This window comes from Streptomyces sp. BE20 (genome assembly GCF_036322525.1).
Taxonomy (GTDB): domain Bacteria; phylum Actinomycetota; class Actinomycetes; order Streptomycetales; family Streptomycetaceae; genus Kitasatospora.
The window spans coordinates 1-52291 of sequence record NZ_JAQYWW010000818.1 but is presented as its reverse complement, the minus strand read 5'-3'; the positions used below and the strand labels follow the sequence as shown (position 1 = coordinate 52291).

Sequence of the window (52291 nt, the reverse complement as noted above, 5' to 3'; positions counted from 1 at the left end):
CTTGACCGACGCGAGTCGGAATGCGTCGTCGAGTACGGGCAGGGCTGGATTCTTGCTGCGCTTTGAACTCATACGCTGACTTACCTCCGGTGGGGGGCGTCACATCCGTTATGGCACCCCGTAGAGGAACACGGTATCCGAAGCGGGAGCCGGGTCGGCTACGGCCACTGTCCAGGTAGGGGCGCGGGAAGACAGCAGGCGGTGGGGTAGGTGGTGAGCTGCTCCTGGACGTGGCGCAACCCGTGGTGGTAGCGCTCAGACATGGCGGTCCGGGTCGGAGAAGGCGAGTCCGTCGGGGGCCAGGGGCGCCGGGCCGGCGCGGGTGCGGGCTCGCTCTCGCCGGGCGGCTGGCGAAGGTCCGAGCCCTGCTCGACCGGCAGAAACCGGCGGCCACCCGACTGGGCGGGCACGGGAGCGTCGGTGGCGGGCCCGGAGAAGGCGGGCAGCGAGAGGCTGCGACGGGAGGTCATGATTTCCCAGCCTGGCAGCTCGGGGTCACCAGGCGGGGCCGGTGCACCCGCCCCAACCCTGCCCCAGCACATCGCAAAGCGCTCCCACCAGGCGAAACGGGGTGGGACGGTCTGAGGACAGTCCCACCCCGGCGCCCCCCGAGCGCAGCGTCAGGCGGTGGCCTTGAGGTCGCAGGTGTATAGATGGGCGGTGGGGCAGGCCGGGCAGCCGCGCACATCGACCAGGTCGGCGACCGCGTCGAAAAGCCCCTGTGCGCGCTCGGCGGAGCCGACGTGGTTGCCCAGCAGGGTGAGCCCGAAGTCGTCCTCCCTGCGGGTGCGGGGAGCGGCAACCGGGTTGCCTGTCGGGCCGGCGGCGATGGGGTCGTCTTCGCGCGGGCGGAGGCTGGCCGCGGTGGGTGAGGTCGATCGGGACGCCGTCCCAGCTTTCCCTCTGCAGGAGGGCACCCGGCCGCGGCGACACGTGCGTGCCTGGTTCTTCCCGCCGGGGCGGGGGTCGGCCGGTCTTCGGTGGCAACACCGACGCCCGCGGGAAGTTCCCCGGTCGAGCGGGGGTCGGCTGCTGCCTGGCGCCCGTGTCCAGCGCCATGGCGCTACCGTTGGCGGGACATCCAGAACCGCTCCACCCGCAGGCCGAGTCCCAGGAAAGACGACCATCCGGTACGACAGCATCTACCCGATATGACCGAATCAACGAATCATGCACGGAACCAGCTTCCCGGGCCGTAGAGTCGCTGGTCAGAGAGTCTGCTCCCCGCGCCTGCGGGGGTGATCCCACCGCCTGCACCACCGGCCGGTACTGCTCGTACTGCTCCCCGCGCCTGCGGGGGTGATCCTACTGCCGGAAACTGCCAGCGGCCAGAAGATGACTGCTCCCCGCGCCTGCGGGGGTGATCCCCAGGACGCGGATCCGGACCGGGTGCCCGAGGGCTGCTCCCCGCGCCTGCGGGGGTGATCCCTGGAGCGCACCACAGACCTGCTGGAGGCCGATCTGCTCCCCGCGCCTGCGGGGGTGATCCCGCCTCCCGGCCGGCGAGCGGCCGGGACGGCGACTGCTCCCCGCGCCTGCGGGGGTGATCCCCGGGCCTCGACCCACTGCTGTGAGCGGTCGTCCTGCTCCCCGCGCCTGCGGGGGTGATCCCACCTCGCGTGTCAGTACGCCCACGTTCTCCCCCTGCTCCCCGCGCCTGCGGGGGTGATCCCAGCACTGGCCGCTACCTTCCGGACGCACGGTCCTGCTCCCCGCGCCTGCGGGGGTGATCCCCGCACCCACCCCCTCGCTCAGCCCGGCCAGGTCTGCTCCCCGCGCCTGCGGGGGTGATCCCACCCTGTTGAGTTCTCAAAGGTCGAGCACTGCCTGCTCCCCGCGCCTGCGGGGGTGATCCCGGTCCGGGGCCGGCATCTGTTGCTGCCGGCCCCTGCTCCCCGCGCCTGCGGGGGTGATCCCTGTGCTCCTAAAGCCGGTGTCGCAGGTTCGAACTGCTCCCCGCGCCTGCGGGGGTGATCCCGAAGTAGCCGCTCCCGTGGTGGGCGACTACCACTGCTCCCCGCGCCTGCGGGGGTGATCCCCGCCCGCGCCGCCGACCGCTCAGCCCCAAGCGCTGCTCCCCGCGCCTGCGGGGGTGATCCCCATTGCGCCCCTCCAGTGAGCCTTAAGCGCAGCTGCTCCCCGCGCCTGCGGGGGTGATCCCAGCACCTCGACATCGGAGGGCTTGGTCGCCAGCTGCTCCCCGCGCCTGCGGGGGTGATCCCACGGCCGGGCGCTGGCGACGGTGAGCCGCCACTCCGTTGTCCCCGGGTCCCCGAGGACGCGATTCACTTCGACGCCCCGGTCGAGTGACCGACACCAGGACCGCGAACAGGCCCGCTTGCCAGGTCGCCGTTGTCCGGTTCCCGAGGATCTCGTCCGGCGGCGTCCACATCGCCCCGCCCCGGACCGGCCGGGAGACGACGGGCACGGTGCTGAGCAGGATGCCGCCGCGGCGAGCGCCGGCCGAGGGCGAGGCCGACGCCCCTCCCCGCACCGGAAGCTGACGCCGTCTCTACCGCACCGGCCGCAGCGGCTAAAGGGCCCGGGGCCCTGCGCTGCTACGACCCGTCCCACCTGCGGATCGATCGAATTGTGACGCGGACACGTCCATTTGCTGCGGGGGTATTTCGTCTTCGTGTCCAAATGCCCTGATCTCTGGTGCCACGTGTCGCTCGCACACAGACTGGCCTCTGCACGGTCGTGCAACCACTCCTTGGATCGGAAGAGTTCCACCCGCATGCCTAGCTCCCCCGGACCCGCTACTCCCCAGCCGCACCCGCCGCATCCGGTGGGGAGGTGGCGTCCGTGCTCCGGTATGTGACACGCAGGGCGGCGGGCTGGCTCCTGGTCATCACCGTGGCCACCAACGCCACGTACTTCCTGGCCAGTTGGTTCCTCGACCCGCGCTCGAACTTCAAGGAGCTGCGCCCGGTCCGCACCGAGGAGCAGATCTCCCGGGCCTTGGCCCCCTACAACCTCGACCCGCACGAGCCGCTGCTCCACCGCTGGTGGGACTGGCTGACCGGTGTGGTCCTGCGCTTCGACTGGGGCCGCTCCCCGGTCGGGGTCCAGGTGAACGGGGAGATCGGCTACCGCTCCCTGGTCAGCGCCGAACTGGTGATCGGCGCGACGGTCCTGTCCGTCGTCGTCGGTGTTTCGCTCGCCGTCCACACCGCTTCGCGCCAGTACGGCTGGCGGGACCGGGCCGCCCAGGCCCTGTCCATGGCGCTCTTCAACGTCCCGGTGTCGATCGCCGCCCTCGCCCTGGTGTTCCTCGCCATCCGACTGAACGAACAGGCGGGTTGGCACTTCCTGTACGTCGCAGGGGAGAAGTCGCCCGACGTGGAAGGGTTCTGGGCGACGATCGGTGACCGGCTGGCGCACCTGATCCTGCCGACGCTGACACTCACCCTGACGGGGTACGTGGGCTACCACCTCACCCAGCGCTCCCTGCTGCTGGACGTCATCGGATCCGACTTCGTGCGCACCGCCCGGGCCACCGGGCTCACCCGCGCCCAAGCGATCCGCCGACACGCCCTGCGCACGGCCCTGATCCCCACCGCCCAGTCCGTGGCCTTCAGCATTCCCGCCGCCTTCACCGGCGCGGTCCTCACAGAGACGATCTTCGGCTGGAACGGCATGGGCCAGTACTTCATCCAGACCATCAACAAGAACGACGTGCACGGCACCGTGGCCACCGCCGCCTTCGCCGCCGCCCTGACCGCGGTCGGCGCGATCCTCGCTGACATCACCACCGTTCTCCTCGACCCGAGGGTGCGGGTCAGCTGAGATGGGCACCCCTATGAATCCCGACGCGACCTCCGAAAGCATCCTCGCCACCGCCACCACCACCACGGCCCCCGCCACCGGGGCTGCCCCCGGGCCGACCGCCGACCCGCCGCCCACCGAGCACGACGGGCGCTACCTGGGACGGCACCGCCTCTACCTCCGCCGCTTCCTGCGCAACCGAATCGCCGTCGCCGGCGTCGTGATCTTCCTGCTGCTCGTGCTGTTCAGCGCGTTCGGCGACCTGTTCACCCCGCACGGCTACGCGGACGCCGACTTCTCGGCCCTGACCCAGGCCCCCGGTGCCGAGCACTGGTTCGGCACCAACCAGGGCGGCAACGACATCTACGCCGCCGCCGTGCACGGCCTCCAGCGCTCGCTGACGATCGCGGTGAGCGTGTCCCTGCTGACCGTCGCCATCTCCGCGGTCGTGGGCGCGGGCGCCGCCTACTTCGGCGGCCGGGTGGAGAAGGCCACCCTCGCCCTCATCCACTTCCTGCTGATCGTGCCCTCCTTCCTCATCCTCGCCCTGGTCTCGCACCGGCTGGCCGGCGACTGGCGGGTCCTCATCCTCGTCCTGACGGTGTTCGGCTGGATGTCCACCGCCCGCGTGGTCTGGTCGGTGTCGACGTCCCTGCGCGAGCGCGACTACGTGCTCGCCGCGGAGTTCATGGGCGTGCGCCCCCTGCGCATCGTCGTGCGCCACATCATCCCCAACCTGGGCTCCCTGCTCATCGTCAACCTCACCCTGGGCGTGGTCTCCACCGTGCTCAGCGAGACCGCCCTGTCCTTCCTCGGCTTCGGCGTGCAGACCCCCGACGTGTCACTGGGCACGATGCTCGCCGACGGCGCGGGCACCATCACCAGCGCCCCCTGGCTCTTCGCCTTCCCCGCCGGGCTGACCGTGCTCCTCACCGTCTCGATGACCTTCGTCGGCGACGGCCTGCGCGACGCCCTCGACCCCACATCCACCGGCGCGGCAGGAGGCCGACGATGACCCTCGCACCCGCCCGCCCCACCGGCCCCGCGGCCGGGCCCACCGAGCCCGCACCCGTCCTGTCCGTACGCGACCTGCGTGTCTCCTTCCCCTCCGAGGCCGGACCGGTGGAGGCCGTACGCGGCATCGACTTCGACCTCCTGCCCGGGCGTACCCTCGGCATCGTCGGCGAGTCCGGCTCCGGCAAGTCCGCCACCGCCCTCGCCGTCATGGGCCTGCTCCCGCCCACCGCACACCTCAGCGGCCGGATCCTGCTGGGCGGCCGCGACCTGGCGGCGATGGACGACCGGGAGATCTCCCGGGTGCGCGGCAAGGACATCGGCATGGTCTTCCAGGACCCGATGTCCGCGCTCACGCCCATCTTCAGCGTCGGCCGGCTGCTCTCCCAGGCCCTGCGCGTGCACCGGGAGCTGTCCACGAAGGACGCCTGGGAGCAGGCGGTGGAACTGCTCGACCTGGTCGGCATCCCCGACCCGCGCGAACGCGCCAAGTCGTTCCCGCACGAGTTCTCCGGCGGTATGCGCCAACGCGTCGTCATCGCCCTCGCCATCGCCAACAAACCCTCGGTCCTCGTCGCCGACGAGCCCACCACGGCGCTCGACGTCACCGTCCAGGCCCAGATCCTCGACGTGCTGCGCCTGGCCCAGCGCGAGACCGGCGCAGCTCTCGTCCTGATCACCCATGACCTGGGCGTGGTGGCCGGCCACGCCGACGACGTCGCCGTCATGTACGCCGGACGGATCGTCGAGCACGCGGGCGTCGACGAGCTCTTCCGCCGGCCCACGATGCCCTACACCGCCCGTCTGCTGGCCAGCGTCCCCACCGTGGACAGCGGCGTCCACCGGCCCCTGATCCCGGTCGGCGGCGAGCCGCCCTCGCTGGCCGCCCTGCCCGCCGGATGCCCCTTCGCGCCCCGCTGCGCGGTGGCCCAGGACGTGTGCCGCACCACCGAACCGGACCTGACCGCACCGGACCTGACCACACCGGACCTGACCACACCGGACCTGACCGCACCGGCCGGGCAGCCCGGACGGGTCGCCTGCCACCGCGCGCAGGAGATCGCCGACGGAAGCCTCGACCCGGCCGCGGGCGCCGTGCCCGTGCCTGCGGCCCGCGACGGGGAGCGGACCGCCGGCGACGTGGTCCTGCGCGTCGAGGAGCTGGTCAAGACGTTCCCCGTCACCAGGGGAGCCGTCCTCAGGCGCCGGGTGGGGACCCTGCACGCGGTCAACCACGTCAGCTTCGAACTGCGCGCCGGCGAAACCCTGGGCCTGGTCGGGGAGTCCGGCAGCGGCAAGACCACCACGCTGCGCGAGGTCCTGCGACTGCGCGCCCCCGAGGGCGGCCGCATCGAGGTGGCCGGCACCGACGTCGCCACGCTGCGGTCGGCCGCCCAGGTGCGCGAGCTGCGGCGCGACATCCAGATCGTCCTCCAGGATCCGACGGACGCCCTGGACCCCCGGCTGACCGTCTTCGACCTGCTGGCCGAACCGCTCCGGGCCGCCGGCGCCGACCGGACGGCCGTCCGGGCCCGGGTCACCCGGCTTCTGGACCTGGTGAGCCTGGACCGCGCCATGGGCGACCGCTTCCCCGCCGCCCTGTCCGGCGGCCAGCGCCAGCGCGTCGGCATCGCCCGCGCCCTGGCCCGCGAGCCGAGGCTGCTGGTCCTGGACGAGCCGCTGTCCGCCCTGGACGTCTCCGTGCAGGCCGAGATCATCAACCTGCTCGCCCGACTGAAGCGCGAACTGGGCCTGGCCTACCTCGTGGTGGCGCACGACCTGGCCGTGGTGCGCTACTTCTCCGACCGCATCGCCGTGATGTACCTCGGACACATCGTCGAGTCCGGCGCCACCGAGGAGATCTTCGCCCGGCCCCGGCACCCGTACACGAAGGCCCTGCTGTCGGCGATCCCGCTGCCCGACCCGGAGCGCGAACGCCACCGCGAGCGCATCGTCCTCGCGGGCGAGCAGCCCAGCGCCGCCAGGCTGCCGGAGGGCTGCGTGTTCGTCGACCGCTGCCCGCTCTACCGAGTTTCCGACCAGAGCGTACAGACGCGCTGCCGCACCGAACGGCCGGCCACCGCCGGGACCCCGGACGGCTCCGACCACCAGTACGCCTGCCACGCGGTCTGACACCCGCGCCGCCCCACCCCTTCACACCGATCCCACAAGGACACCCCATGCGTAGGAAGCTCACCCTGCCCCTCGCGCTCGTCGCGGCCGTCGCGGTCGCCGCCACCGCGTGCTCCTCCTCGTCCTCCTCCGGGCCGGACGCCAAGGAGACCGCCAAGGACACGGCCAAGGTCGCGTCCTCGGTCACCGACTACAACCCCCAGCCGTACGAGAACATCAAGGACGGCGGCACCTACACCACCGCGGGCACCTTCGACGAGCAGGGCAACCCCTTCAACGTCAACGGCACCCTGAACACGCTGCGGATCTGGTCCTGGTACAACGCCGACGCCATCACCTACTCGCCCACCGGCGAGGTCCAGTACAACCCGGACTACTACAGCGACGTGAAGGTCTCGGTCGAGGGCGGCGACCAGAAGGTCGTCATCACCCTCAACCCCAAGGCCGTGTTCAACGACGGCACCCCGATCGACTGGCGGGCCATCGAGGCCACCTGGAAGTCCAACAACGGCACGGACAAGGACTACGCGGCCTCCTCCACCGACGGCTACGACCTCATCACGTCCGTCACCCGGGGCGCGGACGACAAGCAGGCGGTCATCGCCTTCAAGGGCGTCAACGCCTCCTGGTCCGCGCTGTTCACCACCTTCCTGCACCCCCAGGCCGCGACCGTCGCCAACTTCAACCAGGCGTACGTCAAGACGGCCCACCCCGAGTGGGGCACCGGACCGTACACCGTGGGCACCTGGGACGCCCAGTCCGGCAACATCACCTTCGTGCGCAACCCCTCCTGGTGGGGCCGGAAGGGCAAGCTCGACAAGCGCGTCTACGTCAACCTGGAGAGCGCCGCCGCGATCAACGCCTTCAAGAACGGCGAGATCGACTACGCCCCCGTCGGGACTGCGGAGAACCTCAAGCAGGTGAGGACCACCAAGGACGCCGAGGTCCGCAGCGGTGGCAGCCCCTTCGAGTACGCGCTGTACCTCAACACCAAGTCCCCGCTGCTCGGCGACGTCCAGGTCCGCAAGGCGGTGCAGGAGAGCATCGACCGCGCACAGATAGCGAAGATCCGGTTCCAGGGCCTCGACTACACCGAACCGCTGCCCGGCTCGGCGGTGCTCTACAGCTTCCAGCAGGGCTACCAGGACAACCTCACCGCCGTGCTGAAGTACGACCCGGAGCAGGCCCGGAAGACCCTGGACGCGGCCGGCTGGGCGCCCGGGGCCGACGGCGTCCGCACCAAGGACGGCCAGGAGCTCGCACTCGGCTACACCCTGCTCGGAGACGACCCCATCGAGAAGGCCGTCGCCGGAGCGTTCACCGCGATGCTCAAGACCGTCGGCGTGAAATTGACCGTCAACAAGGTCTCCGTGAACGAGTTCTCCAAGGTGCTCAGCGACCGCCGCTTCGACCTGTTCATCTCCGGCAACCGCTCGACGGACCCCTTCGGCGCACGGTACCTGTGCGACTTCTACTGCTCGGACCGTGACTCCAACATCACCGGAGCCGGCACCCCCGAGCTGGACAAGGAGATCCGCGCCACCGGAGAGATCGCCGACATCGGCCAGCAGATCGCGGCCGTCAACAAGATCGAGCAGAAGGCCCTCCAGCAGCACGCCCTCCTGCCGCTCTACAGCGGCCCCTCCACCTACGGCCTCCGCAAGGGCCTCGCCAACGTCGGTGCCGCCATCTTCAACAGCCCGCTGCCCGAGACCATCGGCTGGCAGAAGTAGCACCACCGGCGCCCCGCGAGGGGTGAGGCGGAGCCGCCGATCGGGCCGCCGTGCTCGTCGGCGGCCCGCCCCGGCCGCACGCCGGCAGGCTGACGAGGACGGAGCAGCGCGGTGGCTCGGTACAGTGTGGAGCCATGCGGCAGCGAGAGCGCGAACGTGCACTGTGGGACGCCTTCTTCCACATGGACGTCGAGCTGTGGCAGGTGCTGACCCGCAGGCTCCAGCAGGACACCGGGCTGTCCGAGCCGGACTGGCAGGTTCTGGACGCGCTGGGCAACACCGAGGGCCACACCCTGCGCGCGTTCGAACTGGCGAGGACGCTGATGTTCGGCAAGAGCCGGCTCCACCAGCACGTCGGACGCATGGAGCAGCGCGGTCTGGTGGAGCGGGAGCCGGTGCCCGGTGACGCCCGCGCCACGGCGGTGTCCCTCACCCCGCAGGGCCTGTCGGTGTTCCGCCGGGCGCAGGCGTACCGCGCCCGGCACATCCGGGAGGAGCTGATCGGCGCTCTCACCGCGGACGAGGTGGAGCGGCTCATCGCGATCTCCGAGAAGATCCGCGCCCATGTGCGCCGGGACGCGTCGGACTGAGGATCACTCCCAGACGGTGGTGGGGATCTCGGCCCGCAGGACGGGGGCGACCTCGGCGAAGAACCGTTCGAGGTAGCCGCGGGTGACCGCCAGGTCCGTCGTGTAGGTCGAGAAGAACCCTTCCACTCCGACGCCGAACACCTGGTTGCCGAACTTCCGGTGCAGGCCGAGGAGCTTCTCGGTGATCTGCTCGGCGGTACCGACGAGCGCGGATCCGTTCTCGATGAAGTCCTCCAGGGACTCGAACGGGAAGCGGGCGCGATCGCGGTAGTGCTCGGCCACCGAGGCCTCGAACATCGGCCGCGCGATCGCCAGGGCGTCCTGCGAGCGGTCGGTGATGATGGGGGAATGCACGCCCACGCCGACCAGCGCGGTGTCGGGATCGTGGCCGTGGAAGGCGAGCCGCTCGCGGTAGTGGGCGACCAGGTCGAGGTAGTGATCGACGCGGTCCGTGCCGTTGGCCGAGTACAGCGGGTCCCCCCAGCGCGCCGCCAGCTCGGTGGAACGCTTGTTGGTAGCCGAACCGTGCCAGACCCGGGGCGCCGGCTGCTGGAGCGGCCGGGGTTCGAGGGACGCCTCGGTCAGCTTCGGACGGTAGCGGCCCTCCCAGGTGACCTTCTCCTCCCGCCACAGCCGCCGGAGCAGCTCGTACCCCTCCTCCAGCCGGTCCCACAGGTCGGCCGGGTCGATGCCGAAGACGCTCGGCGCGACCGGGTCGCCGCCCTTGCCGATGACCAGGTCGAGCCGTCCTCCGCTGAGGTGGTCGAGCGTGGCGTAGTCCTCGGCGGAGCGGACGGGGTCGGTGAGCGACAGCACCGCGACCGCGGTGACCAGGCGGATCCGGGTCGTCCGGGCGGCGATGTTCGAGAGGATCACCGCAGGTGACGCCGACAGCAGGTCCGGATTGTGCCGCTCGCCGACCCCGAACGCGTCGTACCCCACCCGCTCGGCCCACAGTGCGAGATCGATCAGCTCCGTGAACCGCTCCGTCCGGCTGAGCGGCGGGCTTCCCAGTCCCCTGCTCTTCTTGGGAACCAACGTACTGGCCAGGAATTTCACGAGCACACCCCTCCCCTTGGGTTCACATGTGAACTCTGGGGGAGGCGGTCTCCCCCCGTCAAGACAGCAACTGAACGAGGCCGCCACCGACCACCGTGCCGATCGCGATAATCGGCATCGTGACCCGCCGACTCGCCGACTCGCCGACTCGCCGACTCGCCGACGACACCATCCCTACCTGACGCGCAACCTGACCGTCAGGAACCGGAGACGAAACACCCGACGAGTCTCCGCCCCCGGAGGGCGGCTGACGGAGCATCGGGTGCACCGTCACGGGAAGGGGGGTGCGCTCCGCGTGATGACATGCCCGTGAACGTCCGGGTGTGTCCGGATCGATCAGGAACGGAGAAGCGCGTTTCACGGAGCCACCTCTAGCCTGCTCACCATGGACATCACCATTCACACGACTTCCCTTCCGCACGACGACCCGGACGCGTCGCTCGCCTTCTACCGCGACGTCCTCGGCTTCGAGGTCCGCAGCGATGTCGGGCAGGGCAGGATGCGCTGGATCACGGTCGGCCCGCCCGGCCAGCCGGGCACGTCGATCCTTCTGGCGCCGCCCGCCGCCGATCCCGGCATCACCGAGGACGAGCGCCGCACGATCACCGAGATGATGGCCAAGGGCACCTACGGCTGGATCCTGCTGGCCACGCCGGACCTCAACGCCACGTTCGAGAAGGTGCAGGCCGGTGATACCGAGGTCGTCCAGGAGCCGACCGAGCAGCCGTACGGCATCCGCGACTGCGCGATCCGCGACCCTGCGGGCAACCTGGTCCGCATCCAGGAGCTGCGCTGACCCGTGCGGGCACCGGTGCGGCCGTGCGGGCCGACATCGCGACCACCCGGGCGGAGCGCGGCGGCGCACCGGAGCGGACGTGGGTGCCGTGTCGGTCGCCCACCAGGACCGCGTCCGGGACCTCGGTGAACCGGTCGTGAGCCCGGACTCGTCCCGCCGCTGTCGGGCAGTCGCCCGACCGGCGGCCGGCCGGGTCCGGCGGACCGGTCCACACCGTCGAGCGTCCGGGTGCCCACCGAGGCGGGCACCCGGACGCTCGACGACCTCGATGGAGATGGAAGAGATGCAAGACAAAGGGGAGGCTCCCATGTGCAACGCCGAATGGCGGCGTGCTCGCGTTCAGGCGCAGCGTCTGGCCGATCTCGCGCGGCTGCGCCGCGTCCGCGACCGGATCGACAGGGAATACGCGCAGCCGCTGAACGTGGAGGCGCTCGCCCGCGATGTGAACATGTCCGCCGGGCACCTGAGCCGGCAGTTCCGGGCCGCCTACGGCGAGGCGCCGTACGCGTACCTGATGACGCGTCGCATCGAGCGGGCGGCGGCGCTGCTGCGGCGGGGTGACCTCAGCGTCACCGAGGTCTGCTTCGAGGTCGGCTGCGCGTCGCTGGGGACGTTCACCACCCGCTTCACCGAGCTGGTCGGCATGCCGCCCGGGGCCTTCCGCCGCCAGGCGGCAGAAGCGGCGGATGCGGCGGATACGACGGCCGACCGTGCCGATGCCGCGGGTACGGCCCCCGATGCGGGGTCGGCGATCAACGTGGAGGGGATGCCGGCGTGCGTGGCGAAGCAGGTCTCAAGACCGGTCAGGAATCGAGAAGCCCCGACCGCCCCACAGCCCCTAGCGTGATGGTCATGGCAACCACCGCTTCCACCGCAGCCCACACGTCCCTCGCGTCCGTCACCCTTGAGGTGGCCGACCCCGAGGCCGCCCGCCGCTTCTACCGCGCCTTCGGCGTGGACACGTACATCCACCTGCGGGCGTCCGAGGCGCACTCCACCGGGTTCCGCGGCTTCACCCTGGCGCTCACCGTGTCCGGGCCGGCCACCGTCGACAGCTTCTTCGGCGCCGCCGTGGACGCCGGCGCCACGGTCCTGAAGCCCGCCGCGAAGTCGCTGTGGGGCTACAGCGGCGTCGTCCGGGCCCCGGACGGGACGATCTGGAAGATCGCGACCTCGGCGAAGAAGGACACCGGCCCCGCCACCCGCGAGGTCGACGCGGTCGTCCTGCTGATCGGCGTCGAGGACGTGAAGGCCACCAAGCAGCTCTACACCGGCCGGGGCCTGACCGTGGCCAAGAGCTTCGGCGGCAAGTACGCCGAGTTCGCCCCCGGTCAGTCCAGCCCCGTCACGCTGGCGCTGTACAAGCGCCGCGCCCTTGCCAAGGACCTCGGCGTCCCCGTCGACGGCACCGGCTCGCACCGCATCGTCCTCGGCAGCACCGCCGACGCCTTCACCGACCCGGACGGGTTCGCCTGGGAGGCCACCGCGTCGCTCGCCCCCACGCCGTCCTGAACCCCGGCGCTGTCCTACCGATCGACCGGCGAACACCCGCCGGTGCGACAACCGGGCACCGGCCCGGGCGTCCGGCACGTACACATCCACAGTGCAAGGAGCAAGACATGAAGGCGCACGTCAGCTCGATCCTCCTCGGTGTCCGCGACATGGACCGGGCCAAGCAGTTCTACACCGAGGGACTCGGCTGGAAGATCAAGGACGACTACGGCATCTCGGTGTTCTTCGACTCGGACGGCGCCTCGCCGGTCGGCTTCTACGGTCGCGAGGGTCTGGCCGGGCAGGTGGGCACCGACCCGGAAGGCAGCGGCTTCAGCGGGCTGGTTCTGACCTACGTCGTCCGCAGTGAGGCACGGGTCGACGAGATCATGGCGGAGGCCCAGAAGGCCGGTGCCACGATCCTCAAGCCCGCCGGCGCTCTGCCGTGGGGCGGGTACGGCGGCACCTTCGCCGACCCGGAGGGCTACATCTGGAGCCTCGGCTACAGCGCCCCGGGCCCGGGGGCCGACCAGCCCTACGCCGAGTAACCACGGTCTCCTGGCCTCACAGCCGTCACCGGGACACGGCGACGGTCCCGGTACGGGACGTGGGAGCGGCTGGATCGGAGCCGGGCGGGCGCCGGATCCACGGTGAGCCTGCAGAACGACAGGAGAAGGATCATGAAGTTTCGGGCCCACGTCGAACCACCCGAGCCCATGCGGGGCCTGGAGGTTCCGCCCGAGGTGGTGGCAGCGCTCGGCGGCGGCGCACGGCCGCCAGTGACGATCACGGTCAACGGGCATTCCTGGAAGAGCCGGGTCGCCATCATGCGCGGCCGCCACCTGCTCGGCCTCAGCAACGCCAACCGGCAAGCCGCGGATGTCGCGATCGGCGAGGAGGTCGAGGTCGAGCTGGAACTCGACACCGAACCGCGCGTCGTCGTCGAGCCCCCGGACTTCGTCCGGGCCCTGGACGACGACCCGGTCGCCCGCGCCACGTACGACAACCTTTCCCAGAGCCGCAAGCACGAGCATGTGCGCGCCGTCGAGAGCGCGAAGAAGCCCGAGACGCGCCGGCGGCGCATCGAGAAGGCCATCGCCACCCTGCGGGACTGACCTCCGAGAGCAGCGACTCCGGCGGCACTGCCATCGCCGATCCGGTCACTTCGGCAGATCGGCGGACAGGAAGGGAGCAAGGAGCGCGAACAACACGTCGGGGCGGTCGAGGGGGATGATGTGGCCGCAGTCCTGGAGGTGGTGTCCGACCAGGTCATCGGCGATGGGGCGGAGTTGGCGTTCGAGCCCGGTGCCGACGGGGTGAGAGCCGACGGCCATGGTGGGCATGGTCAGCCGAGCCGTCGCGGCGGCGTCCTGGATCTGCTGCGCGCTGGTGGGCAGGGCCCGGTAGTAGGAGAACGCGCAGCGAAGGGCCTCGCTCCCGGTGTACGCGTGAACGAAGGCCGCACGGATGTCGTCGGGTACTCCTCGTCCGAGCGTCCCCGAGTCGAGGAACCAGTCGATGTACGGGGCCTCGTTGCCGGCCAGGACGGTCTCGGCGAGGCCGGGGACGGCGTGGAAGCCGAACCACCACGGGGGGCCGCCCGCGACGACGTGTTCGGCTCCGGGCAGGCGGCCGAGCAGTGCCTCCATCACGACCAGGCGCCGGACGAGGCCGGGCCGGCGCAGCGCGAGCAGGACGGCGGGGGCGGTGCCCGCGTCGATGCCGACCACCGCTGCCGAGGGCTCGCCGAGTGCGTCGAGCAGCCCTTCGGCGTCGGCGGCCAGGGTGCCTGCGTCGTAACCCTCGACGGCACGTGCACTGGCGCCGAAGCCTCGCAGGTCCGGGGCGATGACCCGGTGCCGCCCGGCCAGTCGGCCCATGATGCCGCTCCAGAGCTGCCAGGTGTGCGGGAAGCCGTGCAGCAGGAGGACCGCGGGTCCGTCCCCGGCGACTGCGACGTTGAGTTGAACGCCGTTCGTCGCGATGCGGCGCAGGTGGTGCGCGGTGGTGACGGGCATGACGGCTCCTCCGACTGGTTACCATTGGTGACCACAGAACGATAGGTAACTGTCCGGCTGCTTCCTAGACGGCACTTTCAGGGAAGGTGGTGAGCCACAGGTGACCACCCCAGGAGCCGGGGCCACCGGTCGTGGGGTACACGGCGATCTGTTCGATCCCCACTGCCCGACGCGGCAGTTGCTGGACCGCATCGGCACGAAGTGGACGTCCATGGCCGTCAAGACGCTCGCCGATGCCGCACCGGACGAGGTGCGCTTCGCAGAGCTGAGACGCCGGATGCCCGGCGTCTCGCAGAAGATGCTGTCCGTGACGCTGCGAAGCCTGACCCGCGACGGGCTGGTGTCGCGTCGGGTCGAACCGACCGTACCGCCGCGGGTCTTCTACCGACTCACCGGACTCGGGCTGTCCCTGGAAGCCGCGCTTGCAGGGCTGCGGACCTGGGCGGAGGAGCACATGGCCGAGATCGACCGCGCCAACCAAGCCGTCGACCAGGAGGTCGACGAGGGGTAGGCGGGCCGGTTCCGCGCCCGGTACGGGTTGGCTCGGGTACTCGATGCGGCCGGCGTCGCCGCCCCGCCACCACGTAGGAGACGGAGGGGATGTCGCCGGCGCGCGGTGGTTGGTGACGAAGGAGCCGGCGATCGACGTCGTCCCCTGTCAATCCTTCCGTGCCTCCGGGAGAACGAGATCTGCTCCCCTGAATGACACAGATCCTCTGGGGGCCGATGTCCGTCCGGTCGACGTGGCCATCCTCGAAGAGTTGGGGATGGAGGTTTGCCACCTCCTCCCCTTCGATTCTTTCGATCGGGTGCTGATCACTTTCCGGCCAACACACTGTGCGGGTGATAGGGAATTCGTAGCCCGACGACCGCCCCCTCCCCTGCCATCCGTCAAGATCACTTGGCAGAGCAGTGCCGTCTGGCGCCGCCCGTGATCGCCAGGACAACGCCCGGCTAGCACGACAGGACGGGCGACTCCGGCTTCGCACCGGCCGCGCTCAGCCTGGCGAAGCCCTTCAGCCCGGGGGAGAACGCCAGGGTGGCCTGGACGGTGGCCCGCACGGCGGTGGCCTGGTCGAAGCCAGTCGAGTTGTACGGGACGGCGCCGCGCTGCTCCGGAGCAGCGGCGCAGCGCAGCTGGCGCGGCTCCAGCCACTTGAAGGCCCGGTATCCGCCGCTGGAGCCGACGGTGAACAGGGTGTGGGATGCCCGGCCCGTGGTCACGGCGTTGGGCTCGGTGGCGCCAGGGGACACGAAACCGCCGTCCGGGCGCTGCTGGTTGACCAGCCATCCCATGGCGTACCCGGAGGAGCCCGCGCCGTTTCCGGCGTTGAAGCCCTGGATGCCGAGCGCGGTGGCGTCGGGGTCGCCGGCGCAGGTGGTCGGGCCGAAGGCAGCGGGGTAACCGCCGGTCGGGCACTGGCCGGCGCTCAGGAAGCTGCGGGCGCTCTGCGGGATACCCGCCGCAGTGCGCGAGAGGGCGATCAGCGCGAACGACTGGCTGGCGACGTCGCTACGGTCGCCCGACTGGGAGCGGTCGGCGAAGCGGCCGTTCGGGGCCAGCATCGAGAGGAGCCGGGCGACGAGGTCGACGCCGCCGAAGTTCGTCGGGTCCAGCCCGCGGACCTGGGCGAGCAGCAGCAGCTTCGCGGTGGGGCCCGCGTAGGCCTCGGTGGTGCCGTCGCCGAGGTAGTCGGCGAGGATGTCGGGGCGGGCCAGCCAGGCGGTGGCGCGGGCTCCGGCGTCGTCAGCGGTGGCCGCGGCCGCGAAGGCCAGCACGGCGTCGACGGTGAGGTCCTGGTCGGGGCGGACGGTACCGGCGACGACCCTCTCGAAGTGGTCGCCGTCCACGAGTTGCCGGGCCAGCCAGCCGGCCGAGACCTCGCGCGGCAGGAGGGTGGTGACCAGGGCCGGCGAACCACCGCCCGCGGCGGGGACGGCGGTTGCGGGGGCGATAGAGAGCGGCAGAAGGACGGCGGCCAGCGCCGGTGTCGCGAGCAGGCGAACGAGCCGGTGGCGCGGGGGCATGGGGTGCCTTTCCGGGCCCGGGCACGGGAGGTCCGCCGGGCGAGGCGCGGTCCCGGGAACCCCGGTCCCGCGGACCACGACGGGAGGAGGGGACGACACACCCCGTCGACGGGCCCCGGCCCCGCCGCCGACCGGGGGCCGACAGCCCTACCCATACGGGCCGGCGCCGGGTGCGGGGCGGACTCCCCCGTCGGCGGAATCGTCATGTGACGGTCCATCATGTCCACGTCGGGGCAAGGGGGTCAAGACTCCTCCGTGTCCGGATGGGGCCGGCTCCAAGGGGTTCCTCCGCAGGCGACCGCACGGCGCCGAACGGCTGGGCGGCCACCCACGGCGCACCGTTCCGAGCACCGTGCCAAGCGCAGCCGCCCGCTGTCCTCCCCGCGCGGGCGGGGGTCGGGTCGGGTGCCGGTATCGGCATCTCCCGGACGAGGTTCGAGTAGGTCCTCCCCGCGCGGGACGGGGGCCAGCCTGTAGCGCGCCTGGTAGACGGTTTCGTGGGCCACGCGCATCTCCGGCCGCTCCGGGGAACTGCACCCGCAGAGCCCGGCCTGTCTGCTCCGGACTCCGCCGTTCGTCCAGCATCACCCGGACGGTGTCCGTAGCTCCGGAGGGGAGCGACCTCGCGGCCCTCAGCGCTCGCGGAGCCGGGAGTCGGTACGGGGGCGCAGCGCGGCCGCGAGGGCTGACGACGCCGTGGCCGCGCCGAGTGCGGTGACGGCGATGGTCGACCAGGGCATGGCCACCGGGATGCCCTCCGGCCAGAGTTGGCTTCCGGCGACCAGCCAGCCGCCGAGGACGCCGATGAGCATGGCCAGGCCGGTGATGACCGCAGCCTGGATGGCGAGGATCCGCCGCTGGACCCGGCCCCGGAAGCCGATGACCCGCAGCAGCAGCATGCGCGGGCGGATCTCCTGGGCGGCGCCGCCGACGGCCGTCATCGCCGACACCAGGGCGATGGCCGCGCCGATGGTGAGGGTGACCGACCAGCGCGCGGGAACGGGCGGCTCATATCCCCGCTCGACGTGGAGGTCGGAGGTCGGCACGCCGAGCGGCTCCACGGCCCGGCCGAGCCGTTCCTCCAGGTCGGCCGGCGGGTTCTCGGTCAACGTGGCCCGGTAGCTGACGGTGAACGGCACCAGTCCGGCGGCACGGGCCGTAGCGCTGCTCAGCAGGGCCCCCGCCTGGGAGAGCGTGACCTTGTCCACGGGGTCGGCCCGGACCGGGTCCACCGGAACGGGCGGGGAGGCCGTGCCGCCGGGGCCCGGTGGCACCGTCAGTGCCACCGGGGCCGATCCGGCCGGGACGGCCCGGTCGAGCAGGAGCACCTTCGCCCCGCCGAGTGCCTGCCACTCGCGGGAGGTCGGGGCCCGGCCGGTGAGGTCCCGGAACTGTTCCGGGGTGTCCACCACCTGGACGCTTCCACTGGGCACGCCGCCGGTCACGAGCCGGGCGGACGGCACCGAGAGCCGGTTGCCCCCGGCCGTGGGGCAGGCGCCGACGGGGACGGCGGTCCGGATCTCCTCCAGCGGTGCGTCCGGGCCGACCACGTCGCGGACGGCGGACAGCACCGCCTCCGACGGCTCCGTGTTGCGCAGCGGCAGTTCGACCTGGTTCAGGTGTGCCGGTGCAGGCCGACGCAGGTCCGGCGGCGACGCCCACCCTGCTGGTGCCGCTGATTCGGACACTACTGGTCGTTCCAGATTGCTGTCCGGAGCCGCCGTAGGCGGATCATGCTGCAGGGCCACTCGCGCGCCAACCGCACCCGCCCCGGCTCCGAGCACCACCTGCCCGTGGCGCACGCGCTGCGTCGCCGCGACGCGGCAGACATCAGGGCATCGCCACGCATTTCTTACCAACTGGCTCGCCAGTAGCTACATTTGACTCATGACCCTGCGAAGCCCGGACCCGTTGGCGGGAGTGGCGTCGACGACGGCATCGGGTGAGCGGCTGGTGTTCGTGCCGAGGAGGATCCAGGAGCTGGGCCTCGCGCTCGGCGGCGGCGTCATGGTCCCGTTGTGGATCGCGGCCCCCATCCTGCTGCCGGTTCTGCTGGTCGCAGCGCTCACCGGTTCCGGACTCCTCTGGGCCGGCCTCTGGGCCGGCCTGGGGCTCGCGGTCGTGGCCGTGATCGCGCTCGCCACGGCCATGGTGTTCGTGTCGGCGGCCACGATGGTGCGGTGGATCGAGTTCCGCTCCCAGGGGGACGCGGCCCGCGTCGTGATCGCGCGTCTCCTTCGCTCCTCGACCGTTTCCGCAGCCGGCCTCCGGCGCGTCGTCGTCATCGAGCGGCTCAGGCTGGGGCGACGAAAGTCGATTGCCGTGGTCCTGCACACCCGCGAAGGGGCGGCAGTGAAGTGCGAACCGGCGTTCCGGGCCCCGCTGTGCGAGGTCCGCACGGAGGCACTGATCGACTGGCTGACCGTCCGACTCGGTCCGACCTCGGTGGCGGTGGAGCATCGGACGGAGGTCGACCGGGAATTCCCGTACCCCGACGAATGGTGGACGGGCTCGGACCTGGCCGCCCTGTGGCACGTGCCTGTCAGCGCGGTCGACGAGCTGGCCGCCGGGCACGGCGTCCGCAGCCACCGGTACACGCCCCGGGCCGGCGCGATGTACTCCGCGCCCGAGGCGGTGACGGTCTACCACCCCGGTCGGGCCCACGAAGTCGCCGGGGCACTCCGCGCGGATCGCGAGACCGGCCCGGAGACGAACGGGACTCCGCACCCGCCGGACCAGCCGCCGGACCAGCCGCCCGACCACCGCTGACTTCCGCACGGCGAGCAGGTCTCCGAACCGGACAACGTCCAGGGGCGCTGACGCCCCCCGGCCGTCCTGGCTGTACGGGTGGTTCGCTCGGCACCGCGCCCCTCCAGCAGGTCGGCGACGACCTCGTCCACCGTCGTCGGCAGCGCGCCGCTCTCCCCCGTCACGGCGACGGTCCCCGTCTCGACTGCCGTGACCTGCTGACCGTACGGACTCTCCGACGGAGCCGGAGGGCGGCGACGGGCGCCGACCGGGGTGGCGCCCGTCGCCGCTGCGGGTCAGTCGAGCATGGGCCGGAGGTGCATCCCGGTGTAGAGGAGGAGCACGGCGATGCCGGACGCGAAGAGCAGGTCCGTCGCGTGGGCCGGGTCCGCAGTGCCGGCCAGCGAGGGGAGTGAGGCCAACAGGACCCCGCCCACCACCACCGCGTGTACTGTCTGGGCCACCGGCCGCCGGGCAAGGTCCTGGAGCCCGTCCTCCTCCGTGGCGAAGCCGATGGTGACCACGAACGACAGGACGAGCACGACGGCCAGGGCCAGTGCTGGAGCGTCGGCGCTTGTCAGACCCCAGTCGTGGTCGAGGTAGCGCGACATGTCGGTGGCGTAGTGCACGCGCCCGCCCAACTCCGGTGCGGAGGGCGCCCAGAGCACCTCGACCTTGGTGTCGGGCTCCGGTTCCTCGGGGGTGTACGCGCCCTCGGCCCGGACGGTGCCGCCGCCGGGCAGGGCCAGCGTCAGCTTCGAGAAGTAGCCGACCACGTCGCCGTCGCTGACGTTCTCGCTGATGCCGTCCGCCTGGATCACCGTCGCGGTGGAGACCGAGGCTCCGGCGCGGACCACCGAGCGGACGGTCTCGGACTCGTACGCCTGGGCGAACCCGGCCAACGCGGCGCAGGCCACGGGAAGCAGCAGCCAGACCGCCACCTGCCGGGAGTACACCCACCACTTGCTGTCGAAGTCGAACGGCTCGCGTGACGAGAACCGGGAGCTGAACCGCCTGCGCGGCGCGTCCTTGATCAGGGAGACGGACCGGCGGCGGGTCGCCGCCCGTGACAGCCACCCGTGGTTGTCGTCCGACCACCAGAGCCAGAGTGCGGCGACCCTGAGCCAGAGCAGTCCGAATGCGATCCAGGCGGCCGTCGTCAACCCGCCCACCGGCAGGGCGACTCCCCCGGGCAGCCCGGCGGTCCAGAGAACCACGGTGGCCATCGCGGCGTACGAGAGCGCGGACACTATTCGAACAAGCCAGGTCAACACGACGTCTCTCCCCCGGATGATCAACAGTCGGGGCGAGTATCCCAGCCACCCCGGACGAGGGGGTAAGGGGGTCGTGGCCGAGGGGTCGCCTGTATCAGCGGTCCGACTGCCGGGCGGGACGGCCCCTACTCCGGCACCGTTCCAGCAGCTCAGCGGCCGTCGGACACCGGAGCAGGCCCTCTGTGGTCGGGATGGTCCCACCACTTCCCCCGGCAACGGTCCATGGGGCGGCGGTGGTAGGACCGGCGCGGCACCGGGAACTCATCGCTCAGCACGCCGTCTCCGGTCGCAGGCTCCGTACCGGCGCCGTCGACGATGCCGGTCGGTTGCCCGGCCGGGCTGCGCGGGCCGAGCCGGGACTCGCTGTCGAGGTACGGGCGGTACACACGCACAGGCCGGTGCGGGCGTTGCCTCCTCGGCCGCGCGGCTGACGTGCTCCCAGGCAGCCCGGCTGTCCATCCGCTGCGTTGAGTTCACTGTCCGAGTCGGATCGGCAGAGCAGCGGGGAGCGAGCACTCGCCGGGACCGGTGCGAGGGCGGCCTCCGGCCGGCTCGTCGGTGGCGTGCCCGGGGCCGGACGAGCCGCTCCGGGCATCACGAAGGAGCGCGTCACGGCCACGCCGGGGCGGGCCTCGGCGCGGTCGGCGGTTCAGCCCGTCAGGGTGGCGAGCCAGTCGGTCAGCAGACGGTTGACCTCCTCGGGGCGTTCCTGCTGGACCCAGTGGCCGCAGCCGTCCAGGAGGTGGGAGGCAGTCAGGCCGGGGAGGGTGGTGGGGAAGGCGGCGATCGCGTCGGACATCCAGGTGGTGGAGGCGTCCAGGGCGCCGCCGATGAACAGGGACGGCCGGGTGACCGGGGCTCCGCGGTGGGGGGCGAGGTCCTCCCAGTCGCGGTCCATGGTGCGGTAGCGATTGAGGGCGCCGGTCAGGCCGGTCCGCTCGAACTCCCCGGCGTAGACGTCGAGGTCGTCCTCGGTCAGCCAGGCCGGCAGGGCGCCGGCGGGGAAGCGGTCGCGCAGCCGGCCGCCGCGGGTGACGAAGTGCGGGTCGGGCTCGCCCCGGGCGGGCATGGTGTCGGCGGACAGGGCCGCGTAGAAGCCGGCGAGCCAGCCCCGGACATCGGGCTCGATCTCCGCCTCGGCGCGGCCGGGCTCCTGGAAGTAGGAGACGTAGAACTCCTGCCCGGGGCCGCCGATCCGGTCGAACACCTCGGTGGGGCGGGGCCCGCCGGGCGGCGCGTAGGGGACGCTCAGCAGGCCGACCGCGCGGAACACCTCGGGGTGGAGCAGGGCGGAGGCGGCGGCGATGCTGGAGCCCCAGTCGTGGCCGACGACCACCGCGTTCTCCTCCCCGAGGGCCCGCACGACGGCCACGTTGTCCTCCACGAGGTCGAGCATCCGGTAGGCGTCGGTCGCCGCAGGCTTGGAGGAGCGGCCGTAGCCGCGTACGTCGATCGCCACCGCCCGGTAGCCGGCTGCGGCGAGGGCCGGTAGCTGGCGGCGCCAGGAGTACCAGGACTCGGGGAAGCCGTGCACGAGCAGGACCAACGGGCCGGTGCCCTGCTCGACCAGGTGCAGGCGCCCGGCCGGGGCCTCGACGATGCGGTGGCTCGGGGCGGCGGACGGCTCGGACTGCATGGGGAGTTCTCCTCGGTTCGCCGGTGGTCGCGGGTGGTCGCGGGTGGTCTCGGGTGGTCGCGGGTACCCGTCGATCATGCGGCGCGGCGACCGCCCGAGGCGATCGGCGTTGCCGTTCTGGCAAACTCGCAGGACAGGGGGACGGTCGCCAGGTTCGTTCGGGAGGTGCAGCGGCGGTGGCAGATGACAACGTGGCCGGGACACTGGCGACGATGGGGCCCCGCCTGCGGGCCGTACGCGAGCGCCGCGGCGCCACGCTCACCGAAGTCAGCTGCGCGACCGGCATCTCGCCGAGCACGCTGTCGCGGATCGAGACCGGCCGGCGCAAGCCCACCCTGGAGGTGGTACTGCTGCTGGCGAAGGAGTACGGCGTCTCCCTGGACGAGCTGGCCGGCACCGCCCCTGCCGCCGCCCCTGCGGCCGAACGCCGAGCCCGAGCCTCGGTGCCGCTGAGTCTCGGCGACGACAAGGCAGTCCTGCCGCTGACCCGCTACGTCGGCGGACTGCACGCCCACAAGCACGTCCTGCCCTCCGTCGACGGCCGGCCGGTGCGACCACGACAGGTCTCCCACGAGGGCTACGAGTGGCTGTGCGTCCTGTACGGGCGGCTGTGGCTCGCGCTCGGCGAACAGGACCTCGTCCTGACCGCCGGGGACGTCGCCGAGTTCGACACCCGCACCCCCCACGGGGTCGCGAACGCGGGCTCGGGCGGGCCGGTCGAGTACCTGATCATGTTCGGGCCCCAGGGCGAACGCCTGCGACCGCGTACCCCGCCCGCCACCGGCCGCGGGGCCCGGTAGTCAGCGGGGCTGTCGAGGGACGATCGGCGGCGCAAACGGCGCCCGGACGGTTTCGGTGGCCAGGTCCCGCAGCCAGGTGTGGGCGCGGTCGTCGTCGTAGCGCTGGTGCCACAGCAGGTACAGGGGAACCTCGGGCAGCGGGAGTGGCGGCGGCAGCGTGACCAGGCCGAGCCCCTCCCGGGCTGCGCGGGTGATCGCGTCGGGGAGGGTGACGACCAGGTCGGTGTCGAGGGCGAGCTGCAGCGCGAACGCGGCGGTGGGCCCGGCGGCGACGACGCGTCGTCCGAGGCCGCGGGCCGTCAGGGCGTCGTCGATCGGGTCGCGCAGGCTACCGCGTCGCGAAACGGTGAGGTGTTCGGCTGCCGCGTAGCGCTCGACGTCCAGCGGCCCCTCGCTGAGGGGGTGGCCCGGGCGGACGGCGACCACCAGCCGGTCGGTGCCGACAAGGCGGTGCCGGATGTCGGGGAGCGTCGGAGCGCCGGAGCTCGATTCGAGGTCGACCTCGCCCCGGCGCAGCTCGGTGTCGTCCGTCCCGGGTTCGGCCGACAGACGCAGCCGGACGCCGGGGGCCCGGCGGCGGACGGCGGTGAGCAGAGCGGTGCCGCAGGCGGCGGTCAGGGCGTCGTGCCAGCGCACGGTGAACACCCGGTCCAGCGCTGCCAGGTCGAGTTCCTGCTGCGCGGAGAGGAGGTGGTGGGCCTGCTGTACGAGGGCGTGGACCTGGGCGCGCATGGCCAGCGCGCGGGTGGTGGGAACCATGCTGCGGCCGGTGCGGACCAGGATCTGGTCTCCGGTGGTCTTGCGGATGCGGCCCAGGGAGCGGCTCATCGCCGGTGCGGTGACGTGGAGTCGGGCTGCGGCGCCGGCGACACTGCCCTCTTCCAGCAGTGCGTCAAGAGCGGTGAGCAGGTTCAGATCCAATTGCATGTCAGTAATTCTACAAGTGAATAGCATGCACTTGTTGTTAATGACCGGGAGTCATACCTTCGAAGTGCAGGCGCGAGACCGACCGCCCGCACACATCGAACCCGGGGAGCCCGCCATGAGCACCGCCATGCCTTTCGCCACCGACACGACGCTCCTGCCCGAGGTGACCGCCGCGGTGAGGACCGCAGGTCTCACCCTGCGCGGGCGCCACACCCCGCACGCCCGGGGTGTGAGCCTGGACGAGGTCGTCGCCGAGATCCACGCCAACGACGACGCGGTGCTGGACGTGCTGCGGGAGCCGCTGCTGCGGGCCCGGCCCGGATCGCAGTGGGCGGAGGACGAACTGGCCGGCGGCGCGCTCCCGCCCGGGGAGTGGTGGGTCGTCGACCCCGCCGAGGGCAACATCAACCACGTCCACGGCATGGACGACTGGTCCGTGACCGCCACCCTGGTCCGCGACAACCGGCCGGTGCTCACCGTCGTCCACCTGCCGCTGACCGGCGACACCTACACCGCCGTGGCCGGCGGGGGTGCGCACCTCAACGGCCGGCCGCTGCAGGTGTCCGCCAAGACCGACCTGGGCGCCGCGCTCGTCGGCACCGGCCAGGCCAGGCCCGGCGAGGACGAGCGCACCTTCCGGCGGATCGGCGACTCGGTCACCGCCATGCTCATCAACGGTCTGGTCGTGCGCGTGTCCGTTCCCGCCACCATGCAGCTGATCCACGTCGCGGCCGGACGCACGGACGCCTTCTGGCAGTTCTCCGACGTCCGCTCCGGGCTGGTCGCCGGTGCCCTGCTGGTCGCCGAGGCCGGAGGCACCGTCACCGACCTGGCGGGCGAGCCCTGGACCACGGGCAGCCGCGACTTCCTGGCCTCCGCCCCCGGTATCCACACCGCCGCCCTCGACGTCCTGTCCCCGATCGTCTGACCGGACACCCTCCGCCCCGCCCGCCTCACACCACAAGGAGCATCACCTCATGACCAGCATCGGCATCCTGGGCGCCGGCCGCGTCGGCGCCAACCTCGCCGGCAGGCTCTCCGCAGCCGGACACCGTGTCACCCTCGGAGTCCGGAATCCGGGAGAGGCCGCGGCCCTTGCCACCGGCAGCGCCCCGCGGACGGCCTTCGCCGACCAGCGCACCGCCGCCCGCACCGCGGACATCGTGATCAACGCGACGCCCGGCCACACCTCGCTGGACCGCTTGGCCGGCCTGCGCACCGAGCTCGCCGGAAAGCTCCTCGTCGATGTCTCCAACGCCACCCGCGACGCGGATGACGGCCTGCCCGGCGACCTGTGCTACCCCGGCAGCAGCCTCGCCGAGCAACTCCAGGCCGCGCTCCCCGACACCCGCGTGGTGAAGACCCTCAACACCATGCTGTTCATGGTCATGACCGCTCCCGAGAGCCTGGCCACCCCGCCGACCGCCTATCTCTCGGGCGATGACGAGAACGCGAAGAGGACCGTCACCGGCCTGCTCGGCGACCTGGGCTGGCAGCCCGCATGGATCGAGGACCTCGGCGGCATCGCCACGGCCCGCGCCACCGAGGCCATGATCCTCGTGGTTCCCCACGTCCTGCGCCGACACGGCTTCAAGCCGTTCGCCGTCTCCCTGGCCCGCTGACCCGTCGGGACCGGTTTCGGAGCGGCGCCGGTAGCGGGCCCGTGCGAGGCGGCCGGGAGTGCGATCCGGGCACGGACGGCGGTGCGCCGGATGAGGCGGTCGGCGGGTACGAAAGCCCGGTACCGGCGCGGCGATGAGTTTTCCGGCTCCGACAGGTCTACATCTCGACCGGGACGACCAACTCATCGGGAGTACGGATATGGGCCTCATCCACATCGAGCTGTTCACGACCCTCGACCTCGTCGGGCAGGCACCCGGCGGCCCCGACGAGGACCCCGAGGGGTTCCCGTTCGGCGGCTGGCAGGCACCCCTGCTCGACGAGGTCACCGGAGCGCAGATCCTGGCCGCGTACGAGGGCACGGACGCCCTGCTGCTCGGCCGGCGGACGTACGACATCTTCGCCGCCCACTGGCCGCACCAGGAGGGCGGCGAGATCGCCGAGCTGTTCAACAGCATCCCGAAGTACGTGGCCTCCCGCGGCAGGCCCGACCTCCCGTGGGCCGGGTCCACGCAGCTCGGCCCGGACCTGGCCGGAGCGGTGCGCGAGGTCCGTGACCGGCACGAGCACGTGAAGGTCGTCGGGAGCCTGGACCTGGTGCAGACCCTCCTGCGCGAGAAGCTCTTCGACCGCCTCGACCTCTGGGTGCACCCGATCGTGCTCGGCGTCGGCAAGAAGGTGTTCGACGGCGGCGCGGTCCCCACGAACGTCACGCTCCTCGAACCCCCGGTGGCCGGCCCGCAGGGCACCGTGTACCTGCGCTACGGGCTCGCCGACGGCACACCCGCGACGGGCGACATGAGCAGGCCCGACCGCGGTCTCGGGCACGACGACGACAACGGCCGGTGATCCGATGACCACCCTCGACACCGACGAGGCCACCCTGGGCATCGAGTCGTTCGGTGACCACGACGCACCGCTCGTTCTGCTCGCGGGAGGGCCCACGATGCTCTCCTGGCCCGACTCGCTCTGCGAGCGCCTCGCCGCCGGCGGGCACCGGGTGGTGCGCTACGACCTGCGTGACAGCGGGGAGTCCACGACGACGGATCCGCTGGCACCCGCCTACACCCTGCGCGACCTCGCCGCCGACGCCGCGGCCCTCGCTCACGCGCTCGGCGGTGCGCCCGCGCACCTCGGAGGGATCGGCGTCGGTGGGATGGTCGCCCAGGTGGCCGCGCTCGACCGTCCGGACGCTTTCCGCGCGCTCACCCTGGCCAACACCCGCGCGGTCGCCCCCGGCCCGCCCGACGACGACCTCCCCGACCACGACCGGGCGACGATGAGCCGGCTGTTCGCGCGTCCGATGCCCGACTGGACCGACCGCGAGGCGGTTGCGGAGTTCGCCGCCACCGGCGCGGCGATCCTCGGCGACGACCCCGACGGCGCGCGCGCCGTCGCCGCGCGCATCTGGGACCGCACGCCCGGCACCGCGCCCCCCGTCCAGATGGCCAACCAGATGGGCCTGGTCTTCTCCAAGCTGGACTGCACACCCCGCTGGCGCGAGCGCCTGCCCGGGATCGAGGTCCCCACGCTCGTCGTCCACGGCCGCCACAACCGGTTCTTCCCGGTCGGCAACGGCGAGGCGATCGCGCGCGAGATCCCCGGTGCACGACTGCTCGTCCTCGACGAGGCCGCCACCGCGGTCCCCGACTCGGCCGCCGACGAGGTCGCCGGGGCGATGCTCACGCTCGGGCAGAGGACGGCGGGTGCCCCACGGGTCCGGCCTCCGGGCGCGTGACGGGCTGTGGCGCCGAAGGGCGGAACGGCGCAGGGCGGAACGGCGCAGCACCGGCGCGACGCCGCGCGAGCCTGGGAACCGACCAGCCACTTGGCATTCGATCAGAAGGCAGATTCCTGAACGGATCGTTAAATGCAAGGCCCTGGACCGACTTTGGGTGTAGAGTCTGAAGCACAGAGGGTGGCCCGAAGGGGCGGCGTCAGGGTGATGCCGCCGGATCACCCGTCGACAGGGGGAGCATCATGACCTACCACATCGACGTGGCGCGGGCGACGATAGACGACCGTCTGCGGGAGGCCGAGAAGCACCGCCTCGTGCGCGCGCTCCGCCTCAAGAGCCGCGCCGAGCGCAGCGCCCGACGCGCGCACCGGGCCCTGACGAGTCTGGCCGGCCCGACCGTATGAGCGCACCACCCCAGATGGGCCGTCACCACGACACCGGTGACGGCCCATCTGCCTTTCTGCAGCGGGAGCCCTCCGCGAACCGGCCCGGTGCCGCCGTGCGGCAATGCGCTCGGCTCGGGTGTCGGCGCCGTGGCGCCGGTCGGGAGTGAGCAGGTAGGCGGTCGCCATGTCGCCGAGCTCGTCGGCGTAGCGGCTACCGTCTGAGCGCGTCCCGCGGGGCGCTTCTCGTCTCGCGCCCGGCCGGACGGAAGGGCCGTTCCCAGGTGCGACCCCGCGGGGTCACTGCTTCAGCCGCGGGACTTCCGTGCCACCCACGCCCGGGCCTGCCGAGCCGACGCCGGCCCGCAGCCCGGCCTTGCCCAGCGAGCGCAGGGCCACGAGCAGGAAGCCGATGTCGTCCAACAGGATGGGGTCGGGAAGCAGGTCCACGGGGCTGACCAGATAGGCGATGGACGCCCAGAACAGGACCTTCTTGGACATCGGGATCCCTGATGCCCCCAACAGCTTCCGGGCCCGGACCAGCTTCACCACCAGAACGCCCGCGACCACGAGGGTGGCCAGGACCACCCCGGCCCCGACCACCCAGAACACACCGTTTCCGTCCATCCCGGCCACCTCTCGCTCGAACCGCCTCCAGGAAACCTGCTCCGTGCCCGCCAGACCATGCGCACCAGCCCAACAGCATCAAGCTTCGCATCCACGGCCGGGGCGGGATCCGCGGCTGGGCGGCCGGGGCGGTCCCACAGCCCGCAGCGCCGGACCGCGGGCATGACCGCAGGCCCGTCGAGTCAACGGAAATCGCGTTTCGCTGTCACCCCTGGAACGAGCTCGGCTCCCAGGCCTGTCCGTCGGCCGGGTAGACGTACAGCGGCCGGCCCTTCACCGCGCTGGTGCGAAACGGTGTGCCGTGGCCGAGGTCGACGGGGAGCGTCCCCTTTCGGTCACCGCTCGACCACTCCAGTTCCAGGTACCAGCTCACGTCGTGGGAGTCGGTCACGGCGGTGACCTCGATGGCCTCCGGGTCGCCCTCGGTCACCTTGACCGGCAGACCCTTGCTGCCCGCGGCCAGGACCGGCCGCGGGCGGGCCGCGTCCAGATCGAGGTCGTAGGAGTGGACGCCGACCCCACCGCCGCAGCCCTCCGCCATGGAATAGGCGTTCCAGGCGAGGGGACCCGCGATCCGGGTGACCCGGACGTTGAGGCCCGACAGCACCACGGTCTCCCTGCCGGTGCCCTGCACGATGAGCTCGATCGACTGGTGGCGGCCGGCAACCGCGCCGATCCCGGAGACCCAGCCCGCCACGTCCGGCACCGCAGGCGGTCGAGGGACCTCGGAGGGCGGGCGGTCCACCAGGTACTGATCGCACGAGCTGTTCCACCCGGACGGCCGGACCGAGACCGTGATCGGAGCGCTCGTGTCCGTCCCGCCGGTCGGCCCCGGCGAGCCCGAGCCCGCACCGGTGGAGGCGGCGGCCGAGACGGAAGCGGGGGTGGAGGCGAGAGCCGGGGAGGGTGGCGAGTCGGGGGTGCCCGGAGCCGGGGATCCGGCGGCCGACCCGCCGTTCGGGGCCCGACCGGGACCGGTGTCACCGCCCGTGGCAGACTTCAGCCCCATGGCGACGGCGCCGGTGGTGGCCAGCACCGCGGTGACCGCCACCGCGGCCAGGACCGCACGGTGGCGGACAGGCCACCGCCGCGGCGCCGCCCCGGGGGCAGGGTCCGGTTCGGCGCGGGCGACGAGGGCCCGCCCGGTCTCGACGCCGCCTCTCCCGTCCGGCGTCGCCTCCGCCTCCGCCTCGGCCTCGGGCTCCGTCCCCGTCCCTGCCTCCGTCGGGTCCGTCGGGTCCGCCGGACCCGTCTGACCTGCCGGTCCGGGGACGGGTGATGTCCTGCTTCCCCGCGCCGAGTGGACGACGGCCCACAGTCGGTACAGCTCGACGAGTTCTTCCGGCGTCGCCCTGCACAGCCTCGCAAGGTGGTCCAGCGGGGCGAACTCCGTCGGCACCACGTCTCCCCTGCAGTAGCGGTGCAGCGTCGAGGTGCTCAGATGCAGCCTCTTCGCCAGCGCGCCGTAGCTGAGCCCCGACCGGCTCTTCAGCTCCCCGAGCAGCCGCGCGATCTCGTCCCGCTCCCCCAACTCCCCGAACCCCTCTGGCACCGTTCCTCCGCCTCGCTCTTGCATCCAGCAGTGATCGCGCCCCGCCGTCTCCGGCCGCTACCGGCGGTCGGGCGCGGCGCTGTCGTGTCCCCCCGCGGCCGGACCGACGTGAAGCGATCTCCGGGACAGAAGCACGCCGCTGACGCTCCCGTGGTTCCCGCCGCCGGCCACACCGTTCCCCGGTCGCACGGACGCGTCCCAGGAAGGTTACGTCTTCCCAGGTCAAAGCAGGTAACGGCGTCCCAGCGTCCCAGATCGGGCGCCGGCCGTTGCTCCTGGGACGAACCGGCCGACAGGCTTTCGGTGATCACCGAGAAGGAGCGACAGTGAGCACTGTTCAGGCGACCCGGACCGCGATACGCACGGGCGACCGTTTCAACCGCAGCGCGGTGGCGCTGACGATGGGCGGCATTCTGCTGATGACCGCGGCCTGCGGCGACGGCGAGGGCGACGGGGCCTCCCGGGCGACGGGCGCCGCTGCCGCCGGCGGGCCGGCGGCCACGACTACCGCCACGACGGCCGCCACGACTGCTGCCGCGCCCACCGCCGCGCCTTCGGCCGCGACCGGGCCGAGGACGTCGGCCGCGGTGCTGAACGTCGAACCGAAGGACGGCGCCCGGGGCGTCGCGCCGAACGCGCTCCAGGTGTCCGTCTCCCACGGCAGGCTCACCACCGTCGACGTGACCGACAAGAACGGCAGGCCCGTCCCCGGCACGATCACCCCGGACGGCACCGGCTGGAAGCCCGCCGCCGCGCTCGCACCCGGCACGGCGTACACGGTGAACGCCCAGGCGGCGGACGCCGACGGTCTCGCGGCCGCCTCCACCACCGCGTTCACCACGCGCACGCCCGACAAGCAGGTCTCCACCAACGACAACATCGCCGACGGCCAGACCTACGGCGTGGGCATGATCGTCAAGGTGGAGTTCAGCACGAAGATCGTGAACAAGGACGCCGTCGCCAAGGGAATCACCTTCGAGACCGACAACGGCACCGAGGTGAAGGGCCACTGGTTCGGCGACAGCCGGCTGGACTTCCGCCCGGCCGAGTACTGGAAGCCGGGCACCAAGGTCACCATCCACTACCGGCTGAAGAACGTCGAGGTCTCACCGGGCGTCTACGGCGACGTGGACAAGGACGAACCGTTCACCGTCGGCCGCTCGCAGGTGTCCACCGCGGACGCCGCCACGCACCGGCTCACGATCGTCCGGGACGGCAAGACCACCACCGTGCCCGCCACGCTCGGCGACGAGAAGCACCCCTCGTGGGGCGGCACCATGGTGATCATGTCCAAGGAGAAGGTCACCCACATGAACTCCCGGACCGTCGGACTCGGCGACGAGTACGACATCCCCGCCGCCCCGCACGCGATGCGGCTGACCGAGAGCGGCACCTACCTCCACGGCAATTACTGGTACAAGGGCGACCCGTTCGGCAAGGAGAACACCAGCCACGGCTGCGTCTCGCTCAAGGACGTGGAGGGCGGCAGCGACACCTCCGTCGCGGGAACGTTCTTCAACAGCTCGCTGATCGGCGACGTGGTCACGATCGTGAACTCGAAGGAGAAGACCGTCTCCCCCGACAACGGACTCGGCGGCTGGAACCTTCCCTGGGCGAACTGGTAGACCCGTCCACTCGACCGCACCGCCCACCCGCGCACCGTCGTGGCCGGCGGCTCGGTCGAGGTCCACGACGCGCTTCACGTCCGGCGCCGCGGTGCCGCGCACCGCGGCGTACCCCGCGTGCCCGCCCACGGGCGCCGGACCGGCGGCGCGGTCGCCCATGAACCGGGCCAGGCCCCGCGCTCGTCCATCGCCTCGTCCAGGCGCGCCCGCGACGGGGCCGACCCGCTCATTTCTTCCCGTGCTTCGGGTCACCCGGGCGGCAGGGGGACGGGCACCTGTCCGTCCGCGTTCCCGGGAGGCGGGGACCCTTGACCCGGACTCGGCAGCTCCGGCTCCTTCTTGTGCTTCCCCATCAGGCCCCCTTCGCGCGCAGGACAACAACCCGGTCATCCTGACCCGCCCCCACACACAGGCGACAGAGGGTCAAGCAGCACGCAGGGGGCGCCGAACCCGGCGCGCACGCCGGGCGAGAGCATGGTCATCCTCGGTGACGTGCTGCGCGCAGGCCGACGCCTCCACCCAGGACGCCGGACGCCACGGCGTTCGACAGCTCGGTCGTGTAGTCAGGCAGATCGACGCTGCTGACCTGCTTGCCCATCTCCAGCATCCTGTCGAGGATCCAGCGCCGGTTCAGCAGCCCGTTGCGCACCCGCAGCCCGGTCGCGGTGCCGGGCGCCAGGAACGGGCCGGTCCGGTCGCCGCCCTTCTGACAGCCCTGGGCGTAGTCGCGCACGGTGTGCTCGTAGCGGGCGAAGGCGGTGCGGTGGTCGCCGCAGGCCCGGGCCAGCTCGCCGGCCAGGACGTACGCCGCCACCACAGCGGTGCCGGTACCCATCCCGCCGATGGTGGCCCCGCACGCGGCGTCGCCCAACAGGGCGATCCGACCGCTGGACCAGGCGGGGACGTCGGCCCGGCTGATCGAGTCGAAGTACAGCTCGGGGGCCTGCCTCAGGCTCTCCAGGAGCCCGGGCACCTCCCAGCCGAGGCCCGCGAAGGCGTCCTGGATCAGCGCCTTCTGCTGCGCCACGTCGTGGCGGTCGTAACGGAGTTCGGTCGAGGCGAAGACGAAGAAGGCGCCCGCCCGAGTCGGGTCGCGGTGGTCGCCGCCGACGGCGGCCAGCCGGCCGGGGACGTTGAGGCCGACTGAACCAGGAGGCAGACCGAGGTAGTTGGGAAGCTGCCAGGTGGCCGCGTAGTAGCCGAGGTGGCGGACGTAGTCCTCCTCCGGGCCGAAGGCGAGCCGACGGACGTTGGAGTGCAGTCCGTCGGCGCCGATCACCAGGTCGAACTCGCGCGGCGCGCCGTTCCGGAAGGCCACCCGGACGCCGGTGGGCGTCTCCTCCATGGCGGTGATCGAGTCGCCGAAGAGGTACTCGGTGTGCGGGAGGCTGCGCCGGTGCAACACCTGGGCGAGCTCCCCGCGCGGGACCTCGACGTCCCCGCCCGCGAAGTCGGCCGGCAGGCGGAGGAGTTGACGGCCGCGCCGGTCGACGAAGGTCATCGGGCTGCCGCCGGTGCCGAGGGCGCGCAGCTCGTCGAGCACACCCATCCGCTCCAGCACCGTCAGGTGGGTCCGGCCCCGGAAGTCGACCGCCTGGCCGCCACCGCGCAGGGCGGGGGCCAGCTCGACGACGGTGGTCTCGAAGCCGTACCGCCCCAGCCAGTAGGCCAGTGCGGGGCCGGCGATGCTCGCGCCCGAGATCAGGACCTTGGTGCTCACGTGAACCACTCCATCCGAGCTACCCGATTAACTGTGTCCCATGGACACTGTTTCTTGCTGTGTACGGTAGACGCAGTTGGGCCGCCCCGCAAGGGCAGCCGGAAGCACGAGACGGAGCGGAAATTGAGCGAGGAAGCGAACGAGGCGGTGCGGCTGCTCTGGGGACCGCCCGCCAGGCCGTCCCGGGGGCCGAAGCCCGCGCTGAGCCTGGGGCGGATCGCCGCGGCGGGCGTCGCGATCGCGGACGCCGAGGGCCTCGCCGCCGTCTCGATGCAAAAGGTCGCCGGCCTGCTCGACTTCACCAAGATGTCGCTCTACCGCTACGTTCCCGGCAAGGCGGAACTGGTCGCGCTCATGGTGGAGGCCGCGGTCGGCGAACCGCCGCCGGCCGTGGACGGACTCGGATGGCGCGAGCAACTGACTTCCTGCGCGGACCAGTTGGCGCGAATGCTTACCGAGCACCCCTGGCTGCTCGACGCCACCGTCGGACCACGGGTGGTGGGCCCCAAGGAACTCGGCTGGCTGGAGCGGGTGGTCGCAGCCCTGGACGGCCACGGACTGACCGGCCCCGAACGGATGGACTCCGCAGTGCTGCTGGCCGGGCATGTCCGGGGCATCGCCGAACAGGCCCGCGCGGCCCGGCCGGACGGCTCGCCCGAGGCGAAACTCCTGTCCGTCCTCGGCCCCCTGGTGCACCAGCACGCCGACCGCTTCCCCGCGCTCGCCGCGGCAATGGCCACCCAGGACGGCCGGGACCAGGCGCTGGACTTCGGCCTGGAGCGGATCCTCGACGGCCTGGAGGCCCTCATCACGCGCCGAGCCGGGTAACCCTCGGGGAGGATCAGCCTCGGCTCACCTCAGTGGGCCGCCCCGCGTCCGTGCAGCACCGGACGGGGGCGGGCAGCCGCGGGTGGATTCGCGAGCCGGCGCCGTGGTGGTCCCCCGGGGATCGAGCACCCGGGTCCGGCGTGGACCAGGGGCTCAACCAGCCCCACCGGCCCAGACCGGGTCGACCGGGGTGAGAACTCCGAGCCGGTCCTCGATCGCCTCGGCCGCGGCCAGGCACAGGTCCTCGCGAAACGCGCGCCCGACGATCTGCACTCCGGACGGCAGCCCGTCGGCCGTCCCGGTCGGCACGGCCACCCCGGGCACACCCACGAAGCTGGTCACGGTGCACAGGCGCATTCCCGACCCGACGCGGTCCCGCCCGGCCCGGTCGCGTGACTCGATCCCCGGCTCGACGGGCGGTTCGGTGAACGACGGGCCGAGCAGAAGCGGGTGGTCGTCGAGGAATTCGGCCCAGGAGCGACGGATGTTCATCCAGACGCCCATGAGCTTCATGAACTCCTCCGCGCTCGCGGTCGGCGTCTGTTCCATCATCATCCCGACGTAGCGGTCACCGCCGAAGCCGAGCAGCTTGCGCACCACCGGCCAGGTCGGGGCGAACTCGGTCACGGTAATCCGGCCGTAGGCGTCGAGCGCCTCGTCCAACCGTGGCACGTCCGGCACCTCGCGCACGTCGTACCCGGCGTCCCGCAGCGCGTCGGCCGCGGCGGCGACGGACGCGCGCACCGTGGGGTGGACGCCGTGCCCGCCGGGGTCCGCCACGACCGCGACCTTCACCGGCCCGGGGAGGGGCGTGCCGTACGCGGGCACCGGCACGGCGCGCGGGTCCCGTGGATCGGTGCCGGCCAACACCTCGTACGCCAGCCGGAGATCGCCCACGCTTCGGGCGAACGGGCCGTCGGTGACGAGCAGTTGGGATGCAGGGCCGGGGTCGTCCGGGCCGAGGATCCGGTGGTCGGCGGGAAACCGACCGGTGGTCGGCTTCAGTCCGGCCACACCGCAGAACTGGGCCGGGACCCGCACCGATCCCCCGGAGTCGTTGCCGAGGCCGAGCGCCGCCATGCCCGTGGCGACGGCCACCGCGTCACCCCCGCTCGATCCGCCGGGAGTCCGGCCACGATCCCAGGGATTGAACGTGTCTCCGAACAGCTCGCTGCGCGTGTGCATTCCGGCCAGGATCAAGGTGGGCATGTTGCTGTGCCCGATGGGGATCGCCCCGGCCGCACGAAGAGCCCGCAGCACGAGGCCCGTCCCCTCCCCCTCGCCGACGGCCTCACCGTCCACGTCCTCATCGGCCGCCTCACCGCGCAGGAGGCCCAGGACGTCCTGCACGCACACCTGGACAACCTCTGGGAGCGGCACTCCTGACGGGTCACACCACCCTCGACGGTCCAGGCCGCCGACCGGCCGCGAAGGCGTGGCCAAGGCGGTGCTGAGCGGTTCCGGCACCGTCGGCGAAAGGCCGATCACAGGTACACGTTCGCGCCTCTTTGCGCCAATCCCCGAAGCGCCATGGACCGTCAATATCCCCTCTTGTCAGGATGATTGACGCCTGGTCGAGTCCGGCCGGGTACAGACCGAGGCTTCGCTCGGAGGGAAACAGATGCACATCGATCGCCAACGGCCCACCACCAGGCTCGTCACAGCAGTCGGATTGGCGGTCCTGACGGCCGCCGGTATGGCGGCCCCCGCCGCCGCGGATTCCGAACCGGCCGGCGCGCCACGGACCCAGATTTCGCGCGTGCTGGGCGGCGTGGTCACGACCTGGATCAACGGGAACGTCAGGTACGGACCGTCCACGGACTACGCCATCAACTACCCCGTGTCCGCGGGCTTCACTTCGTACGGACTCTGCTGGAAGACCGGCGGTTGGGTCAACGCCAACGGGGTCGCTCACGACAAGTGGGTCAAGCTCTCCGACAACGAGTGGATCTGGGGCGGCCTGCTCAACGGTGACGAGACCGGAGGCGTCAGCAACTACTGCTGACCACGGCAGCTCGGCCGCACACCCGGCGCCGGGCCTGAACGGCGCACCGCCGCGGCCCGTCCGACGCCCCAGTGGGCAGGTCGGACCGCGGCGGAAGTGCCGGCCCGGCCGGGCCGGCACCAACTCGACCGACTTCTCGGTCCTGGGCACGGCTCCCCCGCCACCCGCTCCGTCCCCTCGTGCAAGCCCCCGGTCGCGCCGCGGCCGTCTGCCCGTTGCGGTCCGCCCGCATGCGAACCCACCCCCGCTCCCCCGCAGATCAACTCAACCCGCACCGAGTGCAGTTCGCCGGAATTTCGGCGCCCGCACCGGCGTGTCCCCGCCGCCTCGGGGTACCCGCATGGCGCCGCGGCAGAACGCTGCGGCGAGGGCGCACAGAGCGGAGAGAGCGAGATGGCACTCCTCAGACGTAGCCGGTCGGCCCGGTCCGACAGCGCCGGCGCACCGGAGCAGAACCCCGACGACACACCTCGGCGCTCCCCGGGCGACAAGACCCCGCCCCGCCGCGAGCGCCGCCGCACCCCCTGGTACGTCGGCCTGCCGGTGACCCTGGCCGCGATCGTCGCGTTCTTCCTCGCCGGGGCACACCTGGGTCTGTTCCCCTCGATCCCCAACCCCCTGGAGCGGCGCACGGTGGACCGCAGCCAGCCGGTGCTGCTGCGCTCCATCCAGGACATGAAGCACTTCACCGGCGCGCAGGGCAACTTCCAGCTCGTCGTCGACCTCGACCGCGAGGCCGCCTTCCTGCCTTCGGCCCTGCTCGGCCACCGCACCCTGTACGTGGCGGCCGGCACGGTGGACGCCTACGTCGACCTCGCCGCCCTCGAAAAGGGCGCCGTGACCGTGTCCGGCGACCGTCTGAGCGCCACCGTCGTGGTGCCGCACGCCCAGCTCGCCGCGCCCGCCCTGGACGTGGGCCGCTCCTACGTCTACCTCCAGCAGCGCGGTCTCTTCGACCGGATCGGCGACTTCTTCAGCTCAAACCCCGGCAACCAGCGGCAGGTCGAAATGCTGGCCACCCAGAAGATCGAGCAGGCGGCCAAGGACACCGAACTCGCCCAGCGCGCCGAGCAGAGCACCCGCAGCATGCTGGAGGGACTGCTGCGCTCGGCGGGGTTCACCACCGTGACCGTCACCACGGCCCCCTGACCCACTGCCGCCCCACCACGGCGGGCCGGACGCGCCGGCCGTCCGCCGTCGAGGCGGCCGTCCGGACCGGCTCCGGCGGGAACCCCGAACCGGGGTTCCCGGAGGCCGTCGCCCTGGCCCCGTCTCCCGGCCGGAGCATCGCCGTCCGGACGCCCCCGCGCGGCACTACCGCCCCGCGGGGGCGTTCTGGACGTAGGCGCTGAGGAACACGTCCACGGCCGCGTCCGCCACGGTGTCCGTGTCGGCGTCGGGGCGGTACTCCATCGGACCGGTGAGCAGGACGAGGAAGTGCTCGGCGGCGAGTTCCGGGTCGCACGGGCGCAGCCGGCCGACGAGTGTCAGACGGGCCAGCCGGTCGGCCAGCGCGGAGCGGATCCGCAGGGCCGTGCGCTCCCGCACGCTCGCCTCCAGGCCGGGGAACCGCGCGCCCTCGGCGGACGCCAACTGCCGTACGGCGCGCGCGTCCTCCTGGTGGCAGGCCCGCAGCAGCCCTCGGGCCACGGCCGTGAGCGCGGTCCGCGGATCGCCGTCGGACACGGCCGCGCGCAGCTGCTCGACGACGGCGAGGCATTGTTCGCCGACCCGATCGGCGGCGGCCTCGACGGCCTCGCGGTAGAGGCTCTCCTTGTCGGCGAGGTGGTTGTAGACCGTCGGCTTGGCGACGCCCGCCTCCTCCGCGATCTCCTTCACGCACGTCTGCGCGTACCCGCGGCGGGCGAACACCGCGAACGCCCCGTCCAGGATCGCCTGGCGCCGATCGACCCGCCCACGAGCCTTGCGCCCGTTCCCGGTTGACACATCTGAACCCATGGGTTCAGTCTAGCCACTGAACCCGATAGACCTGAATAGTGAACCGGCTGGTTCAGTCCTGACGGAAGGGGTGGGGCGGACATGATCGTCCACATGCTGCGTTTCTCGTTCAAGGAGACCGCGACCGAGGAGGAGCGCGCGCACGTGCTCACGGTGATGCGCCGGACGGCATCGGTAGAGTCGGTGTCGTTCTCGACGGTGGGACAGAACCTCGGCGACCCGGACGGCTTCACCCACGCCTACTGCGTGGGCATCGCCGACCTGCCCGCCCTGCGGCGCTACATGCACGACCCGGTCCACCTGGCCGGGGATCCGCAGATCATGCCGCACCTGTCCAGGATCGCCATCGGGCCCGACCTGTCCGACGACATGACCCCCACGCTGGCCCGGGACATCCTCGGCCTGCACGAGGAGAAGGTCGCCCTCCACCCGCAGTGGGCGGCCGAACTCACCCCACTGCTGACCTGACACCTGACTCACCAGTGACCACCACGAACAAGGCAGATGACAGACGGCAGTTGCCGGTGGCACGGGATCTTCAGCGGCGCGCTCAACCGGGGCCACGTAGACGTCGGTCGGCTGCGAACCGCACTGTTTCCGGCGAGTGACCTTCCCCGCCGACCTCATGCGGCTTCGACAGGCAGCCCGCCGCAGGACCGACCGAGGGCCTGGCGCGCGGCTGCGAGCGGCCCCGGCCTTCCGGCTCGCCCCCGCCTTCGGCCACGTTCATGTGGGCGCCGACCGCGCCCACAGCTGCGCCGGGGCGCCGGCCGCGTCCGGCCGCTACGGGTTGGCCGGTGCGCGGCTCCACACCCGGCGCCACGGGCCTCGACCCGGCGGCGGGTGAGGCACCCCCGGCCGGAGCCCACGCCCTGGCCGGGGGCACGCGGAAGCGTGCCCCCGGCCTGCGGCGCTGCCTTCGCGCGGGCCGCGCAGAGTTGGGGCGCGATCCTCGCGGATCGCGCCCTTTCGCACTTCGGGAGCCTCGCTCCACGCTCTCGTGCGTACAGGAACCATTGCGCACGCTGGGATCGGGCGCCTCCTGCGACCGCCACCTCCCGAGGCCCCGACAGACCGCGCGCGCCGTAAGTCGCCGGCTCCCCCTCCAGTCCCCGTGACCGACCTCGTCGAGGGACGGCTTCGCTCCCTGTCGCCTCGACCGGAGCCACCGCTCCCGCATGCCGGCCGCCCGCTCGTCCGCTCCTCGGGGCCTCCGGGCCGGCCGAACCTCCAGCACGCGACCTCGAACGAAGGGGAAGACCATGACCACCCCCGTCCCGTCCCGCATCACCCTGGTGAACGGCAGCTTCGAGCAGCCCCCCATCGGCAGCGGCAACGCGATCCTGCCCGACGCCTCCCAGTCCTCCAGCCCGAACCACGTCCCGGGGTGGCTGACCACCGCCACCGACCACCTCATCGAGATCTGGCACGACGGCTTCAACGGAGTCCCCTCCGCCGACGGTGCCCAGTTCGCCGAACTCAACGCCAACCAGGTCTCCACCCTCTACCAGGACCTGCCCACCACCCCGGGCGCCACGCTGTACTGGCGGCTCTACCACCGCGGGCGGCTGGGCCAGGACACCATGGCCCTGGACATCGGCAGGCCCGGCGCGGCCGTCCAGCAGCGACAGTTCACCGACGGCAACACCGCCTGGGGCTTCTACACGAGCACCTACACCGTCCCGGCCGGGCAGACCACCACCCGCTTCGCCTTCCGCTCCGTCTCCTCCGCCGGCGGCAACCAGTCGGTCGGCAACTTCCTCGACGGCATCTTCTTCGGCACCGCCCCGGCCGTCACCCTCACCAAGTACGCCGTCCCCGACGGGCCCCTCGAAGTGGGTGACATCATCACCTACCGCGTGGTCGTCAGGAACGAGGGCGGTGGCAACGCCGACGCCCTCGTCCTGACCGACGCCGTGCCGAGCGGCACCACCTACCTGCCCGGATCCCTGCGGATCGTCAACGGTCCCAACACCGGCGCGAAGACCGACCGGCAGGGCGACGACCAGGCCCACTTCGACCCGGCCGGCGACCGGGTGGTGTTCAACCTCGGCAACAGCGCCACCGCCGACCGGGGCGGCAGCCTGCCCAACACCGATGCCCTCCCGAACGGCACGACGGTGGAGTACCGGGTCACCATCGACGAGGCCGGCGCCGGCGGGCACGTCACCAACACCGCCACCGCCGCCTACGAGAACCGCCTCGGCCCCACCCCCCAGGCCCTCACCGCCACCTCCAACCAGACCGACACCCAGGTCCTGCCGGCCGCCGACCTGAGCGTCGTCAAGTCCGCCGACGCCACCACCGTCACCGTCGGCCAGACCGTCACCTACCGCGTCACCGTCCGCAACGCCGGGCCCGACACCGCCACCCACGTGACCGTCGCCGACAGCCTCCCGGCCGGCCTGGTCTTCGTCTCCGCCACCGCCGACACCGGCGCCTACAGCCCCGACACCGGCCTGTGGAGCGTCGGGACGCTGCCCGTCGACGCCTCCGCCACCCTCGTCCTCCGGGCGAAGGCCACCGCCACGGGCCCGGTCACCAACACGGCCAGGGCGCACGCGACCGAGACCGACCTCCACCCCGCCGACAACACCGACTCCGTCACCGTCTGCGTCGAGGCCGCCCCCACCTGCTCGCCCTGCTCGAAGCCCGGCTCCGAGAAGGCGGGCGGCTGAGAGCCGCCCGGCGACCGCGCGCGCGACGTGGCCGTCCGGGCCCGGACGGCCACGTCGCCCGTGGAGCAGATCGCCGGTGCCCTGCGGTGTCAGGTCAACTCAGGTCGTACTCGTCGACGTTCGACGCCACGTGGTACCACGGCCCGTAGAGCCCGTCGTTCAGGTACAACTCGTGGCTGCCGTTGCGGTGGCCGATGCGCGTCCCCGCCACCTGGACATCGATCGCGTCGTTGGCGATCTGCACCCAGGCCGACGTCGGAGTCGACTTCCCGAAGAGGGCCGCACCCCGGCGCTGGACGATGAGGTCGGGGGTGAGCCCGAACTCGTCGACGTTGTCGGCGACCGCGTACCACGTGCCACCGATCCCGTCCTTGACGTACAGGCGGTGCGCGGCATCGCGGTTGCCGATGCGGTTGCCCGCGACCTGGAGGTCGATCGCGTTGTCGGCGAGGTGGCTCCACGCGTCGGCGAACCCGGCCTTGGCATAGACGTTCGCACCTTGGCGCTGGACGACCAGGCCCGGCGCGAGCCTGAACTCGTCAACGTTCGACGCCACGTGGTACCACGACCCGTAGAGCCCGTCGTTCAGGTAGAGCTCGTGCGCCGTGTCGCGGTGCCCGATGCGGGTCCCCGCGACCTGGACGTCGATCGCGTCATTGGCGATCTGCACCCAGGGGCCCCAGAGGTCCGCCTTGGCGGACACCTTCGTCCCCTGGCGGATGACCACCAGGTTCGCGGAGACCGCGTACTCGTCGACGTTGTCGGCCAGGGTGAACCAGCTTCCGCCGATCCCCTCCTTGGCGTAGATCGTGTGCGCCGGGTCGCGGGTGACGATCCTCGTCTCCGCGACCTGGACGTCGACGGTGTTCCCGGCGAGGTGGCTCCACGCCTCGGCGAACCCGGCCTTGGCATAGACGTTCGCACCTTGGCGCTGAACGATGAACTGGGGTGGCTGCCCCGGGTTCTGCGGTGGTGTCGAATCACAGGCCGCGCCCGTGATCGGCGTCCCGCTCCACGTTCCATTGCTGGCGCTCGGCCCGCCGGCCGTCAGATCGGGTGCACCGCAGATGCGGGCGTTGTGAGCGGCGTCGAACGGGATGCCCGAACCGTTGTAGCAGTTGGGAGCTCCCCACAGCTGAAAGTGGATGTGCGCGACGCCCCCGTTGTCGGGCGGGACGCCGGGGGGCGCGGCCGCGGACACGCTGCCGACGGACTGGCCCGCGCTCACCGTGGTGCCCGGAGTGAGCGAACTGTTGATGTGGGTCAGGGTGAAGCTACGCCCACCCGCCGCGTTGACGCACAGGTTGCCGTAGGCGGCCTGGAAATAGGAGACCGTGCCGTCCATCGGCGCCCGGACGGTGCGGCCGGTCGCCGAGTTGTCGCACCCGGCGCCCGTGAGGTCGAGCCCGAAAGTCGAGGTCCCCGTATGGGAGGCGTAGCCGTAGCCACGGCAGATGTTCCAGGTCTCCCCGACGTCGAAGGGCGGCAGGATGTTGCCGGCCGCCGCCCGGGCCGGATGCACCCCGACTCCCAGGACGCCACCGAGCACGAGGCTCAGCGCCACGAGGAAGGATCGCAGGTTGGTCAGTGCTCTTCGCCTGTGGTGCAAAGAACCCACCTTCTCCGAAGTGTTGACGCGTCGACCTACGGATTCCCACCGGCGCAGTGGCCGGGGTGCAAGGTGTCGGTCGCCGGTCGTCTCCTCCCCAGGAACCGGGAGGAAGCAACCAGGACGGCGGCACCGCGCGCCGATCAGGCGGACACCGGACCGCTGATCCGGAGCGCGCGGGCCGCCGTGTGCGGGACTCGGGGCACCCGGCCACCACAACGACAAGCCGCACATACCGGGGGAAAGGAGTCGGAAGGCCGTGAGGGCCGGCCACGGCGACGTGAGACAACTGGCGCCCACGTCACCCGGGGCCGGCCACCCCGGCTTCGATCCGGCTCCGGCTCCGCGAGTAGATCAAGTATCCCGATACCCGGACGTGCTTGTCACCCTGCGCCAGAACGATCTTTTGTGGTGATTTGCGCGCTTAGGGTTGCCGACGACGGGCATGACTCACCCCCTCGGGATTCTTGGAGCAGGAATGACACCCGAAGTCGCCGCGGTCGCGGCGGAGCTCGCGGACATGGCTGCGGCGGACCACCGGGCCACCGTCCAGGCGAACAGCGACGACTACGCGGAACAACTGGCGTGGCGTCGCCTGACCGCCCGGCACGCAGACCGTCTCCACGAGCTCATGGACGCGTACGGCTGGCCCACCGCGGACCTGGTCGGCGAGGATGCGGCGCGGGCAGCGTGGCTGATCGCCCAGCACGCCGACCGGCAGCTCGACGTACAGCGCCAGGCGCTCCGGCTGATGGAACAGGCGGTGGCAGCGGGCTCGGCAAGCCCACGGGACCTGGCCTTCCTGCGCGATCGCACCCTCGTGAACGAAGGACGCAAGCAGATCTACGGCACGCAGATCGCCGGGATCCAGGACGGCTCGCCGATCCCGTGGCCCTGCGAGGACCCCGAGCGCATGGACGACAGGCGGGCCGAGGCAGGCATCCCACCGTTCGGCGAGTACGTCGCCCAGTTCTCGGTGTCCTGACTCGCCCCGGCCCCGCCCGGCGGATCACGCCTCGGCCCGATCCGCCGGACAGGTCCCCGGCGGCGAACGACCGGATGGGCCCCCGTTCCCCGCCCGCGGGCCGCGACCTCTCCCACCGCTCCGACGCGGCCCCCGCCGCCACCCCACCGGCGAGCGGCCGGCACCGGGGCCGCGAGGCCACTCCGCGTCGGTCCGAACCGGTCCGAGTCAGGAGGACAGCGTCCTGCTCGCCAGTACCCTCCCCTGGGCGTCGTAGGCGGCGAGTCGGATGCCGTCGAGCGGGTGCGTCGTCTTCGGGGCGTCGGGGCTCTTGCTACTGGGGCCCCAGACATAGCCGGTGGCGTAGCCCGGGTCGCCGGGGAGGGACGCGACGGTGGCCCAGTACGCCCGGCCCTCCACCTCCATGGTCATCCGGGCCACCTGCCCGGGCCCGTGGTAGACGAGGTTGTACAGGCCCTCGCGGTACTGCGGCGGGTTCCCGTAGTACTGCATGGTGATCTCGGTGGCGCCCGCCGCCCAGGAGTACCCGCTGCAGCCCGGACCGCTGCCGTAGGCGGGAGCGTCGTGGACGCAGATCTCCTGGTCCTTCAGCTGCATCCACCAGTCCTGGCGGCCCAGCGGCAGCTGCGTGCCGGGCTCCACCACCACGGCCTCGGGAGCCGGCCCCTCCGGCACCTGCGGAGCCTGCGAGGCCGGCGCGACGGCCCGGGAGTCGTGCCGCTCGGACAGTACCGCCCCCGTGCCGGCCACCACCGCGAGCGCGGCCACCGCCGCCGACGCGCCCATCGCCACCCGGCGCCCGCGCCGCTGTCGGCGCACGTGAGCCCGCACGGGCCCGGCCGACCAGTCCGCCACCGCGACGCGGGCCGCCTCGTCCCGCAGAGCGCCGCGCACCATGTCCTCGGTGTCCCTCACTTGTTGCCCCCGTCCGTGCCGTCGATCGTTGAACCGGTACCCACCGCGTACGAGACCAGCGCCGGGTGGCCGCGCAGTTTCGCCAGGCCCCGACTGGCCTGGCTCTTCACGTTGCCCGGCGAGCAGTCGAGCACCTCGGCGACCTGGCCCTCGCTCATGTCCTCCCAGTAGCGCAGGACGACCACGGCCCGCTGGCGCGGCGGCAGCTCCGCCAGCGCCTGGAGCAGCACCGAGCGCTCCTCGACGCCGCCGTGCCCACCGCCCGCGGTGGACGCCCGGTCGGGAAGGACGGGCACGAGCAGCTGCCTGACGCGACGCCGCCGGTGGCGGCTCAGGTTGTTGTTCACCAGCGCCCGGTGGATGTAGGCGTCCGGCTCCTCCAGACGGCTGATCCGGGACCAGTTCCTGAAGACCTTCGCGAAGGTCGCCTGCACCACGTCCTCGGCCTCGTGGTAGTCGCCCGTGAGCAGGTAGGCCGTGCGCACCAGCCGTCGCCAGCGCGTGGCGGCGAACCCCTCGAAGTCGAGCTCACGCGGGCCGGGGCCGCCCGCAGTAGCCGGTGCCGTCACGGGCCTCGGCCCGTCCTCCACCGGGATGTGCAATACGCTCGCGGTCATCCAAATCCTCTTCGCCTCCGCGCGACGACCCGATCGGACCGTCGCTCTGCCCTATTCACCGCCGCGCCGCCGCAAGGGTTGCACGGCACTGTCCGCGACTACGGGCTGCGGCTCACCTTCCGGGCGAACAGGCGCACGGGGGGCCCTCAGCTGCGGACGGGGACACGGCCGAGGGTGCGGATCGGGCGGGTGAGCAGGAGGGCGACGGCGGTGAGGAAGGCGACGACGACGCCCACCAGGAGGACCCGGTCGGTACCGAAGGCGTCCACGGCCGGGCCCGCCAGGGCGCTGCCGATCGGGTACATGCCGACGGATCCGGCGACCTCGTACGCGTGGACGCGGTTGAGGACCTCCCCCGGGACCTGGGTCTGCACGCTCGTGGCCCACATGACGCCCCAGACGCCGATGCCGACACCGACCGCGACCTGGGCGGCGGCTAGCGCCCAGACCGGCCAGCCGAGCACGATGCCGAGCGGATAGAGCGGGTAGGTCGTGATCGCCACGGCTCCGGCGGCGAGTGGGCGTCGCGGCTTGTAACGGATCGCCAGCAGGCCGCCCGCCACGGTGCCCGCACCGAGGGCGGCGTTGAGCAGGCCGAAGGCGGACGCGCCGTACTCGGGCACGACGACACCGGCGGCCACCGTCAGTTGCGGCCCCCAGGAGAGCACCGCGAAGACCATCCAGACCAGGATCACGCCCCAGAGCCAGGTACGGGCGCGGAACTCCCGCCAGCCGACCGCCAGGTTGTGCCACAGACCACCGCCGGACGGCGGGGCGGGCACCGCGCCGAGCCGCAGGGCCGCCAGGCACACCGCGCTCGTGCCGTAGGCGACGGCGGAGAGCGCCATCACCCAGCCGGTGGCCCCGAAACCCACCAGGACACCGGCCAGCGCCGGGCCGCCGAGCCCGGTGAGCGCCTCGGAGGTGCGCAGAATCCCGTTCGCGCCCTGCACGTCACGGGCCACCAGGGGGACGGTCGAGGCGGAACCCGGCTGGAACATCGCGTTGGCGGTGCCGGCCGCCACCAGGAGGGTGTACAGCTGCCAGAGGTGGTCGATGCCGTGGAGGAACAGCAGGGCGAGCAGCACGTGGGCGACGAGGTTGGCCAGGTCGGCGGCGATCATCAGCCGGCGGGCGGTGAACCGGTCGGCGAGCACCCCGCCGAACAGCACCAGGCCGGCGAAGGGGCCCACCAGGAAGGCCATCGCGTACCCCGCGGTGTCCAGGCCGTACCCTCCGCTGAGCAGACCGGCCGAGATCGCGACCGGCAGCATGGCCCAGCTGAGCAGACCGGCGCTGCGGGCGGTGAAGTAGTAGCGGAAGTTGCGGGACCAGATCGCCGGTTCCCCGGACGGCCGGGCCACGGACCCGGGCCTTCCGTCCTCCGGTGCGCCGGCGGACGGTGCGCCGGAGAGGTGGTCCTGGATCTGTACGGATGTCGCCGCCGCTGGGTAATCGGTGGTGCGGTCTGCCATGGCTGTTCAACCTCAGGTCGTGGGTCGGGCGGTGTGGGTCGGGCGGTGTGGGGCCGCGGGTCCGCGCCGGGCGGGACGGGTCTGTGCGGTCAGGCGCGGGCGGCGAGCTCCGCACGCAGGGCGGCGTTCTCCTGCTCCAGCCGCGCCAGGCGGTCGCGGACCGGGGCCAGGGCACCGGCGAGCTCGCGATCGCTGAAGCGGGGGGTGATGTGGTTGGGGCAGTTCCAGGCGGTGGCCTCGACCCGGATGGTGACCAGCTGCTCGACCGTGCCCTCGGTGCGCGGCGAGTCCAGGCGCTCGGCGAGCACGGGGTCCTCACCGGGCAGGACGGCACTCGCACGGCCGAACAGCTTGAGGCGGGTCTGCCGGGCGTGGTCGATGAAGAAGAGCGCCACCCGGTCGTCGCCGCGCAGGTTGCCGGTGGTGATGTACTGCCGGTTGCCCCGGACGTCCAGGTAACCGAGCGTGAACGCGTCCAGGACGTGGACGAATCCGGGCGGGCCGCCCCGGAACTGGATGTACGGCCAGCCGGTCTCGCCCACGCTGGCGAACAGGAAGCCGTCGAGGCCACGGATGAAGTCGGCCTCGGACCCGGTGAGCGGCTCCGGCTGCTCGGCCGGGTCCCGCAGCCGGCGGTCGGCCGCCGTGGCGCTGCCCATCTGCTGCTGTACCCGGCGCACCGGGGCGGTGTACGCGAGGCGGTCGAAGCGGCTCATCCGACGCTCCCCGCGCGGGATTCGGTCCGCGGGCCGGTCGAGGTACCGGTCGGGGCGGCGGTCCGGGAGCCGCGCCGGGCTGCGGGGCGGGGTGCTGGGGGCTGCGGCAAGGTGTCACCTCGTGGGTCGGCGGTCGGGGCAGGTCGGCCGGGCGATCGGGGGCGGAAATCGTCCGACGGCGCGGGAACGGCCCTGCGGTGCGACCACCGTATGGAGCCCGCCTGGTCAGGCACCTGCATCCCGGCCAGAGGACCGCGGGCTCTGCGGACCGCCCGGAACAGAACGGCCGCACCCTCGCCGACCTGCGGTTCTGCCGGACGGCAGCGGTCAGGACCGGCCCCACCGGCAGAACTACGGGAACTGCCGCAACCGGTCCTCCTGCCGCCGGGCCACCGACAACAGCCGCCCCACGCCCGGCGGATCCGTCCTCCCTGTACTCAGCGGATCCGGGCCGCGCCCATCGCCCGGGAGAGCCTCAGCGCCTCGCGCCAGTGCCCGACCGCGCCGCCCGGCTCGCCGAGCGCCGACCGCGCCCGGCCGAGCACCAGCCGGGCACGCGCCTCGCCCGGGCGGTGCCCGGTCGCACGGTGCAGGGCGAGCGCCTCGTGGCCGTGTTCCAGGGCGGTCCGCGGCTCTCCGAGCCGCACCCGTAAGCACGCCAGGACGGTGAGCGCGCTGCCCTGGAGCACCCGGAACCCGCAGGCACGGCCGAGCGCGACGGCGCGTTCCGCAGTCTCCAGGGCGGCCTCCGGTTCCAGGTACGCCTGGGCCGTGGCGAGCCCGACGAGGGCGGCGGTCTGCCGGAAGCCGTCGTCCGCGGCCCGGGCGAGGCGGAGCGACTCCCGGTAGCTGCCGACCGCGTCGGCGAAGTCGCGGGCGCGCTCCTGCACGCAGGCCAGTGCGAGGAGGGCGTCGGCCTCCGGCCCCCGGTCAGCCAGGGCCTGGGCGGCGGCGAGCGCGGTGTGGGCCAGCAGCCGTCCGGTGGAGTGGTCGCCCAGATCGGTGTAGGCGCCCGCGAGGCAGCTCAGCGCCGCGCTCTCACCGTGCCTGTGACCGTGCTTCAGGTGGACCGGAAGGGTCTCGCCGAGCACCCGGACCGCCTCGCCCGGACGCCCCAGTGCGCGGTGGACGACGGCCAGGGCCGTCCGGGCGACCGCCTCCTCGCCGACCGATCCGGACGCCCGGAGCAGCCGGGCGGCGTGCGCGAAGTGCCCGGCGGCCTCGTCGAGCCGGCCGAGCTTCCAGCAGACCTGCCCGAGATCGGCGAGCTCTTCGGCGACCCCGGGTCCGCTGTCGCGCCCGCCGAGCGCACGGGCCTGCACGAGGTGCTCGTACGCCGCCAGGACGGCGCCGTTGTCGTGGTGGGCGGCTCCGATGCGGCGCAGGGCGAGCGCCTCGCCGTCGAGCCAACCGGACTGCCGGGCGAGTTCCAGTGCCCGGCCGACCAGTTCCATCGCCCGCTCGTTGTCGGCGAGCACCCCGTGGCACTCGGCGCGCCGCAGCTGGGCGGCGGCCTGGGCCCGGACCTCACCGTCGGCGACGGCGGCGAACAGGCTGGCGGTGGCGACCTTGAGGCAGTCGCCCGTGTACATCCCCGCCGAGAGGTAGCCGTGGAGGCTCTCGGCCAACCGCCAGGCGACGGCGGTGAATCCCGCGCCGGACGCCTCCAGGACGGCGCCGGCCAGGTTCTCCCGCTCGCTGTCCAGCCAGTGCGCGGCCTGACCGTGGTCCGAGATGGCCGGGGCGGCGACGGGTCCGGACCCGGGGACCGGGGCGAGGGCGGGCACGGACGGGGTGACCGGGGTCGGCGGCGCCGCCGGGAAGGCCGTGGGGGCGGACGGGCCCTCGGCCGGCTCGGCGGGGTAGAGCAGCCGGGCCGCGGCGTCGGTGTGGTCGAGGTACCAGTCGAACAGCCGCTGGCGGGCGGTGTGTGCCTCCTCCTTGCCGACCAGCTCGCGGGCGTAGGAGCGCAGCAGGTCGTGCAGCCCGAAACGGCCGGCCGCCCGTTCCTGCACCAGGTGGGCGTCGGCCAGGGCGACCAGCAGTCCGGCCGATTCGGCCGGGGCGGCGTCCGCCAGCGCGGCGGCGCCGTCCACGGTGAGGTCCGGTCCCGGCATCAGGCTGAGCAGCCGGAACATCCGCCGGACCGGCGCCGGGAGGGCGCTGTAGGAGAGGTCGAAGGCGGCTCGTACGGCCGAGCTCCGGTCGCCTTCGACGTGGAGCCGGCTGAGCATGTCGTCGCCCGCCAACTCGGCGTACTGGTCGGCGATCGTGGCGTTGCGGGCCACCAGGTTGGCGCCCGCGATCCGGATGGCCAGCGGCAGGCCGCCGCAGACCCGCACCAGCTCGCGGGCGGCCTCCTCCTCGGCCGCGACGTTGCAGTCGCCGATGGTGCCGCCGAGCAGCCGACGGCCCTCCTCGGGGTCGAGCACGTCCAGGGCGAGCCGGCGGGCACCGTCGCTCGCGACCAGCCCGGCGAGCCGGCTGCGGCTGGTGATCACCACCGCGCTGCCCTGGGCACCCGGGATCAGCGGCCTGACCTGCTCGGCGTCGCGCGCGTCGTCCAGCAGGACCAGCATCCGCCGGTCGGCGAGCAGGGTGCGGTACAGCGCCGCGGCCTCGTCCTCGTCCGGGGGCAGCCGGTGCGGCGGGGTACCGAGGGCCCGGAGGAACTGTGCGAGGACGTCGCCCGGCCGCAGCGTCGGGAGCCGGGAGCGTCCGCGCAGGTCCACGTAGAGCTGGCCGTCCGGGAAGTGCTCGCGCCGGGTGTGCGCCCAGTGGATGGCGAGGGCGGACTTGCCGACGCCGGGCGCGCCGACCACGGCCACCATCTGGGGACGGCGGGCCGGGTCGGGGTCGACGAGGGCGTCCAGGTCCAGGATCTGCCGCTGCCGCCCGATGTGGGGCCCGGTTCTGGCGGGCAGTTGGGCGGGTGCGGGGTGCGGGACCGGCGGTGTCCGGAGGCCGGCCACGACGGCGTCCCCGGGTACCCCGAGCTGCCCGGGGAGCTCGACACCCTCGACACCCTCGGGGCGCTCGGGGCGGGGAGGGGGGCCAGGGAGCCCGGGGTGCCGGTGGTCGGGCGGCAGTTGGCGGCGCAGCACCCGCAGATGGGCGTCACGGACCTCCGCGCCGGGCCCGACCCCCAATTCCTCGTCCAACCGGGCCCGCAGGCGGTCGAACACCCGGAGCGCGGCGGCCTGCTCCCCGCTGCCGGCCAGGGCGAGGATCAGCCGGGCGTGCAGGCCCTCGTGCAACGGCTCGGCGTGCACCAGATCCCCCAGCACCGGGACGGCCTCCCCCGCGCGCCCCAGCAACATCGCGGTGTCCGCGTGCGACAGCGCCGCCGCCACCCGCCGTTCATTGGCCGCGACCGCGGCCGGGTGCTGGCGCAGCACCAGGTCCGCGTCCGCGAGGACCGGGCCGCGCCAGCACCGCAGCGCCTGTGCCAGCAGCTCGTACCCGGCCTCCCGCTCCGGCCCGCGGTGGACGCGCTGCGCCCGGTCGACCAGCTCGTCGAACGCGCCGAGGTCGATCCGGCTCCGGGAGTCCTCCAGCCGGTAGCCGGTCGGCGTGCGGACGACGGCGGGCCGCGGTACGGCGCGGTGGCCGTCCGGTTCCAGGAGGTGGCGCACCTGGCTGACGTAGGTGTGCACCAGGCTCTGCCGGGACCCGGGCGGCCCGGACGGCCAGAGCGTGTCGGTGATCTCCTGCTGGGTGGCCGGCTCGGGGTGTTTGAGGGCGAGCAGTCCGAGCAGCCGGCGCAGCATCGGGCTGGTGACCGGGACGGTGACCCGGCCGCGCCGGAGGTCGAGCGGGCCGAGGATCAGCAGGCGCGGCCGGAGGGCTCCGCGCGGCGCGGCGTCACCGGCGGCGGCAGACAGCCCGTCCAGCTCGCGGTCGGTCAGCCCCAGCACCTCCGCCAACCGCTGGAGGGTACGCGCCTGCGGCCGCTGGACCCGGCCGTGTTCGATGTCACGCAGTGCCCGCGTACTGATCCCGGCCCTCGAAGCGGCGTCCTCCTGGCTGAGCCCGGCGCGTCTGCGGAACGAGCGGAGCCGCGGACCGTACGGACCCGGCCCGCCCGACGGACCGTCCAGGGCCGGCCCGGTGGCCGCCACCCTCTCCGACATGACATCCCCTCACCCGCCGGCCACACACCACCGTCCCCCGGACGGCGGCAGGCGAAGGCCGCGCGCCGCTACCGCGGGAGACCTCGGCCATGATCAGTCTGGACCAGACCATTGCCCCGGACAAGGGACGTCCGCCACGATCCCGCCGGGATCACGGGTTCGGACGGCGCTCGGTGAACACCAACAGGTTCTGGATGCGCCCGTGCTGCCCGCCGCCCGTTCCGGGGGCCTGCGGAATCGCCGGCCAGGCGGCGGGGCGACATCGCGCGTCGCCACCGGCGCAGCGGCCCCGGAACGGGCGGCGGGCCCGGGGCCGTCAACGGGTGAGCAGGGCGCTGACGGTCTTGCCACCGGCGTCCCGGTGGGTGACGGCGGTGGTTCGGGCGAGGCGGTTGACCATGGGCCAGCCGAATCCGCCGGTGCCGTCGTCGAGGTCGGGGGTGCGCATGCGCGGGGCCTGCGGGCTGTGATCGTGCACGGCCACTTCGACGCTGTCCGTGTAGGCGGTCAGTTCCAGGGTGAACGTGCCGCCGCCGTGGCGCAGGGCGTTGGTGACGAGCTCCGAGACGACGAGGACCACGCTCTCCGCAGCCCCGGGAGCGGGCACCGGCACGAGGCTCCCGAGGAATCTGCGCGCGCGCTCGCGCGCACCGGCGACGGACGAGGCGGAGTGGAGGGCTTGGACCTCGACGCACATCAGGTCCATCAGGTCACCTCTTCCTGGGGCGACAGCCCCGCTCCGGCCTACTCGGCCCTTGTTCCCCGGTATCGCAGCACCAACCCCTCCGCGGCGAACCTGCGGACCGAACCCTTCTCTCCCCGGGCTGCGGGCCGCCGAGCGGTGGGGTCGGGCCGGCGGGAAGGGTCGTGGAGGTCGCGCTTCTTCAGGGCGCAGGGAGTGCCCCGCCCCGCCGTCCGGTCGTCCGGCCGGCGACGCACGGGTCACATCCAGGGAGGGGGTGGGACCCGACGCTCGCGCGTCGGGTCCCACCCCCTCCCTGGATGCGGATGTTCCTACCGGTCACCAGCGGTACCAGCGGTGACGGCGGCCGGAGGAGTGCGTGCCACGGGCGACGAACCCGACCAGCCAG

At 72.6% G+C, this 52291-nt stretch carries 44 protein-coding genes, 2 pseudogenes and 1 CRISPR repeat array; of the genes and pseudogenes, 26 read left to right on the top strand and 20 right to left on the bottom strand.

The features are described from left to right. Positions 1–158: 158 nt before the first annotated feature. The gene (locus tag PUR61_RS17510) at positions 159–470 is read right to left on the bottom strand and encodes a hypothetical protein (protein WP_329879791.1); all 312 of its coding nucleotides are present in this window, start codon (positions 468–470) and stop codon (positions 159–161) included. 747 nt (positions 471–1217) lie between these two features. Then, positions 1218–2222: a CRISPR direct-repeat array (repeat unit 29 nt; unit sequence CTGCTCCCCGCGCCTGCGGGGGTGATCCC). Between the two features lie 583 nt (positions 2223–2805). Here PUR61_RS17510 and PUR61_RS17505 point away from each other — a divergent pair. The 5 genes from PUR61_RS17505 to PUR61_RS17485 all read left to right on the top strand — a co-directional run bounded on the left by PUR61_RS17505 (position 2806) and on the right by PUR61_RS17485 (position 9238). After that, complete coding sequence (locus PUR61_RS17505; protein WP_329879790.1) at positions 2806–3789, top strand: ABC transporter permease; 984 nt, start codon at positions 2806–2808, stop codon at positions 3787–3789. A 13-nt stretch (positions 3790–3802) separates the two neighbouring features. Beyond that, on the top strand, positions 3803–4783 hold the full coding sequence (locus PUR61_RS17500; RefSeq protein WP_329879789.1) for an ABC transporter permease: 981 nt from the start codon (positions 3803–3805) through the stop codon (positions 4781–4783). Beyond that, positions 4780–6915 carry an ABC transporter ATP-binding protein gene (locus PUR61_RS17495; RefSeq protein ID WP_329879788.1) on the top strand — a complete coding sequence of 712 codons (2136 nt, stop codon included), beginning with the start codon at positions 4780–4782 and terminating at the stop codon, positions 6913–6915. Before PUR61_RS17500 ends, PUR61_RS17495 begins: the two co-directional genes overlap by 4 nt. Positions 6916–6962: 47 nt before the next feature. After that, positions 6963–8648, top strand: a complete 1686-nt coding sequence (locus PUR61_RS17490; protein ID WP_329879787.1) for an ABC transporter family substrate-binding protein — start codon at positions 6963–6965, stop codon at positions 8646–8648. Between the two features lie 134 nt (positions 8649–8782). Continuing rightward, entirely contained in the window at positions 8783–9238 is a 456-nt protein-coding gene (locus tag PUR61_RS17485) for a MarR family winged helix-turn-helix transcriptional regulator (RefSeq protein WP_329879786.1), read from the top strand. Positions 9239–9241: 3 nt separating this feature from the next. Here PUR61_RS17485 and PUR61_RS17480 read toward each other — a convergent pair whose 3' ends face one another. Beyond that, positions 9242–10303 (bottom strand): LLM class flavin-dependent oxidoreductase, encoded by a 1062-nt coding sequence (locus tag PUR61_RS17480; protein ID WP_329879785.1) that lies wholly within the window; start codon positions 10301–10303, stop codon positions 9242–9244. A gap of 379 nt (positions 10304–10682) precedes the next feature. Between PUR61_RS17480 and PUR61_RS17475 the strand changes: the two genes are divergently transcribed. The 5 genes from PUR61_RS17475 (at position 10683) to PUR61_RS17455 (ending at position 13699) form a co-directional block, all read left to right on the top strand. Then, positions 10683–11093: a VOC family protein gene (locus PUR61_RS17475; protein WP_329879784.1), complete on the top strand. Its 411-nt coding sequence runs from the start codon at positions 10683–10685 to the stop codon at positions 11091–11093. A gap of 307 nt (positions 11094–11400) precedes the next feature. Next, complete coding sequence (locus tag PUR61_RS17470) at positions 11401–11940, top strand: helix-turn-helix transcriptional regulator (RefSeq protein WP_329879783.1); 540 nt, start codon at positions 11401–11403, stop codon at positions 11938–11940. Further along, complete coding sequence (locus PUR61_RS17465; RefSeq protein ID WP_443035185.1) at positions 11940–12605, top strand: glyoxalase; 666 nt, start codon at positions 11940–11942, stop codon at positions 12603–12605. Before PUR61_RS17470 ends, PUR61_RS17465 begins: the two co-directional genes overlap by 1 nt. A 107-nt stretch (positions 12606–12712) precedes the next feature. Beyond that, positions 12713–13132 (top strand): VOC family protein, encoded by a 420-nt coding sequence (locus tag PUR61_RS17460; protein WP_329879781.1) that lies wholly within the window; start codon positions 12713–12715, stop codon positions 13130–13132. Between the two features lie 132 nt (positions 13133–13264). Beyond that, on the top strand, positions 13265–13699 hold the full coding sequence (locus PUR61_RS17455; RefSeq protein ID WP_329879780.1) for a YdeI/OmpD-associated family protein: 435 nt from the start codon (positions 13265–13267) through the stop codon (positions 13697–13699). A 45-nt stretch (positions 13700–13744) separates the two neighbouring features. On the opposite strand, the gene PUR61_RS17450 is transcribed toward PUR61_RS17455, so the two are convergent. Then, complete coding sequence (locus PUR61_RS17450) at positions 13745–14602, bottom strand: alpha/beta fold hydrolase (protein ID WP_329879779.1); 858 nt, start codon at positions 14600–14602, stop codon at positions 13745–13747. 100 nt (positions 14603–14702) lie between these two features. Here PUR61_RS17450 and PUR61_RS17445 point away from each other — a divergent pair, with 100 nt between their 5' ends. Next, positions 14703–15113 carry a winged helix-turn-helix transcriptional regulator gene (locus tag PUR61_RS17445; RefSeq protein ID WP_329879778.1) on the top strand — a complete coding sequence of 137 codons (411 nt, stop codon included), beginning with the start codon at positions 14703–14705 and terminating at the stop codon, positions 15111–15113. Between the two features lie 443 nt (positions 15114–15556). Here the strand turns inward: PUR61_RS17445 and PUR61_RS17440 are convergent, their stop codons facing one another. After that, positions 15557–16630 (bottom strand): peptidase, encoded by a 1074-nt coding sequence (locus PUR61_RS17440; RefSeq protein WP_329879777.1) that lies wholly within the window; start codon positions 16628–16630, stop codon positions 15557–15559. A 632-nt stretch (positions 16631–17262) separates the two neighbouring features. After that, positions 17263–18318 (bottom strand): FtsX-like permease family protein, encoded by a 1056-nt coding sequence (locus PUR61_RS17435; RefSeq protein ID WP_329879776.1) that lies wholly within the window; start codon positions 18316–18318, stop codon positions 17263–17265. A 199-nt stretch (positions 18319–18517) separates the two neighbouring features. Here PUR61_RS17435 and PUR61_RS17430 point away from each other — a divergent pair, with 199 nt between their 5' ends. Further along, on the top strand, positions 18518–19399 hold the full coding sequence (locus tag PUR61_RS17430) for a hypothetical protein (RefSeq protein WP_329879775.1): 882 nt from the start codon (positions 18518–18520) through the stop codon (positions 19397–19399). A 275-nt stretch (positions 19400–19674) separates the two neighbouring features. On the opposite strand, the gene PUR61_RS17425 is transcribed toward PUR61_RS17430, so the two are convergent. Together PUR61_RS17425 and PUR61_RS17420 are read right to left on the bottom strand one after the other, a co-directional pair. Continuing rightward, complete coding sequence (locus tag PUR61_RS17425) at positions 19675–20604, bottom strand: hypothetical protein (protein WP_329879774.1); 930 nt, start codon at positions 20602–20604, stop codon at positions 19675–19677. Between the two features lie 697 nt (positions 20605–21301). Next, the gene (locus PUR61_RS17420; protein WP_329879773.1) at positions 21302–22288 is read right to left on the bottom strand and encodes an alpha/beta fold hydrolase; all 987 of its coding nucleotides are present in this window, start codon (positions 22286–22288) and stop codon (positions 21302–21304) included. A 176-nt stretch (positions 22289–22464) separates the two neighbouring features. On the opposite strand from PUR61_RS17420, the gene PUR61_RS17415 reads away from it, so the two are divergent. Then, positions 22465–23088 carry a helix-turn-helix domain-containing protein gene (locus PUR61_RS17415; RefSeq protein WP_329879772.1) on the top strand — a complete coding sequence of 208 codons (624 nt, stop codon included), beginning with the start codon at positions 22465–22467 and terminating at the stop codon, positions 23086–23088. Here the strand turns inward: PUR61_RS17415 and PUR61_RS17410 are convergent, their stop codons facing one another. Then, the gene (locus PUR61_RS17410) at positions 23089–24015 is read right to left on the bottom strand and encodes a LysR family transcriptional regulator (protein WP_329879771.1); all 927 of its coding nucleotides are present in this window, start codon (positions 24013–24015) and stop codon (positions 23089–23091) included. It lies immediately after the preceding gene. 115 nt (positions 24016–24130) lie between these two features. Here PUR61_RS17410 and PUR61_RS17405 point away from each other — a divergent pair, with 115 nt between their 5' ends. From PUR61_RS17405 to PUR61_RS17385, 5 genes are all read left to right on the top strand, one after another. Beyond that, positions 24131–24943, top strand: coding sequence for an inositol monophosphatase family protein (locus PUR61_RS17405; protein WP_329879770.1), 813 nt, complete (start codon positions 24131–24133; stop codon positions 24941–24943). A 49-nt stretch (positions 24944–24992) separates the two neighbouring features. Beyond that, entirely contained in the window at positions 24993–25637 is a 645-nt protein-coding gene (locus PUR61_RS17400) for an NADPH-dependent F420 reductase (RefSeq protein ID WP_329879769.1), read from the top strand. Positions 25638–25836: 199 nt separating this feature from the next. Further along, the gene (locus PUR61_RS17395; RefSeq protein WP_329879768.1) at positions 25837–26484 is read left to right on the top strand and encodes a dihydrofolate reductase family protein; all 648 of its coding nucleotides are present in this window, start codon (positions 25837–25839) and stop codon (positions 26482–26484) included. Positions 26485–26488: 4 nt separating this feature from the next. Then, positions 26489–27373 (top strand): alpha/beta fold hydrolase, encoded by an 885-nt coding sequence (locus tag PUR61_RS17390; RefSeq protein WP_329879767.1) that lies wholly within the window; start codon positions 26489–26491, stop codon positions 27371–27373. A 242-nt stretch (positions 27374–27615) separates the two neighbouring features. After that, positions 27616–27777, top strand: coding sequence for a hypothetical protein (locus PUR61_RS17385; RefSeq protein ID WP_329879766.1), 162 nt, complete (start codon positions 27616–27618; stop codon positions 27775–27777). Positions 27778–28056: 279 nt separating this feature from the next. Here PUR61_RS17385 and PUR61_RS17380 read toward each other — a convergent pair whose 3' ends face one another. Continuing rightward, on the bottom strand, positions 28057–28383 hold the full coding sequence (locus PUR61_RS17380) for a YkvA family protein (protein ID WP_329879765.1): 327 nt from the start codon (positions 28381–28383) through the stop codon (positions 28057–28059). A 205-nt stretch (positions 28384–28588) separates the two neighbouring features. Beyond that, on the bottom strand, positions 28589–29935 hold the full coding sequence (locus PUR61_RS17375) for a transcriptional regulator (RefSeq protein WP_329879764.1): 1347 nt from the start codon (positions 29933–29935) through the stop codon (positions 28589–28591). Between the two features lie 326 nt (positions 29936–30261). Here PUR61_RS17375 and PUR61_RS17370 point away from each other — a divergent pair, with 326 nt between their 5' ends. Then, positions 30262–31560 (top strand): L,D-transpeptidase, encoded by a 1299-nt coding sequence (locus tag PUR61_RS17370; RefSeq protein WP_329879763.1) that lies wholly within the window; start codon positions 30262–30264, stop codon positions 31558–31560. Between the two features lie 478 nt (positions 31561–32038). Here PUR61_RS17370 and PUR61_RS17365 read toward each other — a convergent pair whose 3' ends face one another. Beyond that, complete coding sequence (locus PUR61_RS17365) at positions 32039–33280, bottom strand: FAD-dependent monooxygenase (protein ID WP_329879762.1); 1242 nt, start codon at positions 33278–33280, stop codon at positions 32039–32041. Between the two features lie 123 nt (positions 33281–33403). Between PUR61_RS17365 and PUR61_RS17360 the strand changes: the two genes are divergently transcribed. Further along, a complete protein-coding gene (locus PUR61_RS17360) occupies positions 33404–34108 on the top strand; it encodes a TetR/AcrR family transcriptional regulator (RefSeq protein ID WP_329879761.1) in 705 nt (234 codons plus the stop codon). Between the two features lie 153 nt (positions 34109–34261). Here PUR61_RS17360 and PUR61_RS17355 read toward each other — a convergent pair. Next, positions 34262–35371 (bottom strand): annotated as a pseudogene (locus tag PUR61_RS17355) (amidase family protein); the annotation flags it as partial. Here PUR61_RS17355 and PUR61_RS17350 point away from each other — a divergent pair. The 3 genes and pseudogenes from PUR61_RS17350 to PUR61_RS17340 form a co-directional block, all read left to right on the top strand. Beyond that, positions 35360–35494, top strand: a pseudogene (locus PUR61_RS17350) (TetR family transcriptional regulator); the annotation flags it as partial. The pseudogenes PUR61_RS17355 and PUR61_RS17350 sit on opposite strands and share 12 nt — an antisense overlap. Positions 35495–35729: 235 nt before the next feature. Continuing rightward, entirely contained in the window at positions 35730–36113 is a 384-nt protein-coding gene (locus PUR61_RS17345) for a hypothetical protein (protein WP_329879760.1), read from the top strand. 393 nt (positions 36114–36506) lie between these two features. Next, positions 36507–37262 carry a DUF4230 domain-containing protein gene (locus tag PUR61_RS17340; protein WP_329879759.1) on the top strand — a complete coding sequence of 252 codons (756 nt, stop codon included), beginning with the start codon at positions 36507–36509 and terminating at the stop codon, positions 37260–37262. Between the two features lie 165 nt (positions 37263–37427). Here the strand turns inward: PUR61_RS17340 and PUR61_RS17335 are convergent, their stop codons facing one another. Continuing rightward, a complete protein-coding gene (locus PUR61_RS17335) occupies positions 37428–38072 on the bottom strand; it encodes a TetR/AcrR family transcriptional regulator (protein WP_329879758.1) in 645 nt (214 codons plus the stop codon). A 93-nt stretch (positions 38073–38165) separates the two neighbouring features. Between PUR61_RS17335 and PUR61_RS17330 the strand changes: the two genes are divergently transcribed. Together PUR61_RS17330 and PUR61_RS17325 are read left to right on the top strand one after the other, a co-directional pair. Then, the gene (locus PUR61_RS17330) at positions 38166–38540 is read left to right on the top strand and encodes a Dabb family protein (RefSeq protein ID WP_329879757.1); all 375 of its coding nucleotides are present in this window, start codon (positions 38166–38168) and stop codon (positions 38538–38540) included. Between the two features lie 794 nt (positions 38541–39334). Further along, positions 39335–40750 (top strand): DUF7507 domain-containing protein, encoded by a 1416-nt coding sequence (locus PUR61_RS17325; RefSeq protein WP_329879756.1) that lies wholly within the window; start codon positions 39335–39337, stop codon positions 40748–40750. Positions 40751–40844: 94 nt separating this feature from the next. On the opposite strand, the gene PUR61_RS17320 is transcribed toward PUR61_RS17325, so the two are convergent. Beyond that, positions 40845–42359, bottom strand: coding sequence for a peptidoglycan DD-metalloendopeptidase family protein (locus PUR61_RS17320; protein ID WP_329879755.1), 1515 nt, complete (start codon positions 42357–42359; stop codon positions 40845–40847). A gap of 478 nt (positions 42360–42837) precedes the next feature. Between PUR61_RS17320 and PUR61_RS17315 the strand changes: the two genes are divergently transcribed. Further along, the gene (locus PUR61_RS17315; RefSeq protein ID WP_329879754.1) at positions 42838–43344 is read left to right on the top strand and encodes a DUF6624 domain-containing protein; all 507 of its coding nucleotides are present in this window, start codon (positions 42838–42840) and stop codon (positions 43342–43344) included. 207 nt (positions 43345–43551) lie between these two features. Here PUR61_RS17315 and PUR61_RS17310 read toward each other — a convergent pair whose 3' ends face one another. The 6 genes from PUR61_RS17310 to PUR61_RS17285 form a co-directional block, all read right to left on the bottom strand. Beyond that, positions 43552–44259 (bottom strand): hypothetical protein, encoded by a 708-nt coding sequence (locus PUR61_RS17310; RefSeq protein ID WP_329879753.1) that lies wholly within the window; start codon positions 44257–44259, stop codon positions 43552–43554. Next, positions 44256–44876 (bottom strand): SigE family RNA polymerase sigma factor, encoded by a 621-nt coding sequence (locus tag PUR61_RS17305; RefSeq protein WP_329879752.1) that lies wholly within the window; start codon positions 44874–44876, stop codon positions 44256–44258. The genes PUR61_RS17310 and PUR61_RS17305 overlap by 4 nt, the downstream gene beginning before the upstream one ends. Positions 44877–45022: 146 nt before the next feature. Continuing rightward, the gene (locus tag PUR61_RS17300; RefSeq protein ID WP_329879751.1) at positions 45023–46351 is read right to left on the bottom strand and encodes an MFS transporter; all 1329 of its coding nucleotides are present in this window, start codon (positions 46349–46351) and stop codon (positions 45023–45025) included. 89 nt (positions 46352–46440) lie between these two features. Then, on the bottom strand, positions 46441–47067 hold the full coding sequence (locus tag PUR61_RS17295) for a pyridoxamine 5'-phosphate oxidase family protein (protein ID WP_329879750.1): 627 nt from the start codon (positions 47065–47067) through the stop codon (positions 46441–46443). A 437-nt stretch (positions 47068–47504) separates the two neighbouring features. Further along, a complete protein-coding gene (locus PUR61_RS17290; RefSeq protein ID WP_329879749.1) occupies positions 47505–51200 on the bottom strand; it encodes a BTAD domain-containing putative transcriptional regulator in 3696 nt (1231 codons plus the stop codon). Between the two features lie 316 nt (positions 51201–51516). Beyond that, the gene (locus PUR61_RS17285; RefSeq protein WP_329879748.1) at positions 51517–51906 is read right to left on the bottom strand and encodes an ATP-binding protein; all 390 of its coding nucleotides are present in this window, start codon (positions 51904–51906) and stop codon (positions 51517–51519) included. Positions 51907–52291: the final 385 nt, after the last annotated feature.

Bases quoted from the DNA above. Each gene is read 5' to 3' on its own strand.
- PUR61_RS17510 (WP_329879791.1), bottom strand. From the start codon at position 470: ATGACCTCCCGTCGCAGCCTCTCGCTGCCCGCCTTCTCCGGGCCCGCC.
- PUR61_RS17500 (WP_329879789.1), top strand. From the start codon at position 3,803: ATGAATCCCGACGCGACCTCCGAAAGCATCCTCGCCACCGCCACCACC.
- PUR61_RS17495 (WP_329879788.1), top strand. From the start codon at position 4,780: ATGACCCTCGCACCCGCCCGCCCCACCGGCCCCGCGGCCGGGCCCACC.
- PUR61_RS17490 (WP_329879787.1), top strand. From the start codon at position 6,963: ATGCGTAGGAAGCTCACCCTGCCCCTCGCGCTCGTCGCGGCCGTCGCG.
- PUR61_RS17485 (WP_329879786.1), top strand. From the start codon at position 8,783: ATGCGGCAGCGAGAGCGCGAACGTGCACTGTGGGACGCCTTCTTCCAC.
- PUR61_RS17475 (WP_329879784.1), top strand. From the start codon at position 10,683: ATGGACATCACCATTCACACGACTTCCCTTCCGCACGACGACCCGGAC.
- PUR61_RS17470 (WP_329879783.1), top strand. From the start codon at position 11,401: ATGTGCAACGCCGAATGGCGGCGTGCTCGCGTTCAGGCGCAGCGTCTG.
- PUR61_RS17465 (WP_443035185.1), top strand. From the start codon at position 11,940: ATGGTCATGGCAACCACCGCTTCCACCGCAGCCCACACGTCCCTCGCG.
- PUR61_RS17460 (WP_329879781.1), top strand. From the start codon at position 12,713: ATGAAGGCGCACGTCAGCTCGATCCTCCTCGGTGTCCGCGACATGGAC.
- PUR61_RS17455 (WP_329879780.1), top strand. From the start codon at position 13,265: ATGAAGTTTCGGGCCCACGTCGAACCACCCGAGCCCATGCGGGGCCTG.
- PUR61_RS17450 (WP_329879779.1), bottom strand. From the start codon at position 14,602: ATGCCCGTCACCACCGCGCACCACCTGCGCCGCATCGCGACGAACGGC.
- PUR61_RS17440 (WP_329879777.1), bottom strand. From the start codon at position 16,630: ATGCCCCCGCGCCACCGGCTCGTTCGCCTGCTCGCGACACCGGCGCTG.
- PUR61_RS17430 (WP_329879775.1), top strand. From the start codon at position 18,518: ATGACCCTGCGAAGCCCGGACCCGTTGGCGGGAGTGGCGTCGACGACG.
- PUR61_RS17425 (WP_329879774.1), bottom strand. From the start codon at position 20,604: ATGGCCACCGTGGTTCTCTGGACCGCCGGGCTGCCCGGGGGAGTCGCC.
- PUR61_RS17420 (WP_329879773.1), bottom strand. From the start codon at position 22,288: ATGCAGTCCGAGCCGTCCGCCGCCCCGAGCCACCGCATCGTCGAGGCC.
- PUR61_RS17410 (WP_329879771.1), bottom strand. From the start codon at position 24,015: ATGCAATTGGATCTGAACCTGCTCACCGCTCTTGACGCACTGCTGGAA.
- PUR61_RS17405 (WP_329879770.1), top strand. From the start codon at position 24,131: ATGAGCACCGCCATGCCTTTCGCCACCGACACGACGCTCCTGCCCGAG.
- PUR61_RS17400 (WP_329879769.1), top strand. From the start codon at position 24,993: ATGACCAGCATCGGCATCCTGGGCGCCGGCCGCGTCGGCGCCAACCTC.
- PUR61_RS17395 (WP_329879768.1), top strand. From the start codon at position 25,837: ATGGGCCTCATCCACATCGAGCTGTTCACGACCCTCGACCTCGTCGGG.
- PUR61_RS17390 (WP_329879767.1), top strand. From the start codon at position 26,489: ATGACCACCCTCGACACCGACGAGGCCACCCTGGGCATCGAGTCGTTC.
- PUR61_RS17385 (WP_329879766.1), top strand. From the start codon at position 27,616: ATGACCTACCACATCGACGTGGCGCGGGCGACGATAGACGACCGTCTG.
- PUR61_RS17380 (WP_329879765.1), bottom strand. From the start codon at position 28,383: ATGGACGGAAACGGTGTGTTCTGGGTGGTCGGGGCCGGGGTGGTCCTG.
- PUR61_RS17345 (WP_329879760.1), top strand. From the start codon at position 35,730: ATGCACATCGATCGCCAACGGCCCACCACCAGGCTCGTCACAGCAGTC.
- PUR61_RS17340 (WP_329879759.1), top strand. From the start codon at position 36,507: ATGGCACTCCTCAGACGTAGCCGGTCGGCCCGGTCCGACAGCGCCGGC.
- PUR61_RS17335 (WP_329879758.1), bottom strand. From the start codon at position 38,072: ATGGGTTCAGATGTGTCAACCGGGAACGGGCGCAAGGCTCGTGGGCGG.
- PUR61_RS17330 (WP_329879757.1), top strand. From the start codon at position 38,166: ATGCTGCGTTTCTCGTTCAAGGAGACCGCGACCGAGGAGGAGCGCGCG.
- PUR61_RS17325 (WP_329879756.1), top strand. From the start codon at position 39,335: ATGACCACCCCCGTCCCGTCCCGCATCACCCTGGTGAACGGCAGCTTC.
- PUR61_RS17315 (WP_329879754.1), top strand. From the start codon at position 42,838: ATGACACCCGAAGTCGCCGCGGTCGCGGCGGAGCTCGCGGACATGGCT.
- PUR61_RS17305 (WP_329879752.1), bottom strand. From the start codon at position 44,876: ATGACCGCGAGCGTATTGCACATCCCGGTGGAGGACGGGCCGAGGCCC.
- PUR61_RS17300 (WP_329879751.1), bottom strand. From the start codon at position 46,351: ATGGCAGACCGCACCACCGATTACCCAGCGGCGGCGACATCCGTACAG.
- PUR61_RS17295 (WP_329879750.1), bottom strand. From the start codon at position 47,067: ATGAGCCGCTTCGACCGCCTCGCGTACACCGCCCCGGTGCGCCGGGTA.
- PUR61_RS17290 (WP_329879749.1), bottom strand. From the start codon at position 51,200: ATGTCGGAGAGGGTGGCGGCCACCGGGCCGGCCCTGGACGGTCCGTCG.
- PUR61_RS17285 (WP_329879748.1), bottom strand. From the start codon at position 51,906: ATGGACCTGATGTGCGTCGAGGTCCAAGCCCTCCACTCCGCCTCGTCC.